This window comes from Pseudomonas sp. LAM2023 (assembly GCF_016620375.1).
GTDB classification, from domain to species: domain Bacteria; phylum Pseudomonadota; class Gammaproteobacteria; order Pseudomonadales; family Pseudomonadaceae; genus Aquipseudomonas; species Aquipseudomonas anuradhapurensis.
In genome coordinates this window covers 55,688-112,283 of record NZ_JAENHV010000023.1, presented here as the reverse complement: position 1 = coordinate 112,283, position 56,596 = coordinate 55,688, and the positions used below count along the sequence as shown (strand labels likewise).

The 56,596-nt window shown below is 62.9% G+C and carries 47 protein-coding genes and 2 pseudogenes (2 of these 49 cut by a window edge); 16 read left to right on the top strand and 33 right to left on the bottom strand.

The features are described 5' to 3' along the window. The 4 genes from lon to JKP78_RS13410 form a co-directional block, all read right to left on the bottom strand. A protein-coding gene (lon, locus tag JKP78_RS13425; RefSeq protein WP_186685154.1) for an endopeptidase La crosses the window boundary here: on the bottom strand, window positions 1-1,948 show its 5' portion. Its footprint begins 473 nt before the window's first position; only the first 1,948 of its 2,421 coding nucleotides appear in the window; the start codon lies at window positions 1,946-1,948; its stop codon lies off the left edge, out of view. Window positions 1,949-2,089: 141 nt separating this feature from the next. Then, window positions 2,090-4,501: a glucose/quinate/shikimate family membrane-bound PQQ-dependent dehydrogenase gene (locus JKP78_RS13420; protein ID WP_186685153.1), complete on the bottom strand. Its 2,412-nt coding sequence runs from the start codon at window positions 4,499-4,501 to the stop codon at window positions 2,090-2,092. A 30-nt stretch (window positions 4,502-4,531) separates the two neighbouring features. Continuing rightward, a complete protein-coding gene (locus tag JKP78_RS13415; RefSeq protein WP_200626799.1) occupies window positions 4,532-5,866 on the bottom strand; it encodes a carbohydrate porin in 1,335 nt (444 codons plus the stop codon). 219 nt (window positions 5,867-6,085) lie between these two features. After that, window positions 6,086-8,134: a TonB-dependent receptor gene (locus JKP78_RS13410; RefSeq protein WP_200626798.1), complete on the bottom strand. Its 2,049-nt coding sequence runs from the start codon at window positions 8,132-8,134 to the stop codon at window positions 6,086-6,088. A 165-nt stretch (window positions 8,135-8,299) separates the two neighbouring features. On the opposite strand from JKP78_RS13410, the gene JKP78_RS13405 reads away from it, so the two are divergent. Together JKP78_RS13405 and JKP78_RS13400 are read left to right on the top strand one after the other, a co-directional pair. Then, window positions 8,300-8,521 carry a VF530 family DNA-binding protein gene (locus JKP78_RS13405; RefSeq protein ID WP_200626797.1) on the top strand — a complete coding sequence of 74 codons (222 nt, stop codon included), beginning with the start codon at window positions 8,300-8,302 and terminating at the stop codon, window positions 8,519-8,521. 1 nt (window position 8,522) lies between these two features. Then, entirely contained in the window at window positions 8,523-9,164 is a 642-nt protein-coding gene (locus JKP78_RS13400) for a Pr6Pr family membrane protein (protein WP_200626796.1), read from the top strand. 56 nt (window positions 9,165-9,220) lie between these two features. Here JKP78_RS13400 and JKP78_RS13395 read toward each other — a convergent pair whose 3' ends face one another. From JKP78_RS13395 to JKP78_RS13385, 3 genes are all read right to left on the bottom strand, one after another. After that, window positions 9,221-9,979 carry a siderophore-interacting protein gene (locus JKP78_RS13395; protein ID WP_200626795.1) on the bottom strand — a complete coding sequence of 253 codons (759 nt, stop codon included), beginning with the start codon at window positions 9,977-9,979 and terminating at the stop codon, window positions 9,221-9,223. Further along, on the bottom strand, window positions 9,972-10,517 hold the full coding sequence (locus tag JKP78_RS13390) for a PadR family transcriptional regulator (RefSeq protein ID WP_186685148.1): 546 nt from the start codon (window positions 10,515-10,517) through the stop codon (window positions 9,972-9,974). The genes JKP78_RS13395 and JKP78_RS13390 overlap by 8 nt, the downstream gene beginning before the upstream one ends. An 88-nt stretch (window positions 10,518-10,605) precedes the next feature. Continuing rightward, complete coding sequence (locus JKP78_RS13385; RefSeq protein WP_186685147.1) at window positions 10,606-13,755, bottom strand: transglycosylase domain-containing protein; 3,150 nt, start codon at window positions 13,753-13,755, stop codon at window positions 10,606-10,608. A 391-nt stretch (window positions 13,756-14,146) separates the two neighbouring features. Here JKP78_RS13385 and JKP78_RS13380 point away from each other — a divergent pair, with 391 nt between their 5' ends. From JKP78_RS13380 to JKP78_RS13370, 3 genes and pseudogenes are all read left to right on the top strand, one after another. Beyond that, window positions 14,147-15,562: an amino acid permease gene (locus JKP78_RS13380; protein ID WP_186685145.1), complete on the top strand. Its 1,416-nt coding sequence runs from the start codon at window positions 14,147-14,149 to the stop codon at window positions 15,560-15,562. A gap of 189 nt (window positions 15,563-15,751) precedes the next feature. Further along, a complete protein-coding gene (locus JKP78_RS13375; protein WP_200626794.1) occupies window positions 15,752-16,120 on the top strand; it encodes a GtrA family protein in 369 nt (122 codons plus the stop codon). Beyond that, window positions 16,105-17,063, top strand: a pseudogene (locus JKP78_RS13370) (glycosyltransferase family 2 protein). The gene JKP78_RS13375 and the pseudogene JKP78_RS13370 overlap by 16 nt, the downstream one beginning before the upstream one ends. Before the next feature lie 193 nt (window positions 17,064-17,256). On the opposite strand, the gene JKP78_RS13365 reads toward JKP78_RS13370, so the two are convergent. Next, complete coding sequence (locus JKP78_RS13365; protein ID WP_186685141.1) at window positions 17,257-21,531, bottom strand: DEAD/DEAH box helicase; 4,275 nt, start codon at window positions 21,529-21,531, stop codon at window positions 17,257-17,259. Between the two features lie 132 nt (window positions 21,532-21,663). Between JKP78_RS13365 and JKP78_RS13360 the strand changes: the two genes are divergently transcribed. Continuing rightward, entirely contained in the window at window positions 21,664-22,077 is a 414-nt protein-coding gene (locus JKP78_RS13360) for an NUDIX hydrolase (RefSeq protein WP_186685139.1), read from the top strand. On the opposite strand, the gene metR is transcribed toward JKP78_RS13360, so the two are convergent. Continuing rightward, window positions 22,061-22,978, bottom strand: coding sequence for a transcriptional regulator MetR (gene metR / locus JKP78_RS13355; protein ID WP_170031974.1), 918 nt, complete (start codon window positions 22,976-22,978; stop codon window positions 22,061-22,063). The genes JKP78_RS13360 and metR overlap by 17 nt on opposite strands. Before the next feature lie 196 nt (window positions 22,979-23,174). Between metR and JKP78_RS13350 the strand changes: the two genes are divergently transcribed. Next, complete coding sequence (locus JKP78_RS13350; protein WP_186685137.1) at window positions 23,175-24,170, top strand: alpha/beta fold hydrolase; 996 nt, start codon at window positions 23,175-23,177, stop codon at window positions 24,168-24,170. Window positions 24,171-24,419: 249 nt separating this feature from the next. On the opposite strand, the gene JKP78_RS13345 is transcribed toward JKP78_RS13350, so the two are convergent. From JKP78_RS13345 to JKP78_RS13320, 6 genes are all read right to left on the bottom strand, one after another. After that, on the bottom strand, window positions 24,420-25,748 hold the full coding sequence (locus JKP78_RS13345; RefSeq protein WP_170031968.1) for a sigma-54-dependent transcriptional regulator: 1,329 nt from the start codon (window positions 25,746-25,748) through the stop codon (window positions 24,420-24,422). After that, window positions 25,745-27,649, bottom strand: coding sequence for a sensor histidine kinase (locus JKP78_RS13340; RefSeq protein ID WP_186685135.1), 1,905 nt, complete (start codon window positions 27,647-27,649; stop codon window positions 25,745-25,747). Before JKP78_RS13340 ends, JKP78_RS13345 begins: the two co-directional genes overlap by 4 nt. A gap of 72 nt (window positions 27,650-27,721) precedes the next feature. Next, window positions 27,722-28,456, bottom strand: a complete 735-nt coding sequence (locus JKP78_RS13335) for an amino acid ABC transporter ATP-binding protein (protein ID WP_170031962.1) — start codon at window positions 28,454-28,456, stop codon at window positions 27,722-27,724. Next, window positions 28,453-29,124 (bottom strand): amino acid ABC transporter permease, encoded by a 672-nt coding sequence (locus JKP78_RS13330; protein WP_186685133.1) that lies wholly within the window; start codon window positions 29,122-29,124, stop codon window positions 28,453-28,455. Before JKP78_RS13330 ends, JKP78_RS13335 begins: the two co-directional genes overlap by 4 nt. After that, window positions 29,125-29,871 carry an amino acid ABC transporter permease gene (locus tag JKP78_RS13325; RefSeq protein ID WP_170031956.1) on the bottom strand — a complete coding sequence of 249 codons (747 nt, stop codon included), beginning with the start codon at window positions 29,869-29,871 and terminating at the stop codon, window positions 29,125-29,127. 142 nt (window positions 29,872-30,013) lie between these two features. Beyond that, complete coding sequence (locus JKP78_RS13320; protein WP_200626793.1) at window positions 30,014-30,931, bottom strand: glutamate/aspartate ABC transporter substrate-binding protein; 918 nt, start codon at window positions 30,929-30,931, stop codon at window positions 30,014-30,016. Between the two features lie 244 nt (window positions 30,932-31,175). On the opposite strand from JKP78_RS13320, the pseudogene JKP78_RS25285 reads away from it, so the two are divergent. Together JKP78_RS25285 and JKP78_RS25100 are read left to right on the top strand one after the other, a co-directional pair. Continuing rightward, window positions 31,176-32,171, top strand: a pseudogene (locus JKP78_RS25285) (dermonecrotic toxin domain-containing protein). A 62-nt stretch (window positions 32,172-32,233) separates the two neighbouring features. Beyond that, window positions 32,234-33,679, top strand: coding sequence for an NEL-type E3 ubiquitin ligase domain-containing protein (locus JKP78_RS25100; RefSeq protein ID WP_442793994.1), 1,446 nt, complete (start codon window positions 32,234-32,236; stop codon window positions 33,677-33,679). Window positions 33,680-33,704: 25 nt separating this feature from the next. On the opposite strand, the gene glpD is transcribed toward JKP78_RS25100, so the two are convergent. The 4 genes from glpD to JKP78_RS13295 all read right to left on the bottom strand — a co-directional run bounded on the left by glpD (window position 33,705) and on the right by JKP78_RS13295 (window position 38,934). Beyond that, window positions 33,705-35,243, bottom strand: a complete 1,539-nt coding sequence (gene glpD, locus JKP78_RS13310; RefSeq protein WP_186685129.1) for a glycerol-3-phosphate dehydrogenase — start codon at window positions 35,241-35,243, stop codon at window positions 33,705-33,707. Between the two features lie 250 nt (window positions 35,244-35,493). Next, window positions 35,494-36,249, bottom strand: a complete 756-nt coding sequence (glpR, locus tag JKP78_RS13305) for a DNA-binding transcriptional repressor GlpR (protein ID WP_186685127.1) — start codon at window positions 36,247-36,249, stop codon at window positions 35,494-35,496. A gap of 282 nt (window positions 36,250-36,531) precedes the next feature. Next, complete coding sequence (gene glpK / locus JKP78_RS13300) at window positions 36,532-38,031, bottom strand: glycerol kinase GlpK (protein ID WP_186685125.1); 1,500 nt, start codon at window positions 38,029-38,031, stop codon at window positions 36,532-36,534. Between the two features lie 51 nt (window positions 38,032-38,082). Beyond that, window positions 38,083-38,934 (bottom strand): MIP/aquaporin family protein, encoded by an 852-nt coding sequence (locus tag JKP78_RS13295; RefSeq protein WP_186685123.1) that lies wholly within the window; start codon window positions 38,932-38,934, stop codon window positions 38,083-38,085. Between the two features lie 294 nt (window positions 38,935-39,228). Here JKP78_RS13295 and ybaK point away from each other — a divergent pair, with 294 nt between their 5' ends. Then, window positions 39,229-39,699, top strand: coding sequence for a Cys-tRNA(Pro) deacylase (gene ybaK, locus JKP78_RS13290; RefSeq protein WP_170031938.1), 471 nt, complete (start codon window positions 39,229-39,231; stop codon window positions 39,697-39,699). 68 nt (window positions 39,700-39,767) lie between these two features. On the opposite strand, the gene JKP78_RS13285 is transcribed toward ybaK, so the two are convergent. Both JKP78_RS13285 and argF read right to left on the bottom strand, forming a co-directional pair. Then, complete coding sequence (locus JKP78_RS13285) at window positions 39,768-40,877, bottom strand: ABC transporter ATP-binding protein (protein WP_170031935.1); 1,110 nt, start codon at window positions 40,875-40,877, stop codon at window positions 39,768-39,770. Beyond that, the gene (argF, locus tag JKP78_RS13280; protein WP_186685121.1) at window positions 40,874-41,794 is read right to left on the bottom strand and encodes an ornithine carbamoyltransferase; all 921 of its coding nucleotides are present in this window, start codon (window positions 41,792-41,794) and stop codon (window positions 40,874-40,876) included. The genes JKP78_RS13285 and argF overlap by 4 nt, the downstream gene beginning before the upstream one ends. Before the next feature lie 377 nt (window positions 41,795-42,171). On the opposite strand from argF, the gene JKP78_RS13275 reads away from it, so the two are divergent. Both JKP78_RS13275 and grxD read left to right on the top strand, forming a co-directional pair. Further along, window positions 42,172-44,280, top strand: coding sequence for a molybdopterin-dependent oxidoreductase (locus tag JKP78_RS13275; RefSeq protein ID WP_200626792.1), 2,109 nt, complete (start codon window positions 42,172-42,174; stop codon window positions 44,278-44,280). A gap of 91 nt (window positions 44,281-44,371) precedes the next feature. Beyond that, on the top strand, window positions 44,372-44,707 hold the full coding sequence (gene grxD / locus JKP78_RS13270) for a Grx4 family monothiol glutaredoxin (protein ID WP_003254949.1): 336 nt from the start codon (window positions 44,372-44,374) through the stop codon (window positions 44,705-44,707). A gap of 57 nt (window positions 44,708-44,764) precedes the next feature. Here the strand turns inward: grxD and bfr are convergent, their stop codons facing one another. Both bfr and JKP78_RS13260 read right to left on the bottom strand, forming a co-directional pair. Beyond that, on the bottom strand, window positions 44,765-45,238 hold the full coding sequence (gene bfr, locus JKP78_RS13265; RefSeq protein ID WP_170031926.1) for a bacterioferritin: 474 nt from the start codon (window positions 45,236-45,238) through the stop codon (window positions 44,765-44,767). 200 nt (window positions 45,239-45,438) lie between these two features. Beyond that, window positions 45,439-45,657 carry a bacterioferritin-associated ferredoxin gene (locus tag JKP78_RS13260; RefSeq protein WP_200626791.1) on the bottom strand — a complete coding sequence of 73 codons (219 nt, stop codon included), beginning with the start codon at window positions 45,655-45,657 and terminating at the stop codon, window positions 45,439-45,441. Between the two features lie 223 nt (window positions 45,658-45,880). Between JKP78_RS13260 and JKP78_RS13255 the strand changes: the two genes are divergently transcribed. Then, window positions 45,881-46,483 carry a peroxiredoxin gene (locus JKP78_RS13255; RefSeq protein ID WP_003254945.1) on the top strand — a complete coding sequence of 201 codons (603 nt, stop codon included), beginning with the start codon at window positions 45,881-45,883 and terminating at the stop codon, window positions 46,481-46,483. Window positions 46,484-46,708: 225 nt separating this feature from the next. Here JKP78_RS13255 and rnt read toward each other — a convergent pair whose 3' ends face one another. Both rnt and pyrC read right to left on the bottom strand, forming a co-directional pair. Continuing rightward, window positions 46,709-47,320: a ribonuclease T gene (rnt, locus tag JKP78_RS13250; RefSeq protein WP_225932836.1), complete on the bottom strand. Its 612-nt coding sequence runs from the start codon at window positions 47,318-47,320 to the stop codon at window positions 46,709-46,711. A 59-nt stretch (window positions 47,321-47,379) separates the two neighbouring features. Beyond that, entirely contained in the window at window positions 47,380-48,426 is a 1,047-nt protein-coding gene (gene pyrC / locus JKP78_RS13245; protein WP_186685117.1) for a dihydroorotase, read from the bottom strand. A 130-nt stretch (window positions 48,427-48,556) separates the two neighbouring features. On the opposite strand from pyrC, the gene JKP78_RS13240 reads away from it, so the two are divergent. Then, a complete protein-coding gene (locus JKP78_RS13240; RefSeq protein ID WP_186685115.1) occupies window positions 48,557-49,507 on the top strand; it encodes a flagellar protein MotY in 951 nt (316 codons plus the stop codon). 264 nt (window positions 49,508-49,771) lie between these two features. Next, on the top strand, window positions 49,772-50,989 hold the full coding sequence (locus tag JKP78_RS13235; protein ID WP_013973956.1) for an argininosuccinate synthase: 1,218 nt from the start codon (window positions 49,772-49,774) through the stop codon (window positions 50,987-50,989). Between the two features lie 69 nt (window positions 50,990-51,058). Here the strand turns inward: JKP78_RS13235 and JKP78_RS13230 are convergent, their stop codons facing one another. Then, window positions 51,059-51,541 (bottom strand): hypothetical protein, encoded by a 483-nt coding sequence (locus JKP78_RS13230; protein WP_186685113.1) that lies wholly within the window; start codon window positions 51,539-51,541, stop codon window positions 51,059-51,061. Between the two features lie 361 nt (window positions 51,542-51,902). Here JKP78_RS13230 and JKP78_RS13225 point away from each other — a divergent pair, with 361 nt between their 5' ends. Continuing rightward, window positions 51,903-52,526: a response regulator transcription factor gene (locus tag JKP78_RS13225; RefSeq protein ID WP_186685111.1), complete on the top strand. Its 624-nt coding sequence runs from the start codon at window positions 51,903-51,905 to the stop codon at window positions 52,524-52,526. A 57-nt stretch (window positions 52,527-52,583) separates the two neighbouring features. On the opposite strand, the gene JKP78_RS13220 is transcribed toward JKP78_RS13225, so the two are convergent. The 7 genes from JKP78_RS13220 to metG all read right to left on the bottom strand — a co-directional run. Next, window positions 52,584-52,760 (bottom strand): PA3496 family putative envelope integrity protein, encoded by a 177-nt coding sequence (locus tag JKP78_RS13220; protein WP_170031908.1) that lies wholly within the window; start codon window positions 52,758-52,760, stop codon window positions 52,584-52,586. Window positions 52,761-52,864: 104 nt separating this feature from the next. Next, on the bottom strand, window positions 52,865-53,503 hold the full coding sequence (gene nth, locus JKP78_RS13215; RefSeq protein WP_186685109.1) for an endonuclease III: 639 nt from the start codon (window positions 53,501-53,503) through the stop codon (window positions 52,865-52,867). A 4-nt stretch (window positions 53,504-53,507) separates the two neighbouring features. Further along, a complete protein-coding gene (locus tag JKP78_RS13210) occupies window positions 53,508-54,032 on the bottom strand; it encodes an Rnf-Nqr domain containing protein (RefSeq protein WP_186685107.1) in 525 nt (174 codons plus the stop codon). After that, complete coding sequence (locus JKP78_RS13205) at window positions 54,025-54,627, bottom strand: RnfABCDGE type electron transport complex subunit G (RefSeq protein ID WP_186685105.1); 603 nt, start codon at window positions 54,625-54,627, stop codon at window positions 54,025-54,027. The genes JKP78_RS13210 and JKP78_RS13205 overlap by 8 nt, the downstream gene beginning before the upstream one ends. Continuing rightward, window positions 54,624-55,598 (bottom strand): RnfABCDGE type electron transport complex subunit D, encoded by a 975-nt coding sequence (locus JKP78_RS13200; RefSeq protein WP_186685103.1) that lies wholly within the window; start codon window positions 55,596-55,598, stop codon window positions 54,624-54,626. The genes JKP78_RS13205 and JKP78_RS13200 overlap by 4 nt, the downstream gene beginning before the upstream one ends. Beyond that, window positions 55,595-56,128, bottom strand: a complete 534-nt coding sequence (locus JKP78_RS13195) for an Rnf-Nqr domain containing protein (RefSeq protein ID WP_186685101.1) — start codon at window positions 56,126-56,128, stop codon at window positions 55,595-55,597. The genes JKP78_RS13200 and JKP78_RS13195 overlap by 4 nt, the downstream gene beginning before the upstream one ends. A gap of 168 nt (window positions 56,129-56,296) precedes the next feature. Beyond that, window positions 56,297-56,596, bottom strand: the final stretch of a protein-coding gene (gene metG / locus JKP78_RS13190; protein WP_170031891.1) for a methionine--tRNA ligase. 1,740 nt of this gene lie beyond the right edge of the window; the window shows 300 of its 2,040 coding nt (coding positions 1,741-2,040); the start codon falls outside the window, past its right edge; its stop codon occupies window positions 56,297-56,299.

The following is a 56,596-nucleotide window of genomic DNA, read 5'->3' as shown; positions in this document are numbered from 1 at the left end:
TGGCTTCGATCGGCAGCGTGGCGCCGCCCATGCTGGTCCAGGCCAGGCCGGTGATCACGCCTTTGCCAGCCAGCACCTGCTCGCTACGGAACACCGGCATGCCGAGCGCGGCTTCCAGGTCCTTGGTGCCGATCTTCAGCTTGGCCTCGGGGTCGTCCAACAGCTTGACCACCGCCTTGCGCACCAGCTTGCCCAGTTGCTTCTCCAGCTGGCGTACACCGGCCTCGCGGGCATAGCCTTCGATGACCGTGCGCAGGGCGCTGTCGCTGATGGCGAGGCTGGTCTTGGCCACACCGGCCTTGTCCAGTTGCTTGGGCCACAGGTGGCGCTTGGCAATGGCCAGCTTCTCCTCGGTGATATAGCCGGATAGGCGGATCACTTCCATGCGGTCGAGCAACGGCCCCGGGATCGAGTCTAGGGTATTGGCGGTGCACACGAACAGCACCTTGGACAGGTCCAGGCGCAGGTCGAGGTAGTGGTCGAGGAAGTCGACGTTCTGCTCCGGGTCGAGGGTTTCCAGCAGTGCCGACGCCGGGTCGCCCTGGTAGCTCTGGCCCATCTTGTCGATTTCGTCGAGCATGATGACCGGGTTCATCACTTCGACGTCCTTCAGCGCCTGCACCAGCTTGCCGGGCTGGGCGCCGATGTAGGTGCGGCGGTGGCCCTTGATCTCCGCTTCGTCGCGCATGCCGCCGACGCTGAAGCGGTAGAACGGCCGGCCCAGCGATTCGGCGATCGACTTGCCGATACTGGTCTTGCCCACCCCGGGCGGGCCCACCAGCAGTACGATCGAGCCGCTGATCTCGCCTTTCCAGGCCCCCACGGCGAGGAACTCGAGGATGCGCTCCTTGATGTCGTCGAGGCCGGCGTGGTGCTGGTCGAGGACTTTGCGCGCGTGCTTGAGGTCGAGCTTGTCCTTGCCATAGATGCCCCAGGGCAGGGCGGTGGCCCAGTCCAGGTAGTTGCGGGTGACGGCGTACTCGGGCGAGCCGGTTTCGAGGATGGCCAGCTTGCCCATCTCTTCATCGATGCGCCGGCGTGCCTGGTCCGGCAGGGTCTTGCCTTCCAGACGCTGTTCGAATTGCTCGAGGTCGGCGCTGCGGTCGTCCTTGGTCAGGCCCAGCTCCTGCTGGATGACCTTCAGCTGCTCCTTGAGGAAGAACTCGCGCTGGTGTTCGCCGATCTGCCGGTTGACCTCGGCCGAGATCTCGTTCTGCAGGCGCGCGACTTCGACTTCCTTGCGCAGCATTGGCAAGACCTTTTCCATGCGCTTGAGCATGGGTACGCAGTCGAGCACTTCCTGCAGCTGGCTACCGGTGGCCGAGGTGAGCGCGGCGGCGAAGTCGGTGAGTGGCGACGGGTCGTTGGGGCTGAAGCGGTTGAGGTAGTTCTTCAGCTCTTCGCTGTACAGCGGGTTGAGCGGCAGCAGCTCCTTGATCGCGTTGATCAGCGCCATGCCATAGGCCTTGACCTCATCGGTCGGCTCGGCGGGTTGGCGCGGGTATTCGACCTCTACCAGGTAGGGCGGGCGGTGGTGCTTGAGCCAGGTGCGGATGCGTACCCGGCTCAAGCCCTGGGCGACGAACTGCAGTTTGCCGTTCTCGCGGCTGGCATGGTGCACCTTCACCAGCGTGCCGTACTCCGGCAGGGCCGAAGTGTCGAAATGGCGGTGGTCTTCCGGCGGGGTGTCCATGAAGAACAGGGCCAGGCAATGGTCTGGCGACTTGGCCACCAGGTCGAGGGTTTCTGCCCAAGGCTCTTCATTGACGATGACCGGCAGTACCTGGGCCGGGAAGAACGGGCGATTGTGGATCGGGATCACGTAGACCTTGTCCGGCAGCTGCTGGCCGGGCAGGGCGAGGGCGTGGCCGGTTTCGGCCTGGCGAGTGGTGTGTTCGACTTCGCTGTGTTCGTCGGGATGTTCCGGGAAATCCTGCTGGTCGCTCATGGGGCACCTGCGTGAATGACTATGGTGCTTAGATGGGGCGTGAAAGAAGGGGTTTCAAGCTTCAGCGTCGCGCTTGCAGGGGCAACAAAAAAGCGGGACCGTGCAGGCCCCGCTTTCGTTCGTAGCTTGCTGCTTTGAAGCTTAGTCGGCGAGTTTGTAAGCGATGATGTAATCGCCCATGCGGGTGCCCAGCGAGCCATGGCCGCCAGCGGTCACCAGCACGTACTGCTTGCCATCCTTGCCGGTGTAGGTCATCGGCGTGGCCTGGCCACCCGCTGGCAGGCGGGCTTTCCACAATTCCTTGCCGTTGTTCACGTCATAGGCGCGCAGGTACTGGTCGAGGGTACCACTGAGGAAGCCGACGCCACCGGCGGTGACGATCGAGCCGCCCATGCTCGGCACGCCCACCGGAAGGCCGATCGGTACCGGGGTGCTGTCGCGGGTGGTGCCGTTCTTGTGCTTCCACACCACCTTGTTGGTGAACAGGTCGATGGCAGCGACATAACCCCACGCCGGGGCCTGGCACGGTACGCCCAACGGCGACATGAACGGGTGCATGATCACTGCGTAAGGGGCGCCGGTGTTCGGCTGCACGCCGCTGGTCTCGCTTTCACGCTTGCTGCCTGCGGCCACTTGCTCACGCGGGACCATCTTCGACACGAAGGCCATGTAGTTGGGCGAGGTGAACAGCAGCTGACGCACCGGGTCGACCGACACGCTGCCCCAGTTGAACACGCCGACGTTACCTGGGTAGACCAGCGACCCTTGCTCGGATGGCGGTGTGTACTGGCCTTCGTAACGCAGCTCGCGGAACTGGATGCGGCAGAGCATCTGGTCGAACGGCGTGGCGCCCCACATGGCCTGTTCGGTCAGCTCAGGGCCGAGCAGGTTGAGGTCGGAGCGGGCCTGGGTCGGCGAGGTGTGGTCGCCCTTCACCGCGCCCTGCGGGGCAGGAATTTCGCGGATCGGCACGATCGGCGTACCGTCGCGACGGTCGAGCACGTACAGGCTGCCTTGCTTGGTCGGCACGATGATCGCCGGTTTCACGCCGTCATCGGTCTTCAGGTGAACCAGGGTCGGCTGGCTACCGACGTCCATGTCCCACAGGTCGTGATGGGTGAACTGGTAGTTCCAGCGGGCCTTGCCGGTGGCCAGGTCCAGGGCGACCACGCCGGCGCTGTACTTCTCCGCGCCCGGGGTACGGTTGGCGCCCCACTGGTCCGGGGTCTGGTTGCCCAGCGGCAGGTAGATCATGCCGAGGTCTTCGTCGACGCTGGCAATCGACCACATGTTCGCCGAGTTGCGGCTGTACATCTTGCCGGGTGCCAGTGGCTTGGTGTCGTCCGGGTTGTTGCTGTCCCAGTTCCACACCAGGTGGCCATCATGCACGTCGTAGGCGCGGATCACGCCGGACGGCTCGTTGGTCGACTCGTTGTCGGTGACGTGGCCACCGATGATCACCAGGTCGCGGGTGACTGCGGCCGGCGAAGTGGAGTAGTAGCCGCCAGCGGTAAACGGGCCGATGCCGGTGGTCAGGTCGATCACGCCCTGGTTGGCAAAGCCTTCGCAGACCTTGCCGTTGTCGGCGTTGATGGCGATCAGGCGGGCGTCGGCGGTGGGCAGGTACAGGCGGCGTGGGCAGGCCTGGGCCACGGCCTGGCCGGCGTCGGAGATCTTCGGCGCAGGGCTGCCGTCGCGGCTGACATAGCGGTTTTCGTCGTAGTACGAAACGCCACGGCAGGTCATGTGGGCAAAGCCCTTGAAGGTGCCGACCGGGCTCTTCACCTGCGGGTCGTAGCGCCAGATTTCCGCGCCGGTATCCGGGTCCAGGGCCAGCAGGCGGCTGTGCGCGGTGCAGGCGTAGAGCATGCCGTTGACCTTCAGCGGGGTGTTCTGGTTGGTCAGCTCCACCGGGTCGTTTTCGGTTGGCAGGTCACCGGTGCGAATGCGCCAGGCCTCTTCCAGGCGGTAGGCGTTTTGCGGGGTGATCTGGCGCAGTGGCGAATAGCGGTCGCCATGTTCGGTGCGGCCATAGGCCTGCCATTCGCCGTCGGGCATGGCCGGTGCGGCGCTGGCCATTTCGCTGCTGTCGCGCCCCAGTTCGCCGAACACCTCACCCGGGTGGGTGAACTGGCTGGCCAGCGCGCAAGCGCCGGAAGCGACCACCGCAACGCTGAGCAGCGCGGTGTTGGCCTTGCTGGCCGGGCCGATCAGCGGGCGTCGTGCCCACGGCAGCAGCAGCACCACGCCGATGGCAAACCAGATGGCCAGGCGCGGCACCAGTTGCCACCAGTCCAGGCCCACTTCGAGCAGGGCCCACACGGTGCTGCCCAGCAGTACCAGGCCGTACAGGCCCAGGGCAATGCGGCGTTGGGCCAGCAGCAGGATGCCCGCCAAGGCAAAGCCGATACCGGCGATCAGGTAGTACAGCGAGCCGCCCAGCTGGCTCAGCTTGATGCCGCCGGCCAGCAGGGCCAGGCCCATCAGCAACAGCAACGCACCAATCAGGCGCGGTAGCCAGCGGCTTCCAGTGTTGGCACCTTCAGTGCTCATCGTAGGTTCTCCGTCAGGTCAAAAAGGGGGTTAGAAACTGCTCTGGATCTTCAGGCCGCCGACCAGTGCGTCATCGACCTGCGACACCCCGCCCGGATGGCGGATGTACTGCAGGTTGGGGCGTACCGTGAGCCAGTCGGCCAGATGGATGCCGTAGTACAGTTCGGCGCTGTACTCGGTGTCCTGTACCGGCAGGAAACCGGGGTTGTCGTAGTCATCGAGGCCGGCGGCCTGGTTGGCCAGGCGGGCGTTCTTGCGGTAGGCAGGGTTGACGTGCACGCGCGCGAGGGCGAAACCGATGTCGTCCTTGGCGCGGGCGTCGAAGGGCCCTTTGAATACCAGTCCAGCCTGCACATAGTTGTCGATGGCATTGGTCTTCTTGTCGTGAACCGTGGCATTGGCGAACAGGCTCAGGCCACGCGACTGGTCGGACGCCAGCGAAGTCACCTGCTGCTGCGCACCGAGCCACACGCCGTGCTTGCTCGAGCTGCTGCGGTAGGTGGCGCCGCTGAGCGCTGCCGGCTGGCCGTTGTTGTCCTTGAGAACATCCTGTGCCTTGGCATTACTGTAGTAGTAGCCGGCGCGATATTCCCCTTTAAGGCCATTGACCCGTGGGCTCCACACCAGTTCGATCGGCATCACCGCACCCTGGGTACCGCTGCCGCTGAGCTTGAAGCCGTTGCTCGACTCGAGGTTGGAGGGGTTCTGCTCGAACACCCCGACCTGGGCATAAAGGGCGTCGCTGAGGTTGTAGCGCACGCGCAGCGCCCACTGGCTGACCGGCCAGTTGTACCAGATGCCGCCGACCCAGTTGCCTACCTGCGAGCCGCAGAAGGCCAGGTTCTGGAAGTCGCAGGGGAAGCTGTTGAAGTCCTCGCCTTCGCCGAAACGGCCGAATTTCACGTCCAGTGCGCCGTCGAAGTACTTCTGCTTGATCCACATCTGGGTCAGCCGCCAGGTTTCGCCACGGCCCCAGACCTCCTGGGCCGAGGTGAAACCGCCGACGCGCGGGTCGTTGATGCGGTCGTTGCTGATGTTGTCGCCGTGGCGCTCGGTGATGGTCAGCTGGAATTCGCTGTCGTGCCAGCCAAGGATCTTCTCCAGGTCCAGGTGGCTGCCGAAGGTGAACTGGTCGCTGTAGCGCGCGGTGCGGTCATGATCGTAGCCACCGTGCAGGTTGCTGCCCATCTCGCCTGTGTAGCCGAGGGTGAAGGCGTAGCCTTTTTCCAGCAGTTCGCTGCGGGTGCCTCCCCAGTCGCCGAGCATCCATGGGGAATCGCTGGCGAACATTTCACTGGCGCCGGCGGGGGTCGCCAAGGCACTGAGGGCAAGGCCGATGTAACAGGTTTTGGGCAGTTGGAACATGAGATAGCGCTATCTTCTGATTATTGAATAAACGGCAAGCGCATCGAAAGGCAGGGCCCTCGATGGAAATGGCGACAGGATTGGTTAAATGAAGCGTTTCAGCTTGCGGCGCGGAGGATATAGGGGAAGTTGCAAGAAAAAAAGACAAATTGTCGCAGTGAATTGTTTTCCTATCGGTAACAATTGGCTGAAGAGGGGCTGCACAGCAGCCCCGCTATTTCAGAAGCTGGTACGCAGCCCGACTTCCACGCTACGTCCAGGTGCTGGCGCGATATCGCGCAGGATCGAGCTGGCATAGCGCACGGTCTGGTCGGTCAGGTTTTCGCCGCGTACGAACGCCAGCCACTGGCTGTTGCCGATGTCGAAGCGATAACCGACGCTCGCCCCCAGAGTGGTGTAACCATCAGTGCTGGTTTCGTCGGCCGGCTTGCGGTGCTGCGCTGCAGCATGCTGTATATCGACCCGCGCCTGCCAGCGGTCCAGCTCCCAGACCAGGCCGCTGTTCAGGCGCAGCGGGGCGATGCGTGGCAACGGCTCGCCACTGTCGAGGTTTTTCGCCCGCGTGTAGTCGCCCGATAGTTCCAGGGTGAAGCTGCCGTAACGGTTTTCCACCAGCTGCCAGCGGTCCTGGGCCTCGATGCCATAGAAGCGTGCGCGTACGCCCTGGTATTGGTATTCCGGGAAACCGTCGTGGTCATGATCGTGGTCGTGCTCATCCTCGTCATGATCGTGGTCATGCCCGCCTTCGCGAATGTTGCCGGTGCCGATCAGGCCGATATAGTTGCGGAAGTGGCTGTAGAACACCCCGACGCTACCCTTGTGGGTACCGTTGTCGAAGCGCAGTGCCAGGTCCGTGGAAATGGCCTTTTCCTTGTTCAGGCCGGCATCACCGACTTCAAAGGCACCGGTGGCCACGTGGGCGCCATTGGCATACAGCTCGTAGAAGGTCGGGGCACGCTCGGTGTAGCCAAGGCTGGCAGCCAGCGACCAGACCGGGTCGAGCTGGTACACCGCCCCTGAAGACAGGCTGAACGCGTTGAAGCTACTGGCGCTGTCTGCCTCGGCGAAGTTTTCGTTGCCCTTGCCGTCCGGGTCCACGCGGGTGTGTTCCAGGCGCGCACCCAGGCTCAGGTTCAGGCGCTCGGTAGCTTGCCACTGCTCCAGCATGAACAGCGCCAGGCTGTCGGTGTCGGTGTGCGGGACGAAGGCTTCCTCGCCCAGGGCGGAGAACTGGTTGCGGCTGAGCTGCGCCCCGACCACGCCTTCCACGGGCCCGAGCGGCTGGTGACGGGCTTCGACGCGGGCCTCATAGCCCTTGTTCCTGAAGGTGGTATGAACCTCGCCTTGTTCAATTTCCCGGTGCTCGTAATCGGTGTAGCCAGCATCGACCTTGACCGAAGTAAACGGGCCGTCCAGGTCACGCAATTCGGAAGCGAAGGCGTAATGGTCCTGCTTCATGTCCAGGCGCACGCCTGACTCGGCCACGGAGCCATAGTTGCTGTCGTAGCGGCTGTACGACAGGCCGGTGTATCCGTGTTCCCAATGGTAGGCCCCTCCCAGCGCACCACCCTCCTGGCGGCCATCGCTGTTTTCCAGGCGGTGCTTGCTGCCCGGCTCGTCAGCGTCGCGGACCTTGCCACTGCGGGCATAACCGGGGATTCGCAGGTCATTGAACTGGCGGCTGTTGGCATCCAGATGCAGGGCGAAGGCACCGTTGCCAGCCTCCAGTTTGCCGGCGCTGCTGCGAGTGGTGTCGGCGCCGCCGTAACGCAGTTCACCGGCACCATGGATGCCGTCGATGGGAGCGTCCGGAATGCGATTGTCGAACGTGTTGACCACGCCGCCGATCGCGTTACCTCCGTAGAGCAGGGCGGCCGGACCGCGAACGATCTCAACCCGGTCGACGGTGACCGGGTCCAGCGGCACGGCGTGGTCATAGGACAGCGACGAAGCATCCAGGGCGCCGACACCATTGCGCAGGATGCGAATGCGATCGCCATCCAGGCCACGGATGACCGGGCGGCTGGCGCCTGGGCCAAACCAGGTAGAGGCGACACCGGGCTGTTTGTTCAGGGTTTCGCCGAGGCTGCCGTGCTGCTGTTGCAGCAGGTCGTCGCCTTCCAGCACGGTAGTGGGAGTCGCCAGCTGGCGGTTGCCCAATGGATTGGCGGTGATGACCTGAGGTTCGAGTTCCATGGCCTGGCTCGGCGAGGCGGTCAGCCAGAGTGCGACGGCAAGGGGCGAGAGGCGAAGCGGTGTGTACAGCATGGGGATCGGGCGTTCCTTGGCAGGTGCTTATATAATGTTACAACATAACATATCAATTCCAGCACAAAGTTTGCCTGCCTGGCCAGCGGTTTCTCTGTTGATATGGCTGATCCCACCCACCGCTACACTCGTGTAAGGTGCGCATCTTTCCTACGGAGCACTGGCATGAGCACGGCCCAACACAACGCGCTGCACGGCAAGACCCTTGAGCAGATCCTCATTGAACTGGTGGCGCACTACCAATGGCAGGGCCTGGCCGAGCGCGTCGATGTGCGTTGTTTCAAGAGCAACCCGAGCATCAAGTCGAGCCTGACCTTCCTGCGCAAGACCCCCTGGGCGCGGGAAAAAGTGGAGCAGCTGTACGTGAAACTGCAGCGCAACGCCTGACATGCCACGCCGTCCCTGGCTGACCGGCATGGCCGTGCTGGGCTGGTTCGGCCTGACCGTGCAGGTGTACCTGGTGCTGCTGGCGCGTTGGCAGGAACAGGCCAGCCTGATGGGTGGCCTGATCAACGTATTCAGCTACTTCACCGTACTGACCAATACCCTGGTGGCGACGGTGCTGAGTTATGCGGCGTTTGGCCGGGAAGGGGCTGGCAAGCGCTTCTTTCTCTCGCCTTCAGTGAGTTCGGCGGTAGCCACCAGCATCGTGCTGGTGGCGCTGGCCTACAGTGTGTTACTGCGCCATCTGTGGCAACCGCAGGGCTGGCAGTGGCTGGCGGACGAGCTGCTGCATGATGTCATGCCGGTGCTGTTTGCCTTGTACTGGTGGGTCGAAACGCCCAAGGGCACGCTGCGGTTATGGCACCTGGCGGCATGGGCGCTGTACCCGATGGTGTATTTCGCCTATGCGCTGTGGCGCGGCAGCCAGATTGGCGTGTATGCCTACCCGTTCATCGACGTAGCAAGCCTGGGATATGCGCAAGTGTTGTGCAATGCCCTGGGGATGCTGGCGGGATTCTGGGGGATCGGGCTGGTGCTGCTGGGGCTGGACAGGTGGGGTACGAGACGTTTACGCGCTCAAGTGTAAGAACGGCCTCGTGTCGCGATGGGGCGCGTAGCGGCCCCTTTCGCGACACAAGGCCGCTACAGGTCTGCAGTTCCATCGGCACGCCAGTAAGCCGCGGCCTTCAGTGCATTTTCAGGTACGCCCTTTTCCAGCACCAGCGCCTTGGCCTGGCGGGTCAGGTTTTTTTCCAGCGCCACCCAGCCGTACAACCGGCCTGGCGGCAAGCTCAGGTTCTTCACCAGGGCCAGCAGGTCTTCCTGGTGCCGACGTACCCAGATCACCTCCACCTGTGCCTTGCTCGGCAGTGGCTGGCGTTCCTGTTCGTCCTCGATCTGGATGACCGCCAGCACCTGGCGACCTGCGGGCAATTCCTCCAATCGGCGGCCAATCGCCGGAATGGCGGTTTCATCGCCGATCAGCAGGTAGCTGTCGAAGATATCCGGCACCACCGTCGAAGCCCGCGGCCCGGCGATGTCCAGCGTATGCCCGGGCGCGGCCTGAGCGGCCCAGGTCGAGGCAGGGCCATCGCCGTGCAACACGAAATCGATGTCCAGTTCGTTGGCCACCAGGTCGACACGGCGGGGCGTGTACTCGCGCATGGTCGGCCGTGCGTCACCGTCCTTGCCCAGGTCACGGGCTTCGATGGCCCGCTGTTGCTCGAGCGTGTCGGCGAACAGCAGTTTGATGTGGTCATCGCTGCCGACGCTGGTAAAGCCCTGCAGCTCGGCACCGCCCAAGGTGATACGGCGCATGCGCGGGGTCAGTTCGGTAACCCGCAATACCTGCAAGCGGCGTTGGCGGATCTCGTGGTTGACGCGGTAGATGGTGTCACTCATGGGGTGTCTCCCTGACAGGCTCGGTCGGCCCGGCGGCGATGGCTTTGGCGGCATGGTTGAGCAGGTCGCGGACCCGCTCGATTTCTTCAGGCGTCCAGCGGCCACTGTGCATGTGCAGTGCATGGCGCAGATTGCCCACCGCTTCATGGATTTCTGGCGGGCGGTCGTGGCCGCGCAGGGCGCGTTTGCTGACCTCGATGCGCATGCGCACGCCGTCCAGGGCGACGGCCTGTTCGGCCAGGGCGGTGCGGCCGGCATCGGTGATGACATAAAGGCGTTTGCTGCCCTGCGCCTGGCCGCTGATCAGTTCGGCCTCTTCGAGGAAATTCAGCGTGGGGTAGATAACACCTGGGCTTGGGCTGTAGCTGCCATCGAACAGGTTTTCGATCTGGCGGATCAGGTCGTAGCCATGGCCGGGCTGCTCGGCAAGCAAAGCCAGCATCAACAGTTTGAGGTCGCCTGGGGCGAAAACGCGTGGGCCGCGTTCGCCACGGCCGGCGCGCCGCTCGAAGGGGTCATGAGGGGAATGTTCGCGCATGGGGCAAGGCTCCGTCGTTTTCGATATATCGTAAGATATTACTCAAGATATATCTAAAGACAAGCCCGTAATTGCGGATGATTATCATCTAGTTTTTTGATGCGTCCTCTGCCGGTTTGCCGGCCTGCGCCGCCATCTGTGGCGGTTTGCACTCATTCGGATTGCCCGGCTGCAAGTAAGGCATGAGGATAGGAGCCATGCCCTTGAGCACCTGCACTGGCAGCGCCGAGGTGAACGTGAAGGCTTCCGCCGAGCGCCCCGGCACGAACGCGGTCAAGGTGCCGAAGTGGTTGTCGCCCAGGTAGAACACGAAGGTGGCGGTACGGTTCAGCGAGCGTGAGCCGATCAGTCGGCCACCGGCGCCGAAGCTTTCGATGCGGTTGTCGCCGGTACCGGTCTTGCCGCCCATGACCAGCGGCGTACCGTCCTGCAGCTTGAAGCTGCCGGAAATACGCCGTGCGGTGCCCGCATCCACCACTTGCGACATGGCGCCTTTGAGTGCCCGTGCCACCTCGACCGGCAGAATCCGCACGCCGCGGTCCGGGTCGCTGACCAGCTTGGTCTCGTACGGCGTGTTGGCCGCGAAATGCAGGGTGTCGATGCGCAAGGTCGGCAGGCGCACGCCGTCGTTCTGAATGATGCCGACCAGTTCGGAGAGGGCGGCGGGGCGGTCGCCCGAGCTACCGATGGCAGTGGCCAGCGAGGGCACCAGGTGGTCGAACGGATAGCCCACACGCTTCCAGCGCTGGTGAATGTCGAGGAACGCTTCGATTTCCACCATGGTGCGAATTCGGCTGTCGCGGGCGCCCTGGTGGCGGCTCTTGAACAGCCAGCCATACACCTCCTGGCGTTCGAAGCGGCTGGCATTGACCATTTCAGTCAAGGTCGAGCTGGGGTTTTTCAGCAGGTAGCCGAGCAGCCACAGGTCCAGGGGGTGGACCTTGGCAATGTAGCCCTGGTCAGGCAAGTCATACTTGCCCGGCCCATAGGCGTCGTACATCTCCGACAGGCGGGCGTCGGTCAGTTTGCCCAGGGCGGCCTTGTCACCCTTGAGGTGGGCGCGGACAAAAGCGTTGAAGGTTTCCTGCCCGGCCTCGGGGAACAGGTAGCGATGCACCGCAGCCAGCCGTTGCGGGGTGACGCGCATGCTGTCGAGGAAGGTGTCCAGGCGTTGCTGCGAGGTCTTGCGCTGGTATTTCTTCCAGAAGCGCATCAGGTAGTTGGTGCCTTCCTTGTCGGCGAAACGGGCCAGGTATTCCTGGCGGCGCGGGTCGCTGTCGTCCTTGAGCAACGGCAGGCGGTTGTACGGCTGCTGGTAGGTCACGTAGCGCACCAGGTCGCGCATCAGGCGGATGAACGGCAGGTTGATCGATTCGCGCAACGCGTCCTTGAGGGTCGGGTTGCGGCTGTTGTCTTCCTTGCGGAAGTTGTTGAACACATGCATGCCGCCGCCAGTGAAGAAGGCTTCGCCGGTGTTGGCCGAGTACTTGCGTTCCAGCGCGGCATCGAGCATGGCGTCCAGGCTCTGGTTCTTGCTGTTCTGCGCGAGCCATTCCAGCGACCACTGGGTGATGCGGTCGAGTTCGGCGACTTCGACTTTCTTCAGCTCGGCGGCAGGTTTGCCGGCGTACTTGTCGTGCAGCTCGGCGATGATCTCCAGGTAGGTGGTGAGTACGCGCAGCTTGGCGGTGGAACCCAGCTCCAGCTTGCTGCCTTCGTTGATGTCGAAAGGCTGGTCGGTGCTGTCGGTTTGCACCCGCACCCGCGAGCCGTCAGCAGTACGCTCGAACAAGGTAAAGCTGTAGCTCACCTGGTCGGTGGTCTTGGGTGTCAGCAGGCGCTCACCGATCAGGCCCATCTGCGCGGCGAAGGCGGGGTCGGCAAGGTTTTTCAGGTACTGGCTGACCTGCACCTGCAGGTCGGCCTGCAGGGTGCTGGTGGCTGACAGATCGAGGCGGTCGAGGTCGTACAGCGGGCGGTTGAGCATGGCTGCCAGGCGGTTGCGCGCCAGGCTGATGCCCTTGTTGGTGACGATCGGCACGATGGTCGGTTGCGCCACCCAGTCGCGGTATACCGCCTTGCTGGCCAGTGCGGCGTTGGCCAGCGGCTGGTCGATGACCTGGTTGGCGGCCAGCACGCGAATGTGCGCATCGGTCAGTTCCGCCAGTTCGACCCGCCCCTTGGACAGGTAGTGCGAGGGGCGACGCTGGGCAATCATCAGTGACAGCACCTGGCGCAGGGCCAGGCCGCGCGTGGCCATGCTTTCGGGGTCGCTGGCGGTGGAGGTCAGGGCCTGGTTGACCTGGTCGAAATCAGCGCCGTACCACACCCGCAGGCCTTCGGCCATGCCGTGCACCTCGCCATGCCCAGGCACGGCCGACAGCGGCACACTGTTGAGGTAGTCACGCACGATACGCTGGCGTGCCTCGGTGGTGTCCGGGCCGCCCTGGTAAGCGCGCACGCTGGCAGAAACCATCTGGCGGATCTTTTCGGCGCCCGACACCGTCAGGCCGTCCGGTGAGTGCCGGTACTTTTCCAGCTGCGTGGCCAGGGTGCTGCCACCCGCGGACTGGCCGGGCAGGGCCAGGTACTTGGCCACCTGGCTGTAGGCCGCCTTGGCGAAGCGCGGCCAGTCCACGGCCGGGTTGTTGCGTGGGTCCTTGGTGTCGAGCAGGTCGCGGTTCTCGATGAACAGCAGGCTGTTGACCATCACTGGCGGGATCGACGCGAAGTCCGGGTACAGGTGTTGCGGGTACTTGTACTGATACAGCATGTCGCCGCGGCAGTCGGTGATCGACAGCCCGGCCTGGATCTTTTCGATGTAGGGGGCGAACAGTCCATGCTCGACATAGTTCATCAATGCCGGCGAAAACCGCACCTGCTCGCTTATCAGGTAGTCGCGCTTGAGCAGGCGCGGCAGGAATTCACCCAGGGCGCTGTAGCCCAGGCGTTTATCGAACGGACCCTCACCGGGGTAGATGATGGCATCGCTTGGGCCTGGCTGCAGCGAGTAGGTGAGGGTGGTGGCCAGCTTGCTGAATTCCCGCGATTGCAGGTTGGAGGTGCGGAACTCGTCATACGCAGCGAAACCGATGGCCACCAACGCCACCAGCAGGATGAGGATGATCAGTCGCCACCATAGCCGCCGTTGACGGGGTGACTTGGGGTGTGGCGTCTCGGCCGGAGGTAGGTCGGGTGCTTCCGTTCTGGTTGGTTCCGATTGCCACAGTGCGCCCATAGTCTTGTATCCGGCCAGGTAATTTCGTCTTGCTTGTCTGAAGCTTAGACGTTGAGTGGGGCAGGTGAAAAATTTGTAAGAAGCGGAGAAAAGTGCCATGGGGCTATGCGGCTTTGGTGTGGGTTTCTTCGTCGAGCGATGTTGCTATGGTGCCGGGGCGGTTTGCAGAGCCACTGTGTGCCCCCGGAAAACTCGCTGATTATTCCGCTATATACAGCGACAATCCCTACAACGGTCTTCCTATACTGCTTGCCCCTTCGCCCAGCCGGACGCTCTATTCCGGCACCCGGACCGGCCCACAAGGTCAGTTTGGCAAGCCAACGCCACGTCTATCGGCCTGGCCGGTGCTGCACGAAGGTCAAATCCAATAACAAAACGAGGTTGTATTGCTATGCCAGTCGGCAACCACCCTGCCCACGGCCAGGCCATTGAAGGCGGCCCGCTCAAGCGTGAACTGGGCGAACGGCACATCCGTCTGATGGCGCTGGGCGCCTGTATCGGTGTCGGTCTTTTCCTCGGTTCGGCCAAGGCCATCGAAATGGCTGGCCCAGCCATCATGCTGTCCTACATCATCGGTGGCCTGGCCATCCTGGTGATCATGCGCGCCCTTGGCGAAATGGCCGTGCACAATCCTGTTGCCGGTTCGTTCAGCCGGTATGCCCAAGACTACCTAGGCCCGCTGGCGGGTTTCCTTACCGGCTGGAACTACTGGTTCCTGTGGCTGGTGACCTGCGTTGCGGAAATTACCGCGGTAGCCATCTACATGGGCATCTGGTTCCCCGACGTACCGCGTTGGATCTGGGCCCTGGCGGCGCTGGGCAGCATGGGCGCGGTCAACCTGGTGGCGGTGAAGGCGTTCGGCGAATTCGAGTTCTGGTTCGCCCTGATCAAGATCGTCACCATCATCGCCATGGTCCTTGGCGGCATTGGCATCATTGCCTTCGGCCTGGGCAATGACGGTGTAGCGGTGGGCATCTCCAACCTGTGGAGCAACGGCGGTTTCATGCCTAATGGCGTGACTGGCGTGCTGATGTCGCTGCAGATGGTGATGTTCGCCTACCTGGGCGTGGAAATGATCGGCTTGACCGCAGGTGAAGCACGCAACCCGCAGAAGACCATTCCGCACGCTATCGGCTCGGTATTCTGGCGCATCCTGCTGTTCTACGTCGGTGCGCTGTTCGTGATCCTGTCGATCTACCCGTGGAACGAAATCGGCAGCCAGGGCAGCCCGTTCGTCATGACCTTCGAACGCCTCGGTATCAAGACCGCCGCCGGCATCATCAACTTCGTGGTGATTACCGCCGCGCTGTCCTCGTGCAACGGCGGCATCTTCAGCACCGGGCGCATGCTCTACAGCCTGGCGCAGAACGGCCAGGCCCCGGCAGCCTTCGCCCGTACCTCGAAGAACGGCGTGCCGCGCAATGCGCTGCTGCTGTCGATCGGCGCGCTGCTGCTGGGCGTGCTGGCCAATTATCTGGTGCCGGAGAAGGTCTTTGTCTGGGTCACTTCGATTGCCACCTTCGGCGCGATCTGGACCTGGGTGATGATCCTCCTCGCGCAGCTGAAGTTCCGCGCCGGCCTCAGCAGCGCCGAGCGCAAGGCACTGAAGTACCGCATGTGGCTGTGGCCGCTGAGCTCCTACCTGGCGCTGGCCTTCCTGGTGCTGGTGGTCGGCCTGATGGCGTACTTCGAAGATACCCGCGTGGCGCTGTATATCGGCCCGGCGTTCCTGGTACTGCTGACGGTGCTGTATTACACGTTGCGCCTGGCTCCGCGTGACAAGCAAGCAGCAGCCACTGTGGCCTGACAACGACGTCCCGCTCACGCAACATCGCCTGGCACGAGGGTTTGCACGCGTGCCAGGCCTGTTGATCACCCGTCTGTCCGGCGGTTTGAGCGTGCGTTGACCCGCTGCGTCAACTGGTATTTTTGTCAGTAGTGCGCCGTCCTGGCTTCATCTAAGTTGGCCTTCAGCCCAAACGTGAAGGCCTGAGCCATGGCTGCGTTTTTCAAGTACCTGCTTGTGGGCGTGTGCAACACCGCCACCCATGCAGCAGTGTTCACCAGCATGCTGGCGTTTAGCGGCGATCAGGCCGTGAGCAACCTGGTCGCCTTCACCGTGGCGCTGTCATTTTCGTTTCTGGCCAATGCCAGGTTCACCTTCCGGGTACCCCTGTCACTGTCGCGCTACCTGTGGTTCGTGGCAGGGATGGGCAGCCTCAGCGTGTCGCTGGGCTATCTCGGCGATCGTCTCGGCTGGCAGCCAATGGTTACGGTAACGCTGTTCTCTTTGCTCAGCCTGGTGCTGGGCTTCCTGTTCTCGCGGTGGGTCTTCAGGGAGAAGCGCGGATGGATATTTCGCTGATCGTACCGGTATTCAATGAGGAAAAGACGATCAGGCCGTTCTATGACGCCGTTCGCCAGGCGCTGGCCAATGAGGCCGATCAGGTCGAACTGGTTTTCATCAATGATGGCAGCCAGGATGGAACCGAACGGCAGATTCGCCAACTGATCGCGGGTGACCCTGATGTTTCACTGATCGACCTGTCACGCAACTTCGGCAAGGAAGCCGCGCTGTTCGCCGGGCTGGATCAAGCCAATGGCGATGCCGTCATTCCAATCGACGTCGACTTGCAGGACCCGATCGAGGTCATTCCACAGCTGATCGAACAATGGCGGGCAGGCTTCGATGTGGTACTTGCCAAACGCCGTGACCGCTCGTGTGCTACTTGAAGCGTTTTACCGCAGCGATTTTCTACTTCCTGCTGAACCGCATGTCGCAGATTCGCATCGAGGAAAATGTCGGTGACTTTCGCTTGCTCGACCGTAAAGTCGTGGACGTGATCCGGTCCATGCCCGAACAGCAACTGTTCATGAAGGGCGTGTTGTCCTGGCCAGGGTTCAGCACCGCAGTGGTCGAGTACGAACGTTCTTCGCGAACGCAAGGAAAGAGCCGTTTCAATGGTTGGAAACTGTGGAATCTGGCGCTGGACGGGATTACCTCGTTCAGTACCGTGCCATTGCGACTGTGGACTTATGTCGGGGGGCTAGCTGCGTTACTTGCGCTGGCCTCGGCGGCATACCAGGTGCTGGAAAAATGGCTGTTTGGCAGCCCGGTGCCGGGATACCCATCATCGATGACTGCCATTCTTTTTCTCGGCGGCGTACAACTGATCGGCATCGGCGTGTTGGGTGAGTACATCGGGCGCATCTACATGGAGTCCAAGCATCGACCGCGCTACGTCATCCGCGCCGTGGCGGGTCGCCGTAGAACGCAACAGGAGCGGCCGGTCTGCAAGGGGAATTGATATACCATTGCTTCACAGGTTCAGGGTTAGTGCAGCGCTTACCTGACACCTGGACGCTGAAAGAACAGCTCGGGGGTGGACAGGCTCGAGCCACATTGTTCCTCCAGGCAATACCGTAGGGGCTTTCTCGCCCATGTGCTGGCTGCAGTGGCCTATCGCTGGCAAGCTACCAGGGCGGTACAGCAAAAGGCGCTCACAACTTGTCTCGCAGCAATATCTGCCGCCAGCCTTGCTGTTCCTGGGCCGGCGCCTCGACCAGGAACGAATAGCGTCCGGCCACCCGCACCGCCACCGGCACCCCATCGCGATACAACAGGCGGTTGCCAGTGACCGCCGGTACCTTCGCTCCCGGCAACAACGACCCGATCAGGTTCAATGGGTCACTGGCACTCACTGCCACCAGCGCCCCGTCTCGCTCACGCCGCCGTACCTGTCGCAGCAGGCCCACCGCTTCCGGCAAGGCGAATTGTTCACCCGCCAGCCCGGCAATGAAGCGCCCGCCACGAATCTCGCCGCGCGCCTCCAGCCGGTGGTAGCAGCGCAGCAGTTCGCGCCACGGCGGCAGCACGTCACTTTCGCGCTCAAGCAGCCGCCAGCACACCACGCCATAGCGTCTCAGCAGGGCCCGGGCGATGTGTTCCAGGCGCTGGCTGTCGTCCACCGCCCCCCGGCGCAACAAGGCCCAGCGCCCGGCATGGGCCATGCTGCTGAGCAGCGGCGGGTGGCCACGGCGGCTGTTGCGGGAGATACGTTTCGCCGCCGGGGTGATCAGGCTGCGCAGGCCGGCGAAACTGTCGGCCCCCACGAGGCCGGCGCCTACCAGCTCTTGCAAGGCCGTTTCCAGTTCGCTGGGCAGCAGGTGGGCGTCGTGGGCCAGTTCGTCGAAGAACAGCGCGCCCTGTGCCTGCAGCACCTCGTGTACGCGCTGCGCCCGCGGGCCAAGGCTGTCGAGCGCGGGCACCGGGGCAAGGCTGCGCCACACATTCAGGTACTCGCGCGGTAGCAGCACCAGCGGGGTGCTGGACAAGGTACTGCTCGACACCGTGGTGGCCAGGCGGCTCCAGGCGAACTGCCCGCTGCGACAGGCATCGTCGAGCCAGTGCGGGCTGTAGTCCTGGATGCGTGCCGGCAGCAGTTCGGCCTCCCAGGCGCCGGCAGCACTCGGAAAGCCTTGTAACTGGCCCAGTACCTCGGCCACGGCTTGCGGCCCGCGCAGGCGTTGCTCAGCGGCCAGGTGCTGCCAGTCGAACAGGAAGCGCATGAAGTCCTGCAGGCTGACCGGCTCGATTTCCCGGCGCAGGCGTTTGACCGTGTAGCGGTGGATGCGCGCCAGCAAGTGGCGCTCGCACCACTGCAGTTCGCGTGCTCCTGGGCTGAAATGCCCGCGCAGTACATAACCTTCGGCTTCCAGGCGTACCAGAGCCTGTTCGATCGCCGCTAGCGGCTTGCCCAGCGGTGCGGCTATCTGTGCCTGGGTCAGCGGGCCATGGCCACTGAGTCGGGCGCGCAGCAGCTCGACCAGTGCAGTATCCGGCTCGCAGGCCTGGTCGAAGCCTGGCAGGACCGGCAGCGCAGGGTGCAGACGGGTGCCGGGATACAGCACCTGTAACAGGCTCAAGCGTTCACGCGCCAGCCACAGTCCTTCATCCACCAGGCATATTGCCCGCCCGGCATCGGCCAACTGGCGCAGCAGCATGTCCCAGCTGGCATTGCCCTTTACTTCCGTCTGGCTGATGGCCCCCAGTCCCATCAATGCTTCATGCATTTCGTCGGCATTGCCTGGCTCTGGCCAGGCTTCAGCAGCGACAGCGGCAATGGCATCGGCATCCAGCGCGCCCAGGTCGTCGCCGCTGTGCACTTCGTTCCAGCGTCGGTTGAGCACAGCCTGGGTGCGCCGTTCCTCCAGTGGCGCGTCATCCAGGAAGGCATACGGGCGGGCATTGAGGATGGCCGAAGCCAATGGCGAAGGGGCCGGCAGGTCGCGGCACAGCAGGCGTACCGTACCGCTTTCCATACGCCGCAGCAGCGCCAGCCAGCCTTCGCTGTCCATCGCTTCGTGCAGGCAGTCGTCCAAGGTTTGCTCGACCAGTGGGTGATCGGGAATCTGCCGCTCGCCGACGATATTTTCCAGGCAGGCGATCTGCTCGGGGAACACGGCCGCCACCAGGTCTTCGCTTTTAATCCGCTGGACCTGTGGCGCCACCTTGCGCCCGCCGATGAAGCGCGGCAAGGCCATGGCCACGCTGGCGTTCCAGCGCCAGCGCACGCCGAACAACGGCGCATCGAGCAAAGCCTGGACGAGGATCGGCTCGGCGCTGCGGCTGTTCAGGTAACGCCACACCTCGTCCAATTCGAAACTGTGGCTGGTGGACAGCGACAGCACGATGGCGTCCTCGCTGGCCGCTGCCTGCAACTCGAAATTGAAGGTACGGCAGAAGCGCTTGCGCAGGGCCAGGCCCCAGGCGCGGTTGATGCGGCTGCCGTAGGGGGAATGGATGATCAGCTGGGTGCCGCCGGACTCATCGAAGAAGCGCTCCATCACCAAGGTTTCCTGCGAGGGCAGGGCGCCGAGCACTTCACGGGTGCGGGCCAGGTAGTCCAGCAACTGGCTGGCGCTGTCCTGGCCCAGTTCGAAAGTTTCCTGCAACCACGCCAGCACCTCGGCCAGATTGCCGCCGGCCTGCGCCAGGTGCTGATCGATCTGCGCCTGTAGCCGCGCCACTGCGGCAGATAGTTCGTCGCTGCGCCCTGGTGCCTCGCCCAACCAGAACGGAATGGTCGGCGGCAGGCCATGTGCATCTTCCACCCGCACCCGGCCCGGTTCCACGCGCAGGATGCGATAGGAGGCATTACCCAGCTGGAAGATATCGCCGGCGATGCTCTCCACGGCAAAGTCTTCGTTGACGCTGCCGATGTTCAGCGCCTGTGGCTCGAGCAACACGGCGTAGTCGGCGTTGTCGGGGATCGTGCCGCCACTGGTCAGCGCGGTCAGCTGGCTACCCCGGCGGCCACGCAGGGTGCCGCTGACCGCGTCGCGGTGCAGGTAGGCACTACGTACGCCGTGGCGGCCGTTGTAGCCTTCGGCGAGCATGCGCAACAGGGCCTGGTAGTGTTGCAGGTCGAGTTCGGCATAGGGCGTGGCTTGGCGCAGGCAGTCGTACAGGGCCAGTTCGTGCCAAGCCTGGTTGCTGGCCTCGGCAACGATCTGCTGGGCCAGTACGTCCAGTGGCGCCCGGGGAATGTGCAGTTCATCCAGCTCGCCGCGGCGGACGCAGTCGAGCAGGGCTACGCATTCGATCAGGTCGTCGCGCGAGGTCGGGAACAGGCGCCCCTTGGGCACGCCATCGACCTGGTGGCCGGCGCGGCCGACCCGCTGCAGGAAGGCCGCGATAGAACCTGGCGAGGCAATCTGGCAGACCAGGTCGATGTCACCGATGTCGATGCCCAGTTCCAGCGACGCGGTGGCCACAAGTACCTGCAACTGGCCGTTTTTCAGGCGTTGTTCGGCGTCCAGGCGCAGTTCCTTGGCCAGGCTGCCATGGTGCGCGGCCACTGCCTCCTTGCCCAGCCGATCACTGAGGTGGCGAGTGATGCGCTCGGCCAGGCGCCGGGTATTGACGAACACCAGGGTGGTACGGTGCTCCCTTGCCAACTCGGCCAGGCGGTCGTAGACCAGGCCCCAGACATCGGTGGCCATCACTGCGCCAAGCGGAACCGGAGGCACTTCGATGGCCAGGTCGCGCTGCCGTGCATGGCCGACATCGACGATCGCGCAGGGGCGCCCGGTGCCGACCAGGAATTGTGCCACCCGCTCGACCGGGCGCTGTGTGGCCGACAGGCCGATACGCCGCAGTGGCTGCTTGCACAGGGCCTGCAGGCGTTCCAGGGTCAATGCCAGGTGAGCACCGCGCTTGTTGCTGGCCAGGGCATGGATTTCATCGACGATCACCGTGTGCACACTGGCCAGACCTTCACGGCCCGAAGCCGAACCCATCAGCACATAGAGCGATTCGGGTGTGGTTACCAGGATGTGCGGTGCCAGCTTGCGCATGGCGGCGCGTTCCTTTTGTGGTGTGTCGCCGGTGCGCACGGCCGTGGTGATGCGCGGCGCGCCAAGGCCCTGTTCGGCCAGGGCCTGGCTGATGCCTTCTAGCGGGGCCTGCAAGTTCAGGCGGATATCGTTGGACAGCGCCTTGAGCGGCGAAACATAGACCACCTGGGTTTGTGCAGGCAGCTCGCCCTGCTGCTCCAGGCCTTGGCGGAACAGTTCGTCGAGCACGGCCAGAAAGGCGCTGAGGGTCTTGCCCGAGCCGGTCGGTGCCGCCAGCAGCAGCGACTGGCCAGCTTGGATCAGCGGCCAGGCACGGGCCTGAGCGTCGGTGACCGTGGTGAAACAGCGACGGAACCAGGTGCGCACGGCAGGGTGGAACAGTTCGAGCACCGGGTGGTGTTTGGCGGGCAGGTTCATGTGATGGTTATGGAGGGGGCGGGGCAGGTTGGCAAGGGGCCGTTCGTCAGGCTGGCACAGGAAGGACTGGGCTTGTCAGGGCAGTGACCCCATGGGATCCTCCCCGGCCATTGATTCAAGTGAGCCGAGACCATGCCCAACACCATCCGCATCGCCGCCGCCCTGCTGATCGACGCCCAGGGCCGTACCTTGCTGGTGCGCAAGCGTGGTACCCAGGCGTTCATGCAGCCCGGTGGCAAGATCGATGCCGGTGAGTCGCCGGTCGAGGCGTTGGTGCGTGAGCTGCATGAGGAACTCGGCCTGCGTGTCGACCCGGCCCAGGCACTGCACCTAGGCCAATTCAGCGCCCCGGCCGCCAATGAGCCGGGCTTTCAGGTGCAGGCCGAACTGTTCCGTGTCGACTGCGTTGCAGCCGTGGCCCCGGCTGCGGAAATCGAAGAGGTGGTATGGCTGAGCGCCGAGCAGACGCCCGCCATGCACTTGGCACCCTTGACCCGCGACCTGATCCTGCCGTTGTACTACCAGGCGCTCAGCGCACCGCGCTGACGCCATCGAGGGTGGCGAACGAGGTGTCCTTGGCCGTCAACAGGAAGTCGCGCATGTACGGCGCATCCAGCATATCGGTGCGCACCGCGGCATAAAGCGTGGCGAACAGGCCTTTCTCACCCAGGCGCTTGCCCTTGACGTAGCCGCGCGAGCTGTATTCATGCAGCGCCCAGTGCGGCATGCCGCACACACCACGGCCGCTGGCCACCAGTTGCATCATCATCACCGTCAGCTCCGACGTGCGCACGGCGGCCGGCTCGATGTCGGCGGGCTCCAGGAAACGGGTGAAGATATCCAGGCGATCACGTTCTACCGGGTAGGTGATCAGCGTCTGGTCGAGCAGGTCCTGCGGCACGATATAGGGCTTGCTGGCCAGTGGATGCTGGTTGGCCACGGCCAGCATCGCCTCGTAGGTGAACAGCGGTACATAAGTGATGCCCGCCAGGTCCACCGGGTCGGAGGTCACCACCAGGTCGAGGTCACCACGGGCCAGGGCTGGCAGCGGGGCAAAGGCAAAGCCGGAGGCGAGGTCCAGTTCCACTTCCGGCCAGGCATCCCGGAACTGGTCGATGGTCGGCATCAGCCACTGGAAGCAGCTGTGGCATTCGATGGCCATGTGCAGGCGCCCGGCGGTGCCACCGGCCAGGCGGGCGATGTCACGTTCGGCGCTACGCAGCAGCGGCAGGGTGGCATCGGCCAGTTGCAGCAGGCGCAGCCCGGCGCTGGTGAAGCGGATCGGCTTGGTCTTGCGCACGAACAGCGGCATGCCCAGGCGCTCTTCCAGCTCCTTGAACTGATGCGACAGCGCCGACTGGGTCAGGTGCAGGCGCTCAGCGGCTTCCACCAGGCTGTCGGCTTCGCGCAGGGCATGAAGGGTTTTCAGGTGGCGGATCTCCAGCACAGCTGACTCCGGGGGATCAATTTGGGAAAATAGCGAATGAGTTGAGTTTCCCTCATGTTGCAGCGCCTGTCGACAGGGCGTTTGGTCACACCGTCTGGCGGGCGTCATCAAACTGTAACCGGACTGTGGCAGCGCGCCCGAACAGAATTCATCAGAATCGCGCTCTACTGGGGATCTGCATTCTGGTGTTTCTTTCATGCGGGCATTTTGGCTATTTGTTTTCTTGGTACTCAGCGCTCCTGGGAGTTTCGCCGAGCAGCGCTGTGACGCCCAGGCGCCGGTACAGCGCGCCGAACTGGGTGCGGTGAGCCTGGTCTACCAGAGCGTCGGAGCGCCGCGCGACCCTGTGCTGTTGCTGGTCATGGGCCTGGGCGGGCAGCTTATCCATTGGCCGGACGACGTGGTCGAGGCGCTATGCCGCCAGGGCTTTCGGGTGATTCGCTACGACAACCGCGATGTCGGCCTGTCGCGCTGGAACCAGCTGCCACCGTCGGCCAACCTGACGGTCGAACTGCTGCGCTACAAGTTGGGGCTGCCGGTGGCTGCGCCCTATACCCTGACCGACATGGCGGGCGACGGCCTGCGCCTGATGGACGCGCTGGGAGTGCGCCAGTTCCATGTGCTGGGGGTGAGCATGGGCGGCATGATCGCCCAGCACCTGGCGGCCATGGCGCCAGGGCGTGTGCGCAGCCTGACGCTGGTCATGTCCAGTTCAGGGGCGGCGGGTTTGCCGGCGCCGGCCCCGGCGCTGGTGCAGCTGCTGGCCCGGCGCAGCGCAGCGAACCGCGAAGTGGCCATCGAGCAACAGGCCGACCTGCTGGCCGCGCTGGGCAGCCCCGAGGTGCCGGACGACCGTGCCGCCTTGCTGCAGCAGGCGGCGGTGGCCTACGACCGCGCGTTCAACCCCGACGGGGCCAAGCGCCAGATCATGGCGATACTGGCCGAGCCGAGCCGGGTCGAGCTGCTTGACCAGTTGCGGGTGCCGGCCCTGGTGGTCCATGGCACGGCCGACCCGTTGCTGCCGGTGATGCACGGCGTGCACCTGGCGGCGCATATCCAGGGCAGCCAGCTGCGCTTGATACCGGGCTTGGCGCATCGCTTCCAGGAGCCGTTCAAGGCGCCGCTGCTGGGGGCGGTGTTGCCGTACCTGGAGGCGCACCGGCAGGATGTCACGCATATCGCCGGGCTGTGAATTTCCATCCTTCAAGGCTGTGCGATCCCAGTAGGAGCGGCCTTGTGTCGCGAAAGGGCCGCAAAGCGGCCCCGGCAACATTCGCGGCGAAGCTGAAACCGGGGGCCGCTACGCGCCCCATCGCGACACAGGGCCGCTCCTACAAGGGCCGCGTCAGCCGTCCTGCCTCGGTGCGCAGCACTACCACACCCGCACCGAGGGCGGCTTTGAAGAGCAGATCCACGTTGTCTTTCCAGTTGCGGGTCGAGGTCAGCCGAGGCCGTATTTCTTTACCTTGTCGAACAGCGTGGTCTTGGCCATGCCCAGCTCCTGGCTGGCCTGGCTGAGGTTGCCGCCAGTTCGCTGCAGCGCATCGCTGAGCAGGTTGCGCTCGAACGCTTCCACCGCCTCGGCAAAGCCCAGCCCCTGGCTGGCGCCACCGCTGGGGCCTTTCTTGAAGGCTGGCAGGCCAAGGGCATAGCGTTCGGCCACGTTGCGCAATTCGCGCACGTTGCCCGGCCAGTCATGCGCCATCAAGCGCGACAGGGTCTGGCTGTCCAGCGTTGGTGTTTCACGGTCGAAGCGCAGGGCCGACTGCTGCAGGAAGTGTTCGAACAGTTGCAGGATGTCTTCGCGGCGCTCACGCAACGGCGGCAATTCCAGGGTGACCACGTTCAGCCGGTAGTACAGGTCGCTGCGGAACTGGCCGCTCTGGCCCATGGCATCCAGGTCGGACTTGGTTGCAGCGATTACCCGGCAATCCACCGGAATGCTCTGGTTCGAGCCCAGCCGTTCCAGGGTGCGCTCCTGCAATACGCGCAGCAGCTTGATCTGCAGGTTGATCGGCATGCTTTCCACTTCGTCGAGGAACAGCGTGCCACCGTTGGCGTGTTCGATCTTACCGATGCGGCGTTTGCCAGCACCGGTGAAGGCATTGGCCTCGTGGCCGAAAATCTCGCTTTCGAACAGGTTTTCCGGCAGGCCGCCACAGTTCAGGGCCACGAACGGCTGGCCGTGGCGGCGACTGAAGTCGTGCAGGCAACGGGCAACCAGCTCCTTGCCGGTACCGGTCTCGCCTTCGATCAGGACGTTGGCCGAGGTATCGGCCACGTTGGCAATCAGCTCACGCAGCTGCTCCATCGCCGGCGAGCGGCCAATGATGCGACCCTCCAGGCTGCTTTGCTCCGCCAGCTGGCGGCGCAGGGCGACCACTTCGCGCGATAACCCACGCTGTTCCAGGGCGCGGCGTACCACATCGACCAGGCGTTCGGGGGAGAACGGTTTCTCCATGAAGTCGTAGGCGCCATTGCGCATGGCGCCGACCGCCATGTCGATATCGCCATGGCCGGTAATCAGTACTACCGGCAGGCTGCGGTCGCGGGCCTTGAGGCGGTTGAGCAGCTCCAGGCCATCGATGCCTGGCAGGCGGATATCACTGACGACGATGCCGGCGAAGTCGTCGCCGATGCGTTCCAGCGCCTGCTCGGCGCTGCCCACGCCTTCACAGGCGATGTCTTCCAGGGCAAGTGCCTGTTGGCAGCCGAGCAGCACATGCGGGTCGTCTTCGACGATCAGGACGGTAAGAGGCGCTTGGTTCATGGATGCTCTGCCGATTCGCTAGGGGGGGAGACCAGCGGCAGGGCCAGGATGAAGGCCGTACCGCCGTTGGCGGGATGCTCGACGTTGAGGCTGCCCTTGGCGGCGGCGGCAAGGCTCGCCGACAGGGTCAGGCCCAGGCCCAGGCCGTGTTCGCCCGGTTTGGTGGTGAAGAAGGGTTCGAACAGGTGCTTGCGCGCCTCGCTGTCGATGCCGTGGCCATTGTCGCGCACCTGCAAACGGTACTTGTCACCCTGCAGTTCGCCTTCGAGCCACAGTTGCGGCAGTGGCTGCGCCGCCATGGCATCCAGGGCGTTACCGATCAGGTTGACCAGGATCTGCTCCAGGCGGGTCTGGTCGATGGCCAGCTGCTGGTCATCGAACTGGTTGTGCACCTGCAGCTGGCAGGCGCTGATGCGGTTGGCCAGCACCTGCAGGGTGGCTTCGACCGCCTTGGCCAGCGAGGCCTGGCCGCTGTCGTCGCCGCGCCGGGCGAACGAGCGCAGGCTGGCGGTGATGCGGCCCATGCGGTCGATCAGGTCGTTCATGGTGCGCAGGTTGGTGCTGGCGGTTTCCAGCGCCCCGCGTTCGAGGAAGCGCACGGTGTTGCCGGACAAGGTGCGCAGCGCCGCCAGCGGCTGGTTCAGTTCATGGGCAATGCTGGTGGACATCTGCCCGATGGCGGCCAGCTTGCCGGCCTGCACCAGCTCATCCTGGGCGTGGCGCAGGGTCTGCTCGGCATGCCGGCGTTCCCGAATCTGGCCTTTCAGGCGTTCGTTGCTGGCACGCAGGTCGGCGGTGCGCTCGGCAATCCGCCGTTCCAGCTGGCTGTTGGCTTCCTGCAGCGCCTCGCGGGCTGCCAGGCGCGTGGCGATCACCTTGCGCCGCTCGTTCCAGGCGATGCCCAGGATCGCCAGCAAGGCGAAGGCCACGCCCACCAGGATACCCTGCACCATGGATTCGCGGCGCAGGTCCTGCAGCGGGGTCAGCAGGGTGAAGTGCCAGGGCGTATCGGCCAGGCGCCGGGTCTGCGCCAGGTAGGTCATTTCGCGGGGCTTGCCCTGGGCGGTTTCGCTGTTGGCCGGGAAGGTCAGTTTTTCCACGCCGTCGGCCAGGATTTCCCGGGCCAGCGGCTGCAGCTCGTTCAGTGGCCACCAGTAGTATTGCAGGCTGCGCGCCAGGCGCTCCTTGATCTGTGGTGTCAGCGGGCGCACCGACTTCAGGCGTCGTGCCGGGTCGCTGGAAAGGATGATGATGCCATTCTCGTCGCTGACGAACGCCTCCAGGCGGGCCCTTTGCCAGCGCTCCTCGAGGGTGTCCAGGCGCACCTTGATCACCGCCACGCCAATGATCTTGCCGTGCTCCTCAAGGCCATGGGCGAGGTAGTAGCCGGCCTCCCCGGTGGTACTGCCGATGCCATAGAAGCGCCCGGGCTCGCCGCGCACGGCAGTCTGGAAGTAGGCGCGGAACGACAGGTCTTCGCCGAGGAACGAGTCGGCATCGCGCCAGTTGCTGGTGGCCTGCACCCGACCATTGGTATCGAGCACGAAAATGGCCCGGCTGCGGCTGCGCCGGTTCAGGCCTTCGAGGTATTCGTTGACGGTCTGACGCGAACCGCCATCAGGGTCGGTGAGCAGCTGCGAGACGCTGTCTTCCAGCTCAAGCAGGCTCGGCAGGTAGGTGTACTTGCTGATTTCGCTTTCCACCGTGCGCGCGTGCAGCTCCAGCTGGCGTTCGCCGTTTTCGCTGAGAATGCGGATGCCGTTGCTTTCGCTGACCAGATAGCCAGCCAGCCCGAGCCCGACCATCAGCAGGATGATCAAGGGTGGCAGCAGCAATTGGCGGAGCAGGCGGGATTTCACGGCAGGCTTGGCAGGGAGAAGAAGCGAAGGATCGCATTTCATCACAGTGGCCTTGTCACGACCAGCGCTGCGGCCCGAAAGGGCAGCAGCGCCGACCGGTTCAGTGAGGCAACATCAGTGTTGCAGGATCTTGCTGAGGAAGTGCTGGGTGCGCTCGTGGCGGGCGCCCGGGTTGCCGAAGAAGTCTTCCTTCTGGCAGTCCTCGATGATGTGGCCCTTGTCCATGAAGATCACGCGGTTGGCCACTTTGCGGGCGAAGCCCATTTCGTGGGTCACGCACATCATGGTCATGCCTTCATTGGCCAGCTCGACCATCACGTCCAGTACTTCGTTGACCATTTCCGGGTCCAGCGCCGAGGTTGGCTCGTCGAACAGCATGACGATCGGGTCCATCGACAGGGCGCGGGCGATCGCCACGCGCTGCTGCTGGCCGCCGGACAGTTGGCCGGGGTGCTTCTTGGCGTGGGCACCGAGGCCGACGCGGTCGAGCAGGGCCAGGCCTTTCTTGGTCGCTTCCGCTTCGCTGCGGCCAAGCACCTTGCGCTGGGCGATGGTCAGGTTCTCGGTGATGGACAGGTGCGGGAACAGCTCGAAGTGCTGGAACACCATGCCAACGCGCGAGCGCAGCTTGGGCAGGTTGGTCTTGGGGTCGGCGATCGAAGTGCCATCGACCACGATGTCACCTTTCTGGAACGGCTCCAGGGCGTTGACGCATTTGATCAGGGTAGATTTGCCCGAGCCCGACGGGCCACAGACCACCACCACTTCACCCTTCTTGACCTCGGTGCTGCAATCGGTCAGTACCTGGAAGTCCCCGTACCACTTGTTGACGTTCTTGATGGAAATCATACGGCGATCCTTTTTTGCAGGCGCTTGACCAGCCACGAAGCGGAGAAGCTGATGAGGAAATACACGACACCGGCGAAGATCAGGAACTCATGGGAGCGCCCGATGATGTCGCCGTTGGAGCGTGCCGAGTTGAGGAAGTCCACCAGGCCCACGGTATATACCAGCGAGGTGTCCTGGAACAGGATGATGCTCTGCTGCAGCAGCAGCGGGGTCATCTTGCGGAAGGCCTGGGGCAGGATGATCAGGCGCATGGTCTGGCTGTAGGTCATGCCCAGGGCCTGGGCGGCGCCCATCTGGCCCTTGGAGATCGACTGCACGCCGGCGCGGACGATTTCGCAGAAGTACGCGGCCTCGAACATCATGAACGCCACCACGCACGAGGTGAACGCGCCGACCGGGGTGTCCTCGCCGGTGATCCAGCGCAGCACGAACGGTACCGCCAGGTAGAACCAGGTGATCACCAGCAGCAACGGGATCGAGCGGAAGTAGTTGACGTAGGCACCGGCCAGGTTCGACAGCAGCTTGCTCGACGACAGGCGCATCAGGGCCAGGATGGTACCCAGCACGATGCCGCCAACCACGCCCATGATCATCAACTGCAAGGTCATGACCATGCCTTCCCACAGGGCTGGCAGGGCCGGGATGATTTCGCTGAAATCCATGTCCATTTATTTGCCCCCTACGGAAATCAGGCCGGGCACCGAGACTTTCTTCTCGACCATGCGCATCAGCAGCATCAGGCCCATGTTCAGGGTGAAGTAGATCAGCGTGGCCAGGGTGAAGGCCTCGAACAGGTTGGCCGAGAATTCGGCGGTCTGCTTGGTCTGCGCCAGCAGCTCCATCAGGCCGATCAGGGACGCCACCGAGGAGTTCTTGAACACGTTCAGGAATTCCGAGGTCAGCGGCGGGATGATGATCCGGTAGGCTTGCGGCAGCAGCACGTTGGTGTAGATCTGCGACAGGCTGAAGCCCATGGCACGGGCAGCGGCTTCCTGGCCGCGGGGCAGCGCCTGGATGCCGGTACGCACCTGCTCGCAGACACGCGCGGCGGTGAACAGGCCCAGGCAGATGACCACGCTGATCAACGCCGAGGTGGTCGGGTTGAGGTCCTGCTTGAACCATTCCTGCAGGCCCTCGGGCAGCAGGTCGGGTACCAGGAAGTACCAGATGAACAGCTGCACCAGCAGCGGCACGTTGCGGAATAGCTCCACGTAGACGGTGGCGATGCCGGACACCAGACGGTTCGGCACGGTACGCATGACGCCGAGGACCGACCCCAACAGCAAGGCGATGATCCAGGCGGAGATGGCGATGGCGATGGTCCAGCCCAGACCGGTGATATACCAGTCCAGATAGGTCTCGCTGCCCACGCCGGTGGACTTGAAGAACACGCCCCAGTCCCAGTTGTAATTCATCGGGATTTCCCCTCAGACGGTTGTTTCACGGGCACCTTCCAACATCCGGGGGCACACGGCCCTCGGATGAAAGGTTAGACACTAACGGGTGGCCTGCCGGTTTAATTGGCGCTTTGCAGCGCAACAGGCCACGGGCTGGGGGTCAGGACTTCTTCTCGTCGGCGGCCTTGTCGGTCGGCTCGGTGATCAGTTTCTTCAGCTCCTCGCTCATCGGGAACTGCAGGTTCAGGCCCTTTGGCGGGATCGGCTGCTGGAACCACTTGTCGTAGCTCTTGTTGACTTCGCCCGACTTGAAGTAGGCGATGATGGCGTCATCCACCGCTTTCTTGAAGGCAGCGTCATCCTTGCGCACCATGCAGCCATAGATTTCGTACGACTGTGGGGTACCGGTGATGACCCAGTCCGACGGCTTGCGGGCCTTGGCCATTTCGCCGGCGAGCAGGGCGTCGTCCATCATGAAGGCCACGGCGCGGCCGCTTTCGAGCATGTTGAAGGCTTCACCGTGGTCCTTGGCGGAAATCACGTTCATCTTCATCTGCTTGTCGGCGTTCATCGCCTTGAGGATGCGCTCGGAAGTGGTACCGGCGGTGGTCACCACGTTCTTGCCAGCCAGGTCCGGGAAGTCCTTGTAGGCCGGTTGACCGTCCTTGACCTTGGTCAGCAGGCGGGTGCCGACTTCGAAGATACCGACCGTGAAGCCGACCTGCTGCTGGCGTTCGACGTTGTTGGTGGTGGAGCCGCACTCCAGGTCGACGGTGCCGTTCTGCACCAGCGGGATGCGGGTCTGGGAGGTGACGAGGTTGTAGCGGACTTTGATGTCCGTGCCCAGCTGCTTCTTCAAGGCATCGACGACAGCCAACTGGATGTCATGCGAATAGCCGACGGGCTCGGGTTTGCCGGCCAGGTAGGAAAACGGAATGGAGGAGTCGCGGTGGCCCAGGGTGATGGTGCCCGAGTCCTTGATCTTCTTCAGGGTGCCTGTCAGCTCTTCGGCCATGGCCGGCGAAGCGATCACAGCGGCCGCGATGGCGGCGCCCAGCAATTGACGAACGATGCGCATCAAATTTTCCTCGACGTGTTTGTTTTTTTTATGGAGCCGTTGGCGGACTCTTTCGTTCAACGAATACAGCATGAAGCGGGGTGCATTCGGCTACCAAGTGTAGAGCATGAGTCGTGCCAAGCTCTGATAGCGATCATAAACCCGCGAAAACTCGGGGTATGAAGCTTTCTTGACGATTTCTGCGTAACTGGAAGTTTCCGGATTTCCGAACGAATGCATTTATCCTGTTCGGAAATCCGAATAGATGGGCGAGTGCCATAGTCCTGCTATAAGTACCGCGTTTATCAATATTGCGTGTGGTGTCCTGCGTCTTTTCAGACCAGGAGAAACAACCATGCCATCTGCCGATATTCTTCCGTCCGGGTCGGTTGATCAGTTGATCGCCCGCCAGCTCCCTCCTTGGTTGGCCGCTGCCGAGACGCGACATGCCGAGCCCTATCGACGGGCCTTGATCGCGCAGCAGCAGGTTACCGACCAGTTGCAGCATCTTCTGAGCCGCATCCCGGCGGTTGAGGACTTCGCAGCGCCTTTGCTGGAAAGAGCCTTGGCGCAGGCAGGGCTTGGTCATGTCGACCCGCGCCGTGCGCTCGTGGTGGTCAGCGAGGAGTTTCCACTGCCTTCGGCTGCAGAGAAGATCCACAAGCCGATGATCACCTACACCACCCGCCAATCCCTGCTCGCAGCCGCCCTGCACAATTTCGATGTAGCGGAGACCGAAACCTGGCTATTGCGCAAGGCGTATCTGGTCGACGAAAAGGGCAAGGCGCTGGAGATGAAGTTTGAGCATTTTGCCCGCCTGTGCCGCACGTTGGATGTCGGCGGCCGATATCAGTCGCTGTTGAAGTCGGTGCTACAGCCAAAGGCAGGCCGGGGCCAGCCTGCCGACCAGGCGCGGCATGCCATCGAGTAACTGTTTCAGGACAGTTTGCGTACCCGGATGAAGGCAGAACTGTATGAAGGCAGGATCAAGGGGACGCTGGACGAGTACGACCTGCGTCGCTTGCTGCCAATACTGGAGCGGCCAACGCTGCCGGGATACGCCGGCGGTACGCTGACACCGCGGCAATTGTACCTGTTGGGCAAATGCATGGTGGGCATTGTCACCCTGGAATGGCGGCCAGCACCGGGGGCCGCAGTTGATGAAATTATCGTCTGGATCCCTGGCGACCCCGAGAAAAGCCTACGTTGCGCCGTAGCTGGCGGCGCAAACTGGTTGACGGGAACGACCAATATGAACTGAGGATCGACGGTGAGCATGTCAGTGCGCTGCCTGTCCTGCCCCCAGGGGTCGACTATGGCCATGTGCGTAGGCTGACGTTGCGGAACATGCAACTACAAGACATCGATGCCTCGTTTCTCAGGCTGTTCCCGAATGTGGTCGATCTTGATCTCAGCGGCAACCGGCTAAGCCGCGTGCCCGAGGGGATCGAGCGCCTCAGCCAGCTGAGACGGGTCAATCTGGGCAATAACCAGATAGCCCTGGATGAACCTGGGAGCCGCCGTCTGGCGGGTTTGCAGCGGCTCGATACCTTGATTCTCAGCTACAACCCGCTCAACGGTGTGCCTGATCTCTCTGCCTTGCCGCATGTGCGTGACGTGCGTCTGCGTGCAACCGGGCAGGTTGATATGAGTCTGGTTCACGAGCGGCTTGCGTTGCGCGCGCACATCGACCTGCGTGACAACCGGATCAGCGAGCTGCAAAGGGATATGCGCGGCCTGCGCCTGCGCCTGCGCCTGCGGCTGCGAAGGCTCAATTTGCATGAGAACCCGCTGAACGAAGCCAGTGTCCAGTTGCATGACGAGGCGTGCGGCGTCAGCGACTCCCGGGCCAGGGGCGGGGCGTCCTATTCCCACGCGGCAGTGAACGCCGAAACCCGTGCCGAATGGGTGGCCAGCCGAAACGAATCGCTGCGTGCCAGTCGCGAAGCTAGCTGGGACCGTTTGCAGGAGGAGCCCGGCTCGGCAGGATTGTTTCGTTTCCTCGCGGATTTCGCCGAAAGCGAAGATTTCGAAACCCATCCCCGTCATTATCGTCGCCGTATCTGGCACATCCTCGATGCCTGCGAAAACAAAGAAGCGTTGCGCGAGCAGTTGTTCCGCGAGGCTGATGCCCCCCGGAGCTGCGAAGACCGCCTGTTGTTGATACTTAACCAGATGGAAGTGGCCATCCTTGCCTACCAAGGTATCGAAGGTGTCCCCGTTGCGATACGGGAGGCCCGACTTCTGCGCCTGGGCCGGCAGCTGCACCGTCTGGACCTGCTGGATGAGATTGCTGCACGGCATGTGCAAAGAATGCGCGCGGAGGCAGTGGTCGACGTCGATGAAGTCGAAACGCGGCTGTACTACCGCTCACGCCTGGCAAGCGCCCTTGATCTGCCAGTGACACCAGACGAGATGCATTACGCTTCGTTTGCCCATGTAAGCAACGCCGACCTGAGCCATGCGCAACTGGAAGTACTGGCGGGTAACACGTCAGTGGCCATCCTCGATACCTTGGCTGGGCGCCCTTTCTGGCCAAATTACCTGCGTGAAGCCTACCCAGAGCGCTTCGAAGCGCTGGCTGCGCCATTCCATGAACGCTTGGAATCGCTTGAACAGCAGGCCAGAACCGGCCAGGAAAGTGACTACGGCAGGCGTGCCCGGGCATTGATGCTCGAGCATGAGGCTGACGAGCGGAGGTTGATGCGCATCTTGACTACCGAGGCCTGGAGGCGTTCTGCTTCCATTGACCGACCGCCTCGCGCCTGAGCGGCACGAGGCGAGGCCAGCAGGGTCAGGCTGCCTGGACGCGGGCCTGATTCTGCGCGCGCTGTTGCAGGTAATCCTTCAGCAATTGCTGTTCACTGGCGCTGGTGAACAGCCCCAGCTTGGTGCGGCGCCAGAGGATATCGTCGGCGTCGCACGCCCATTCCTGATCGCACAGGTATTCCACCTCGCGGCCGAACAGCCCGCCGCCGAGTGGCTGGCCCAGGTCTTCCGGCCCATGCACGCCGTCGAGCAACTGCCATACGCGATAGCCATAAGTGAGTGCCCAGCGTTTGGCAATGTCCACCGGCAACCAGCCGCAGCGCGCCAGTACCGTATCCACCAGCGCTTGGACGGTCGTCATGTTTTCCCCACCCGGCAGCGGCGCACTGGCCGTCCAGCTGCCACGCATCTGCGGGAAATGTGGCTTGAGTTCGGCCATGGCTGATTCGGCCAATTTGCGGTAGGTGGTCAGCTTGCCGCCGAACACCGACAGTAGCGGTGCCTGGCCTTCGCTGGCGGACAAGGCCAGGGTGTAGTCACGGGTCACCGCCGAAGGGTTGTCCGATTCGTCATTGCACAGCGGGCGAACCCCGGAGTAGGTGTGCACGATATCGCTGCGGCCGAGCTGATGATTGAAGTGCTCGTTGACCACTTTCAGCAGGTAGTCGGTTTCCTGTTCGGTGATCACTACCTTGGCCGGGTCGCCGCTGTATTCGCGGTCGGTAGTGCCAATCAGGGTGAAGCGCTCCAGGTACGGAATGCAGAACACGATTCGCTGGTCTTCGTTCTGCAGGATATAGGCGTGTTCGCCTTCATACAGGCGCGGCACGATGATGTGGCTGCCCTGAATCAGGCGGATGCCGTAAGGGGCATCGAGCTTCAGGTCGTCCTTGATGAAGCTGGCCACCCATGGGCCAGCGGCGTTGACCAGAGCACGGGCGCGGATGCTCTGCAGGCTGCCGTCGGCGTGTTGCAGGTGCACCTGCCACAGGCCGTCCACACGCTCGGCGCGCAGGCAGCGGGTGCGGGTGTGGATATGTGCGCCGTGTTCGCGTGCAGCCATGGCGTTGAGCACTACCAGGCGGGCGTCGTCGACGGCGCAATCGGCATATTCGAAGCCGCGGGTGATGGCCGGCTTGAGCGGATAGCCCGGGCCGAAGCGCAGGCTGCGCGAGGCACCCAGGCGCTTGCGCTTGCCCAGGTGGTCGTAGAGGAACAGGCCGGCGCGGATCATCCAGGCTGGGCGCAGGTGAGGGCGGTGCGGTAGCACGAAGCGCATCGGCTTGACGATGTGCGGGGCTTTGGCCAGCAGCACTTCGCGCTCGGCCAGCGCCTCACGCACCAAGCGGAATTCATAGTGCTCCAGGTAGCGCAGGCCGCCATGGATCAATTTACTGCTGGCCGAGGAGGTGTGCCGGGCCAGGTCGTCCTTTTCGCAGAGGAATACCTTGAGGCCGCGCCCGGCGGCGTCGGCAGCGATGCCCACGCCATTGATGCCGCCACCGATCACGGCGAGGTCATAGCAGTCGGCAAGTGGGGGCTGAGACGAAACGGGCTGGGACACGGGCAAGGCCTCCTGGGCGCTGTTCACATCGAATATGAACATTGATGTTCGTTTTCGAAAATACTAGCGCAATGGAAAGCCGGTCGCCAGTCAGTCTTTATAGAAAAAACTGATCAGATGAGAATAAAGTGAACATTTACGAATATTTTGGGTGATCGGTTTGGGGCTTGTAGCGCCTGTGAGATCGAGCGCCGCCCACGCGGCGCTCGTCACAGGCGACATAAGGCTCATGGCATGCGCCCAGTGGCCCTCACACCACCTCGAGGCGGATCTTGTACTGGTTCAGCAGTTGGGTGAGGGCAGGCGTCGGTGCCTGGTCGGTCACCAGGCAATCGACCAGGCTGATCGAGCCCAGGCGTACCATGGCGTTGCGCCCGAACTTGCTGGAGTCGGCGGCGAGGATCACCTGGCGGGCATTGGCGATGATTGCCTGGGAGACCCGCACCTCCTGGTAGTCGAAGTCGAGCAGGCTGCCATCTTCGTCGATGCCGCTGATGCCCACCAGGGCAAAATCGACCTTGAACTGGTTGATGAAGTCGACACTGGCCTGGCCGACCACGCCACCGTCGCGACGTACCGTGCCCCCGGCCACCAGCACTTCGAAATCATCCTTGGCGGCAAGGATGGCGGCGACATGCAGGTTGTTGGTGATGACTTTCAGATGGTTGTGGTTGAGCAGCGCCCGGGCGATGGATTCGGTGGTGGTGCCGATGTTGATGAACAGCGAGGCATGGTCGGGGATCTGCCGGGCCACGGCTTCGGCGATGCGTTGCTTCTCGTCGCGCATCTGGTCGGCACGCATCGCGTAGGCGGTGTTCTCGATGCTCGAATCATAGGCCGCGCCGCCATGGTAACGGCGTAGCAGGTTGAGCTCGGCAAGCTGATTGATATCACGGCGGATAGTCTGCGGAGTGACGACGAACAGCTGCGCCATTTCTTCGATACTGACGTAACCACGCTCGCGCACCAGTTCGAGAATTTGTTGTTGGCGGGGGGGCAGATTCATGGGCGGTCCTTTGGGGCTGCCGGACAAATGCTGCAATGATGCCGTAGGACGCGAACTACGGCCAGTGGCCTATCGGGCTTGCTGGCGAGCCCAGCCGCCTGGCATCGACTTCTGGCCTGCGCGGTTTTTTTGTAGGAGCGGCCTTGTGTCGCGACAAGGCCGCGAAGCGGCCCCGTCCTTTTCAGCTTCGCCGTCGATACTGCAGGGGCCGCTTTGCGGCCCTGTCGCGACACAAGGCCGCTCCTACACAGTCCGCGAACGCGTCACCATCTTGATGGGTAATCAAGCCTCGTGGTCTTCCCAGTCGCGAGTGCGCTCGACCGCCTTTTTCCAGCCGGCATACAGCTTCTCTTTGTGCACTTCATCCAGTTGCGGGCTGAACTCGCGTTCGATGATCGCCTTGTCGCGCAACTCGTCCAGGCCGCTCCAGAAACCACAAGCCAGGCCCGCCAGGTAGGCGGCGCCCAACGCAGTGGTTTCGCGCATTTTCGGGCGTTCCACGCAAGTACCAAGGATGTCCGCCTGGAACTGCATGAGGAAGTTGTTGGCTACCGCGCCACCGTCCACGCGCAGCTCGGAAAGGCGCTGGCCGCAGTCCTGCTGCATGGCATCAAGCACGTCGCGAGTCTGGTAGGCGATCGATTCCAGCGCGGCGCGGATGATGTGGTCCACCTTCACGCCACGGGTCAGGCCGAACAGCGCGCCGCGGGCATACGGGTCCCAGTACGGTGCACCCAGGCCGGTGAAGGCCGGCACCAGGTACACGCCATTGCTGTCCTTGACCTTGCTGGCGAAGTACTCGGTATCCAGTGCGTCGTTGACGATTTTCAGCTCGTCACGCAGCCACTGCACCGTGGAACCACCGTTGAACACCGCGCCCTCAAGGGCATAGGCCACTTCGCCGCGCGGGCCGCAGGCAATGGTGGTGAGCAAGCCATGGGACGACTTCACTGCCTGGCTGCCGGTATTCATCAGCAGGAAACAGCCGGTGCCATAGGTATTCTTGGCCTGGCCCGGCTCCACGCACATCTGGCCAAACAGTGCCGATTGCTGGTCGCCGGCGATACCGGCAATCGCGATGCCGCTCTTGGTGTGGCCGTACACTTCGGAAGACGGGCGTACCTCGGGCAGCATCTGCCGCGGGATACCGAGGATCTCCAGCAGGCGGTCGTCCCATTGCAGGCTGTGGATGTTGAACATCAGCGTACGCGAGGCGTTGGTGTAGTCGGTGACATGCACCTTGCCGCCCGAGAACTTCCAGATCAGCCAGGTATCGACGGTGCCGAACAACAGCTCGCCGCGCTCGGCGCGTTCGCGGGCACCCTCGACATTATCGAGGATCCACTTCAGCTTGGTGCCGGAGAAATACGGGTCGGTGACCAGGCCTGTGGTTTGGCGGATGTACTCCTCATGGCCGTCGCGCTTGAGCTGGGCGCAGATCTCGGTGCTGCGGCGGCACTGCCAGACGATGGCGTTGTACACCGGGCGGCCGGTTTCCTTGTCCCACACGACAGTGGTTTCGCGCTGGTTGGTGATGCCTAGCGCAGCCACCTGGGCATGGCTGATGCCGGCCTGGGCCAGCGCCTCGACCATGGTCGCACTCTGCGTGGCGAAGATTTCCATCGGGTCGTGTTCGACCCAGCCTGCCTGTGGGTAGTGCTGGGCGAACTCGCGTTGGGAGGTACCCACCACGTTGGCATCGCGGTCGAAAATGATGGCCCGCGAGCTGGTGGTACCCTGGTCCAGGGCGATGATGTAGTTCTTATCCTGGGTGTCTGTCATGGTCGTAGGCCTTGCGCAATTAGGGGTTCAGGGCGGGGCGTGATGCCGCCATCAATTGACTTGAGTATCGCCCTGGCGATTGTCGTTTGTCTCAGGTTCCACGGCGGCTGCCGCCGGCAGGTTGCGGGCGATCAGACCGCGGTAGGTCGCGGCACCCAGGCAGGCGCCAAGTATCGGTGCGAACACCGGAACCAGGAAATATGGCATGTCCCGACCGCCAGTGAAGGCGATTTCGCCCCAGCCAGCCAGGAAGGTCATGAGTTTTGGCCCGAAATCGCGCGCCGGGTTCATCGCAAAGCCGGTCAGCGGGCCCATGGCACTGCCGATCACGGCGATCAGCAGGCCGATCAGCAGCGGGGCCATGGCGCCACGTGGCAGGCCATTGTTGTCGTCGGTCAGGGCCATGATCACGCTCATCAGGATGGCGGTGATGATCACTTCGACGAGGAACGCCTGGCCGGTGGACAGCGACGGGTGCGGGTAGGTGGAGAACACTGCGGCCAGTTCGAGGCTGGCTTCGCTGCCGCGCAACATCGCGTGGGCCTGTTCGAAATCGAAGAACAGGTTGCTGTACAGGCTATAGACCAGCGTCGCGCCACAGAATGCGCCGCACACCTGGGCCAGCATGTAGAAGGGCAGCTTGCGCTTGTCGAAACCGGCGAACAGGGTGAGGGCGATGCTCACTGCCGGGTTCAGGTGCGCGCCGGAAATACCGGCGGTGAGGTAGATCGCCATGCTGACGCCTACGCCCCAGATGATACTGATTTCCCACAGGCCGAAGCTGGCACCCGCGACCTTGAGCGCGGCGACGCAGCCGGTACCGAAGAAGATGAGCAGGGCGGTGCCGAGAAATTCGGCCAGGCATTGGCTGGACAGCGTGGGTTGGCGTAGAGCAGTCGTCATGTATGACCTCGTTTTTGTTTTGTTGTGAGGCGCTTGGCGCTCGACAGCAAAGCCTGGAATCGATCCCCATTGATCCCGGGCTGATGTAGGAAACGCACCTTAAAAGGGCATCATTTATTCAGAAACGAAAAAATATAGACAAGAAACGCTGATGTCAAAGGTCGAAAGTGAACGGTCAGTCACGATTTGAGCGCTCGCTTGCGGTGCGACTGCCGCGCTAGAGCGGCGCGCTGGCTGCGATGCGGGAATTGCCCTAAAGTAGCCGCCGAGAGCCGTCTCGACCGGAGCCCCTGCATGACCCCCGCCCTAGACCTGTTGAAGAAACACCGCGCGGAACACCGTGTGCACAGTTACGAACATGACCCCAAGTCCGCGTCCTACGGCCTGGAGGCAGCGGAAAAGCTCGGGCTCGACCCGCAGCAGGTGTTCAAGACCTTGCTGGCGAGCAGCGAGAAGGGCGAGTTGCTGGTGGCGGTGGTGCCCGTGGTCGGCACGCTGGACCTCAAGGCCCTGGCCCATGCCGCCGGGGTGAAGAAGTGCGAGATGGCCGACCCGGCGGTGGCACAGCGTGCCACCGGGTACCTGGTGGGCGGCATCAGCCCGCTGGGGCAGAAGAAGCGCCTGCGCACCTTTATCGACGACTCGGCGCAGCAGTTCGCGACCATTCATGTCAGTGCTGGACGACGTGGATTGGAGGTAGAGTTGGCGGCGGCGGTATTGGCCGAATATACCCAGGGCAAGTTTGCCGGTATTGGTCGGGGCTGAGCGGACGCAATAGCCTGTAGGAGCGGCCTTGCGTCGCGATGGGCCGCAAGGCGGCCCCACACTCTGTATCAGGTCGCCGAACTGTAGCGACGAACACCATTCTCCAGCTGCGGCAACTGCGCCGCCACACTGCCCGGCACCGGGAACAGCACCAGGTGGTCGGCTTTCACTGCGATCCCCACATCGTCACCGACCTGATGGTCACTGTGGCTGGGGAATATCGCTTCCAGTTGGCTGCCGGTGGGCAGTTGCAGGCGGTAGAGCGTCGATGCCCCGAGGAAACTCTTGCCGACGATATTGGCCTGCAGCGGGCTGCCCGGTGCATGCACGATATCGTCGGGGCGCAGCAGAACATCCACCGAGCTGCCTGGGGCCATGATGTAGGCTCGGTTGCCGCGCAGTTCACCCAGTTCGGTGTTGACCGCCTCGTGGCTGCTCATCTGCCCACGGATGAAATACCCCTGGCCGATGAAACTGGCGACGAACGGCGTCTGCGGCTCGTGGTAAAGGTTGTAGGGGGTATCCCATTGCTCCAGGCGGCCTTCCTTGAATACGCCCACCTGGTCGCTGACGGCAAAGGCTTCCTCCTGGTCATGGGTAACCAGGATGGCGCTGGTGCCACGGCTCTTGAGGATGTCGCGAACTTCATGGCTCAGGCGCCGACGCAATTCCACATCGAGGTTGGAGAACGGCTCGTCGAGCAGTAGCAACTGTGGCTCGGGCGCCAGTGCACGGGCCAGTGCGACCCGTTGCTGTTGCCCCCCGGACAGTTCATGCGGATAGCGCCCGCCCAGGCCGCCCAGCTTGACCAGTTCGAGCATCTCTTCGATGACTTCGGCCTGGCGCGGGTGCTTGGCGATGCCGAAGGCAATGTTCTGCGCCACGGTCAGGTGCGGGAACAGCGCGTAGTCCTGGAACACCATGCCGATGCGGCGTTTTTCCGGGGCCAGGGTGAACCCGGCCCGGGAAATGACCTCGCCGGCCAGCTGGATCTCGCCTTCGTGCACCGGCTCGAAGCCGGCGATCGCGCGCAGGGTGGTGGTCTTGCCACAACCGGAGGAACCCAGCAGGCAACCGATGTCGCCTGCGTTGAGGTGCAGGTTGAGGTTCTGGACGATGCGCTGGTCGCCATAGCCGCAGGCGAGGTTGCGCAGGTTGAGCAGTAAGGGTTGACTCATGCGTGGTGGTAAGCCGGTTCGACAAGGAATTCGAGAAGGGCCTTCTGTGCATGCAGGCGGTTTTCAGCCTGGTCCCAGGCGACCGAACGTGGGTCGTCGAGCAGGTCATGGCTGATTTCCTCACCACGGTGGGCTGGCAAGCAGTGCATGAACAGGGCGTCGGGTGCCGCCAGGTCGAGCAGTTCGCGGGTGACCTGGTAAGGCGCGAAATGCGCCAGGCGCCGTGCAGTTTCCTCCTCCTGGCCCATCGAAGTCCAGACGTCCGTGGTCACCAGGTGGGCGCCGCGCACGGCTTCCTTCGGGTCGCGGACGATCTGCACGTGGTCGCCGCCGATGGCCATGAAGCGTGGGTCCGGTTCGTAGCCTTGCGGGCAGGCGATACGCAGCTGGAAGTCGAACTGCCTGGCTGCCTCGATATACGAGTTGCACATGTTGAAGCCGTCGCCGATCCAGGCCACGGTCTTGCCCTGGATCGACCCGCGCTGTTCGAGGAACGTCTGCATGTCGGCCAGCAGTTGGCACGGGTGCGATTCGTCGGACAGCGCATTGATCACCGGCACGCGCGAATGGGCGGCGAATTCGGTGAGGGTGCTGTGGGCATGGGTACGGATCATCACCACGTCGAGCATGCTCGACAGCACGATGGCGCTGTCGGCGATCGGCTCGCCCCGGCCCAGCTGGGTGTCACGTGGTGACAGGAAGATGGCCTGGCCGCCGAGCTGGATCATGCCGGCCTCGAACGACACCCGGGTACGCGTCGAGGATTTCTCGAAGATCATGCCCAGTACGCGGTTCTTCAGGGGCTCGAACAGCACGCCTCGCTTGCGCAGGTCCTTCAGCTCGATGCCGCGGCGGATCACCCCGAGCAATTCGTCGGTGGTGAAGTCCAGCAGGGAGAGAAAGTGCCTAGCGCTCATGATTGACTACCTTATCTGCAACGGTATGCAGGTCGACCGTATGGTTTTTTTTGACAACGGGAGTGACCTGCGGCGTAAGCCGCACGGAGGCGGACGAAATAGGAAAGGCGCAATACTATAAGTAAATGTCGCCTGAAGCCAAGAGGAGAAACAGCAGCTCGGTGCCAAAGGGTGTTGCAAGGGGTGTATCGAGCGACCGGCAGTGCTGTTTTTTATTTGCTACAGAGGGTTGTACACGGCTTGCTGGCAAGTTGGCAAATGGCTGTCGCAAATCGTGTGCCTGATGTCGGTGGATTCATGCCGCGAAGTGCGCTGGTCGAGGGGCTGCGCCCAGGCGCATAGTCGCATTGGTCCATTACCACGAGGCAGAGGCGGCCATGACCAAGACCCTGCACCACCGTGCCTGTCACCTATGCGAGGCGATCTGCGGGCTGAACATCGAAGTCAGCCATGAACAAGGCGGACGGGCGCTGATCCATTCGATCAAGGGCGACCCGCAGGACCCGTTCAGCCGCGGGCATGTCTGCCCCAAGGCAGTTGCCCTGCAGGATATCCAGAACGACCCCGATCGCCTGCGCCAGCCGCACAAGCGGGTAGGTGAGCGTTGGCAGGCCATTGGTTGGGACGAAGCCTTCGCCCTGGCCGCCGACCGGCTGTGGGCGATCCAGCAGGCCCATGGGCGCAATGCCGTTGCGGTCTACCAGGGCAACCCCAGCGTGCACAACTACGGTTTGATGACCCACAGCAACTACTTCCTCGGCTTGCTGAAAACCCGCAACCGCTTTTCTGCCACCTCGGTTGACCAGTTGCCGCAACACCTGGTCAGCCATCTGCTGTATGGCCATGGCCTGCTGTTGCCGATCCCGGACATCGACCACACCGGCTTCATGCTGATCCTCGGCGGCAACCCGCTGGCCTCGAATGGCAGCATCATGACGGTGCCGGACGTGGAAAAGCGCCTGAAGGCGCTGCGAGCCCGGGGCGGGCGCCTGGTGGTGGTGGACCCGCGCCGCAGCGAAACAGCGGCAATTGCCGACAGCCACTTGTTCATCCGCCCTGGCACAGATGCGGCGCTGTTGTGCGGCTTGCTCAACACCCTGTTCGAAGAAGGCCTGGGGCGCGGCTCGCACTTGTCGGTTGCAGGCCTGCAGCAGGTGCGCGAAGCGATCGCGCCGTTCAATGCCGAGGCGATGAGTGCCCACTGTGGCATTGCCGCAGCAGACATTCGCCAGCTGGCGCGGGATTTCGCGGCGGCCGACAAAGCGGTGTGCTACGGCCGTATGGGCGTCTCGACCCAGGCGTTCGGCACCCTCTGCCATTGGCTGGTGCAACTGATCAACCTGGTGACTGGCAACCTCGACCGGGAAGGCGGCGCGTTGTGCACCGTACCTGCCGTCGACCTGGTGGCGACCACCTCCGGTGGCCATTTCAATGCCTGGCAAAGCCGCGTGTCGGGCTTGCCCGAATATGGGGGCGAGCTGCCCGTGGCGGCCCTGGCCGAAGAGATACTGACCCCCGGCGACGGGCAGGTACGGGCACTGGTGACGGTAGCCGGCAACCCGGTGCTGTCCACGCCTAACGGCCGCCAGCTGGACGCCGCGCTTGAAGGGCTGGAATTCATGCTCTGCATCGACTTGTACATCAATGAGACAACCCGCCATGCCGACCTGATCCTGCCCTCCACCTCGGCGCTGGAAAACGACCATTACGACACCACGTTCAATCTGCTGGCAGTGCGCAACGTGACCCGTTTCAACCGGGCGATCCTGGCCAAACCGGAGGGGGCGCTGCACGACTGGGAGATCTTCGTCGGCCTGGCCCAGGCGTTTGCCAGGCGCGCCGCGCTTGAATTGAAACCGACCCTGGCGCCGGCACAGATGATTGACCTGGCGTTGCGCAAGGGGCCTTATGGCGAAGCGACGCCCTGGCAGCTTTCGCTGGCAACACTTGAGCAGCACCCGCATGGCCTTGACCTCGGGCCGTTGCGTGCCAACCTCGCCGCGCGCCTGGCGACCGCCAGCAAGGCGGTCGAGGCCGCGCCACCAGTGCTGCTGGATGACCTGCGTCGGCTGGCGCAACAGCCTGCACCAGCAGCGGGCGAACTGTTGCTCATCGGCCGCCGCCACGTGCGCAGCAACAACTCGTGGATGCACAACTTCCACCGCCTGGTAAAGGGCAAGCCGCGCCATCAGTTGCTGATGCATCCACAAGACCTGCAGCAGCGGCAACTGCAGGACGGCCAGCGCGTGCGCATACGTTCGCGCACCGGCACGCTGGAGGTCGAAGTGCAGGCATGTGATGACATCATGCCGGGTGTAGTCAGCCTGCCCCATGGTTTTGGCCATGCGCGGCATGGGGTACGCCTGCAGGTAGCCCGGGCGCAACCAGGCGTAAGTGCCAACGACCTCACCGACGAGCGCCTGCGTGACCCTGTTTCCGGCAATGCAGTGCTCAATGGCGTACCCGTGCAGATCGAGGCCGTGTAGGGAACGGTAAGGCCGAGCATGCTGCTCGGCTTTCCGTTACAATGCCTCACCGTGCCGACGATCGCGTCGGAAAGTTCAGCCGAGGTGCTACATGGATATCATCGAAACGATCAAAGAGCAGATTGCCAACAACACCATTCTGCTTTACATGAAAGGCTCGCCGAATGCCCCGCAGTGTGGCTTCTCTGCGCGTGCATCGCAGGCCGTGATGGGTTGTGGCGAGAAGTTCGCCTACGTCGACATCCTGCAGAACCCGGAAATTCGCGCCAACCTGCCAAAATATGCCAACTGGCCGACTTTCCCGCAGCTGTGGGTAGCCGGTGAGCTGGTTGGCGGTAGCGACATCATGTTGGAAATGTTCGAGAAGGGTGAGCTGCAGACCCTGATCAAGGAAGCGGCTGCCAAGGCCAAGGCTTCCGAAGCCTGATTTTCCGGCAAGCATGAAAAAACCCGCTGAGAGCGGGTTTTTTCATGCGCCGGATATTTACTCTTCGCCCATCTGCGACTGCAGGTAGTTTTCGATACCGACCTTGTCGATGAGCCCCAGCTGGGTTTCCAGCCAGTCGATGTGTTCTTCCTCGGCTTCGAGGATGTCTTCGAGGATGTCGCGCGAGCCGAAGTCGCCAGCGGTCTCGCAGTGGGCGATGGCTGCCTTGAGGTCGACCAGGCCTTTCTGTTCGATCTTCAGGTCGCATTCGAGCATTTCTTTGGTGTGCTCGCCGATCAGCAGCTTGCCCAGGTCCTGGACGTTGGGGATGCCTTCGAGGAACAGAATACGCTTGATCAGTTTGTCAGCGTGCTTCATCTCATCGATGGATTCCTTGTACTCGTGCTTGCCGAGCTTGTTCAGGCCCCAATCTTCGTACATGCGCGCGTGCAGGAAGTACTGGTTGATTGCGACCAGCTCGTTTCCGAGGATCTTGTTGAGATGCTGGATGACGCTTACGTCGCCTTTCATGTCGGGTTCCTGCCCTGTAGAAGTGTGCCAATACCCCGAAGTTTGAGCCCGATACCTAGGTGTGTCAAACCTAAGTTATTGAATAATAAATGAAAATTAATAGGAATAAGAATGTTTGTGAACCGCGTTGGAACGCTAACTTATTGAATTCTGGGCATAAAAAAACCGGACGCAAGGTCCGGTTCTTGGAATTCTGGCTTTCAGGCGGCGGTAAATTCTACCGGGTAGGGCAGGGCTGCCTGGCTGACCTGAAGCTCGGTCAGGGTCTCGCGGACCAGCTGCTTGGCCACGCAGGCGCATTTGCCACACTGGCTGGCGACGTTGGTCGCGGCGCGCACTTCCTTGTAACTGCAGCATCCTTCATAGATCGCATCGCGGATCTGTCCGTCGGTAACGCCGACACAAAGACACACATACATAGAGGCTGACCATCGTTGCTAGGCTCGATGGGGTGGAGCTTAATGTTAATGAGAATGCTTGTCAAAGGACTTTCTGGAAGGGCCGTGCTTGAGCGACCGGCGGTTGCTTCGTCGTTGGAGTCGGCCTGTCACCAGAAGCCGTGTATGATGGTTGGCCTTTGTTGGATGTCGGGCAGCCTGTCTGGCCCGGCAAACGGTTCTTCACCCTCATCAGGAGATTACAATGAGCGTACTCGTTGGTAAGAAAGCCCCCGATTTCACCGTTCCAGCCGTGCTGGGCAATGGCGAGATCGTCGACAGCTTCAACCTGGCTTCGGCCATCAAGGGCAAGTACGGCCTGGTGTTCTTCTACCCGCTGGACTTCACCTTCGTCTGCCCGTCCGAGCTGATCGCCCTGGACAACCGCATCCCTGACTTCCAGGCCCGCAACGTTGAAGTGATCGGTGTGTCGATCGACTCGCACTTCACCCACAACGCCTGGCGTAACACCCCGGTCAACAACGGCGGTATCGGCCAGGTCAAGTACACCCTGGCTGCCGACATGACCCACGAAATCTGCAAGGCCTACGACGTCGAGTCCGAAGGCGGCGTGGCTTTCCGTGGTGCCTTCCTGATCGACACCAACGGTGTGGTTCGTTCGCAGATCGTCAACGACCTGCCACTGGGCCGTAACATGGACGAGCTGCTGCGCCTGGTCGACGCCCTGCAGTTCCACGAAGAGCACGGCGAAGTCTGCCCTGCCAACTGGAAGAAAGGCGACAAAGGCATGAACGCTTCGCCAGAAGGCGTTGCTGCCTACCTGAGCGAGAACGCTGGCAAGCTGTAATTGCCGCGCGCATGAAAAAACCGGCCCTTTCGGCCGGTTTTTTTGTGTCTGGCTTCTGCGAGCGCTTTACGCGCCTATCGCGACACAAGGCCGCTCCTGCAGGTTTTATGCGAACCGAGCTGCGCCCAAGGTGGTGGGCAGGTATCCAGCATCTGGAGCGCAGCTCAAACTCCTTAGGAGCGGCCTTGTGTCGCGATGGGCCGCAAAGCGGCCCCGGATGTCAGATCAGTCGTTGAAATCGCGCCAGCCGCCCATCTCTTTCCAGCGGTTGACGATGCCGCAGAACAGCTCGGCAGTCTTCTCGGTGTCGTAACGGGCCGAGTGCGCTTCCCGCCCGTCAAAGTCGATGTCGGCGCTCTGGCAGGCCCGCGCCAGTACGGTCTGGCCGTAGGCCAGGCCCGCCAGGGTAGCGGTGTCGAAGCTGGAGAACGGGTGGAACGGGTTGCGCTTGAGGTCGTTGCGCATCACCGCTGCATTGAGGAAGCCAAGGTCGAAACTGCTGTTGTGGCCTACCAGAATCGCCCGCTTGCAGCCATTGGCCTTGAGCGCCTTGCGTACGCCACGGAAGATGTCGGTCAGCGCGCTTTCCTCACTCACCGCCATGCGCAGCGGGTGATCCAGCTTGATGCCGGTGAACTCCAGTGCGGCCGGCTCGATGTTGGCGCCTTCGAAGGGCTCAACCCGGTGGAAGTAGGTGTGCTCGGGGAATAGAAAACCCTTTTCGTCCATGCCGATGGTAACTGCGGCAATTTCCAGCAGGGCGTCGGTGGCGCTGTTGAAGCCACCGGTTTCAACGTCCACCACAACTGGCAGGTAGCCACGGAAGCGTTCGGCCATCGGGTGACGCGAACCGCTGCTGCCCTGGGTGTCGAGGTCGTCTTCGTAGAGGTCTTCGCTCACGCGTTTTCCTCCAGCAGGCGCCAGCGCAGTTTTTCGCCGGCGCGCAGCGGGACTACGGTCTGCTCGCCAAACGGCAGGCTGTCCGGGGCGGTCCATTCTTCGCGAACCAGGGTAATGGTGTCGGTGTTCGCCGGCAGGCCATAGAAGGCCGGGCCGTGCAGGCTGGCGAAGCCTTCCAGCTTGTCCAGCGCGTTACGCTGCTCGAACGCTTCGGCGTACATCTCGATGGCTGCGTAGGCGGTGTAGCACCCGGCGCAGCCGCAGGCAGCTTCCTTGGCGTGGCGGGCGTGCGGGGCCGAGTCGGTGCCCAGGAAGAACTTCGGGTTGCCGCTGGTGGCGGCGTCCAGCAGTGCCACCTGGTGGGTGTTGCGCTTGAGGATCGGCAGGCAGTAGAAGTGCGGACGAATGCCGCCCACCAGCATGTGGTTGCGGTTGTACAGCAAATGCTGGGCGGTAATGGTCGCGCCGACGTTGGCCGGGGCCTCGCTGACGAACTGGGCGGCATCGCTGGTGGTGATGTGCTCGAACACCACTTTCAGCGTCGGGAAGCGTTCGACCACACGGCGCATGTGCTCATCGATGAAACGCTTCTCGCGGTCGAACACGTCGATCTCGCTGCGCGTCACTTCGCCGTGCACCAACAGTGGCATGCCGACTTCTGCCAGCGCCTCGATGGCCGGGAAGATATTGTCGATGCTGGTCACGCCCGAGTCGGAGTTGGTGGTAGCACCGGCTGGGTACAGCTTGGCGGCATGCACGAAGCCGCTGGCCTTGGCCGCGCGGATGTCCTCGGGGCTGGTGCGGTCGGTGAGGTACAGCACCATCAGCGGCTCGAAGCGGCTGCCGGCCGGCCGGGCGGCGAGGATGCGCTCACGGTAGGCGCCGGCCTCGGCAGCATTGCGAACCGGTGGAACCAGGTTGGGCATGATGATGGCACGGGCGAAGGTACGCGCCACGTCGCCAACGGTGTGGGGCAGGACGGCACCATCGCGCAGATGGATGTGCCAGTCGTCGGGACGCAGGAGGGTCAGGCGATCGGACATTGGGGATTCCAGGCGGGTCGAACTCAAGCCCCAATGCTACCGGAAAACCCTGGGGCGAGCACGGCTATCAAGTTTTCCGCCTGGCGTCCGATAGCCTGCAGGTAAGCCGTCAGAATTTGTGGAGCCGCCCGTGCGCCAGCGTTACCTAGCCCTAATGACCCTGTTCGCCAGTCTGCCGGCCGGCGCGCTGACCTTCCAGACACGCATGGAGAACATTGCCTGGAAGGTCGAGGGTGACCAGTTCGAATGCCGGCTGGTGCAGCCGATCGACGGCTTTGGCAGTGGTGAGTTCGTGCGCCGTGCGGGCGAACAGCCGGTGTTCCAGCTGCGTTCGGACAGCAACGCGCTGGGTGCCGGCACCGCGACCTTGCTGGCCGCCGCTGCGCCGTGGCAACCCGGGCGCAGCGACATCAACCTGGGCAGCGTGCGCATGGCCCGCACTGGCGTGTTGTTCAGCTCGTCGCAGGGCCAGGCCAGCCGGCTGATCAATGGCCTGCTCGACGGCCGCAGCACCGTGGTGCGCAATTATGCCGGCGAGGCGGGCAGGCCGATGGAAGTGCGGGTGCTGCCGGTCAGCTTTGCCAAGGCCTACAGCGACTACCAGGCCTGTGCCGGCAAGCTGCTGCCGATGAACTATGACCAGGTGCGCCAGACCCAGGTAGGCTTCCCTGGCGGCGGTTTCGAACTGGATCAGTCGGCCAAGGCGCGGCTGGATGTCATCCTCGACTACATGAAGGCCGACCCGACAGTGAACCATGTCGAACTCAACGGCCACTCGGACAACAGCGGCAACCGCCTGACCAACCGCGATATGTCGCGCCGCCGCGCACTGGCCGTGGCTGACTATCTGAAGGCTCATGGCGTGCCGGAAGAGCAGATCGTGGTGCGCTTCCATGGCGAGCGTTACCCGCTGGCGAAGAACAATAGTGCTGCCAATCGGGCGCGGAATCGCCGGGTGAATATCGAGCTGGACCGGGTAGCAGTGGTGGAGAAGGCGGTTGAACAGCCGGCGCCTGCTGTTGCTCCTGCGCCCGCTCCAGCCGGTCCGGCTGCTGCTGCGCCGGGGGCGAAAACACCCTGAATCCAGAGGGGCGCATGGCAGGGGATTGCGTCAGGGCCACCCGCTGTTCGTCACAACGCCTTCAGCGCCTGTCAGATCGAGCGCCGCGCCGGCGGCGCTCGATCTCATAGGCACCAAAGATGCCAGGGCGTGCCCTTTGGCAATCGCCGTCGCCCTTCCGACAGTTCCTGTCGCTTTGTCGTCAGAAGCTGTCGCCCCACTGTAAATTTATTTGCAACGCCGTTAGAATCGACGCCTTTCCGTACAACCCCGTGGAGTGATGGCATGGCGGACGTAAAAAAGGTCGTACTGGCGTATTCCGGCGGCCTTGATACTTCGGTGATTCTCAAGTGGCTGCAGGATACCTACAACTGCGAAGTGGTGACCTTCACCGCTGACCTCGGGCAGGGCGAAGAGGTCGAGCCGGCCCGCGCCAAGGCCCAGGCAATGGGCGTTAAAGAGATCTACATCGACGACCTGCGCGAAGAGTTCGTGCGTGATTTCGTGTTCCCGATGTTCCGCGCCAACACCGTCTACGAAGGTGAGTACCTGCTGGGTACCTCCATCGCACGTCCGCTGATCGCCAAGCGCCTGATCGAAATCGCCAACGAAACCGGCGCTGACGCCATTTCCCACGGCGCCACCGGCAAGGGTAACGACCAGGTGCGTTTCGAGCTGGGTGCGTATGCCCTGAAACCAGGCGTCAAGGTCATCGCTCCATGGCGCGAGTGGGACCTGCTGTCCCGCGAAAAGCTGATGGACTATGCCGAGAAGCATGGTATTCCGATCGAGCGTCACGGCAAGAAGAAGTCGCCATACTCGATGGACGCCAACCTGCTGCACATCTCCTACGAAGGCGGTGTCCTGGAAGATACCTGGACCGAGCACGAAGAAGACATGTGGCGCTGGAGCGTCTCGCCCGAGAACGCCCCGGACCAGGCCACCTACATCGAGCTGACCTACCGCAACGGTGACATCGTTGCCATCGACGGCGTCGAGAAGACCCCGGCCACCGTGCTGGCCGACCTGAACCGTATCGGTGGTGCCAATGGCATCGGCCGTCTCGACATCGTCGAGAACCGTTACGTCGGCATGAAGTCGCGTGGTTGCTACGAAACCCCTGGCGGCACCATCATGCTCAAGGCTCACCGTGCCATCGAGTCGATCACCCTGGACCGCGAAGTCGCTCACCTGAAGGATGAGCTGATGCCGAAGTATGCCAGCCTGATCTACACCGGTTACTGGTGGAGCCCGGAGCGCCTGATGCTGCAGCAGATGATCGACGCTTCGCAGGTCAACGTGAACGGCGTGGTGCGTCTGAAGCTGTACAAAGGCAATGTCACCGTGGTCGGCCGCAAGTCGGACGACTCGCTGTTCGACGCCAACATCGCCACCTTCGAGGAAGATGGCGGCGCCTACAACCAGGCGGACGCTGCCGGCTTCATCAAGCTCAACGCACTGCGGATGCGCATTGCCGCCAACAAGGGCCGTTCGCTGCTCTGATTGCTGGCGCATGCCATGGAAACCCCGGCCCGGCCGGGGTTTTTTTTGCTTGCTGCAAACCTGCAGCGCTCATCCGCCTCGGGATGCGGCATCTTCTTCCAGCGGGCTGACCGACAACTGTGCACATTGGCGTTTATCCAGGTTGCAAAAGCGCCATGTCCTGGGCGTTTGCAGCGGTTGGGCCAGTGCCAGCAGGAGTTGCTGTTCCATCAACTGACAAGCATCGGGCCCGGAAAACATGATCGTGACAGGTTCGCCATGTACGGCCTCGCTGAGCTTGCGGGGCGCGCTTGGCGTGCTCTTGGTACCTGGGGTCGGGGGAGTGTCGCTTGCCGTGTTATCCGATGACGGGTTGTAGAACGACTTGTAGTTGAAGTTGAGTGTCAGAAAAAACAATGCTGTCAGAAAGAACGGAAACCCAACCAGGAACCAAGTATAGAGATTCTGGCTGGCTTCGCTGAGAAACGGCAAGGTAGCAAGTGCGGAGGATTCGATGATGCCCGCGAAGATGGCAATGATCGTCAGCGGGGCGACAGGTTGTCTTTCGGGCATGAGGGCTGTCTCCGGCGTTTTCACCCATTGTTGCCTTACTGTGCTGCTCAACTGAAGACTGGACTGTTTCCCCGGCGACGAATCATCGCTGTCCGGTGCGGCGACGAGGATTTTTCAATGGCCCGGGTTGAAACTTCTCAACGGGAAGAGTGGCCTTGAATGGGGTGTTGAAAGACGGGGAATAGTATTTACTTCCTTATTCAGGAAGTTTGTTGTTACAGGCGTAGTAGTTATGTGTAGGAAATTTCTGTAAGTATTGTAGGTTTCATCTGTTCATCTGTTTCTTCGGCAAATCGTCGCGCCATCCCGCGTTCTGTCGGTTATCGTGGCGTGCCAAAGCAGAACAATGAATGGATATCGCATGAATAAAGTGCTCATCGTGGATGATCATCCGGTCATACGCCTGGCCGTGCGCATGCTGATGGAGCGGCATGGTTATGACGTCGTGGCGGAGACCGACAACGGCGTGGCTGCGCTGCAGCTGACTCGCCAGCACCTGCCGGATATCGTGGTGCTGGATATCGGCATCCCGAAACTGGACGGGCTGGAGGTCATCGCCCGCATGACCACCTTCAGCCCTGGCAGCAAAGTGCTGGTACTGACGTCGCAGGCGCCCGGCAATTTCTCGATGCGTTGCATGCAGGCAGGGGCTGCAGGGTATGTGTGCAAGCAGCAGGAGCTCACCGAACTGCTGAGCGCCATCAAGGCCGTGTTGTCGGGCTACAGCTATTTCCCCAACCAGGCCCTGCATGCGTCACGTGGCAAGGGAGGAGGGAGCGAGACGGATATGGTCAACCGCCTCTCGGCACGCGAGATGACGGTGTTGCAACAGCTGGCGAGAGGGCGTTCGAACAAGGAGATTGCCGACAGCATGTTCCTCAGCAACAAGACGGTCAGTACCTACAAATCACGCCTGTTGCTCAAGCTCAATGCACGGTCGCTGGTCGATCTGATCGAGCTGGCGCAGCGTCATGGGCTGAACTGAGCGCCAGGCCGCAAAGCCTCCAGCCCGGAGGCTTTGCCAGCGTTGCAGGCCTTGCGCCTACAGGTCGTAGTCGAAATCGGCCAGCTGTTTCTGCAGGCGCCTTTCTTCCAGCATGTTGTCAATGGTGCGGCGTTTGCTGAGGTTGGTCTTTGCGATTTCCACCGGGGGTTCCGCTTCATCCTCTGCGGCAACAAAATCATCTTCGATCGACAGGTCGTCTTTATCGCTACTCATGAGTCGCTCCAAGCCAAGGGGCCATTGGCCGTCCTTATAACCAGAAAGCAGACTCTGGTAAAAAAGATTTTTTCAATCGCTGCGCGTGGTTTTTGTCTATTGACTCAATCGTTTGAAGTCTTGTGCTTGTACTCGCACAGATCTTCGATGCGGCAGCTGCCGCACCTTGGTTTACGGGCCTGGCACACATAGCGCCCGTGCAGGATCAACCAGTGGTGGGCGTCGAGCAGGTACTCCTTGGGGACGAACTTGATCAGCTTTTTCTCCACTTCCAGCACCGTCTTGCCTGGCGCGATGCCTGTGCGGTTGCTGACCCTGAAGATATGGGTATCCACCGCCATGGTCGGTTGGCGAAACGCGGTGTTCAGCACCACGTTGGCGGTCTTGCGGCCTACGCCAGGCAACGCCTCCAGCGCTTCGCGGGTCTGCGGTACCTGGCCGCCATGGCGCTCGATCAGCAGCCGACAGGCCTCGATGACGTTTTTCGCCTTGCTGTTATACAGGCCGATGGTCTTGATGTACTCGCTCAGGCCTTCGACGCCCAGGGCATGGATGGCTTCGGGGGTGTTGGCGACCGGAAACAGGCGGGCAGTGGCCTTGTTGACGCCCACGTCGGTGGCTTGCGCGGACAGGGTCACGGCGACCAGCAGTTCGAACGGGGTGGAGTAGGCCAGTTCGGTCTTCGGCTCGGGGTTGTCTTCGTGCAGCCTGCGAAAGATCTCCAGGCGTTTGGCGGCATTCATGAAATCAGGGCGTTCCTTGACGACGTGGGTGGGCAGGGCCCGTATGCAGGCGATTGTACAAGGCCCACAGCAGTCCGAGCAGTATCAGGGCGCCGGGGGCCAGGTTGGCCAGGTGCAGGCCGGCAATCTCCGCCAGCCATTGCCGGCTGGCACCGAGCAACAGGCAGCTGGCAAGCAATGCGGCAAGGTACCTGGCAAGCAGACGCCAGCGCCCTTGGATGGGCAGCAAGTGGTCGGTGGCCAGGCATTGCACGCACAGCAACGCGGGGTAGTGGCCGAGGGCGAGTGCCAGCGGTAGCAGCCAGGCACGCAGCGCCAGTTGCAGGCAACTGGCCAGCGCCGCCAGCAACAGCAGGCTGGCCAGCATGAGCGCCCACCCGGCAAGCCTGTGGCGCAGAGGCGCTAGCAGCAACTGGTGCAGGCCGCTCATCAACACCGCGCACACACCGATGGTAGCGCCTTCGCTCAGTGTCCGGGTGGCGCCCAGCAGCGGCACCAGGCTTGTGCCAAGCAGATGGAACCTATTCATCCTGGGTGCCCTCCAGCAGCACGTTGCGCTGCTCGTCGAAATAACCGAGCGCTTCTTGCAGTGCGCTGATCACTGCGCGTGAGGTCACGGTGGCGCCGGCCAACTGGTCGAAGTCGCCCTGGTCACGTTTCAGCGCCCAATGGTCGCCCAGCTGTCGACTGGCAAATTGCCCTAACCAGTTCACCTGTGGGTCCCCCAGGCGTGCTCCCAGCCCGGGGCTTTCCTGTTGTTCGAGTACCTGGCTGCCGATCAGCCGACCGTCTGTGCTGATAGCGACGCTCAGCACGATCGGGCCGGCATAGCCTTGGGTCTGGGTAACCAGAATGATGGCGGCCGGTTTTCCCGCCAGCGTGGCCCGGTAAGCCGCCAGGATGCGGCTGTTTGCTCGCTGTGCGGCGGGCCTGGACAGTGGATTGTCCAGTGGCTGGTTGTCGTAGCTGCCGTCAGGCAACACCGCCAGCCGTTGACGACCTTGCAGCTGTTTCGCTGCATCGGCGATGACCGGACTTGTCCAATGCCGCCAGGCCAGGGTGGCCGACAAGGCCAGTGCTGCAATCACCAGCAACAGTGCTGTATCGCGAACCAGGCGATTCATCGGGCAACCTGCTGGCGCTGCGCCGCCAGGCGCTCAAGGCTCGGCGCCAGGAGGTTCATCAGCAGGATGGCGAACGCCGTGCCATCCGGATAGCTGCCCCAGGTGCGGATCAGGTAGATCAGCAAACCCGCACCCACGCCGAACAGCAGCCTGGCCCACTCATGCCGGGGGCCGGACACCGGTTCGGTGGCGATGAAGAAGGCGGCCATCATGGTCGAGCCGGAAAACAGGTGCAGCAAGGGCGAGCCGTTGGAGTCCGAGCCCGATCCGTTCCAGCCCAGCAGGCTGAAAAGCAGCAGGCCTGCGAGCAAGCCAGCCGGCGCATGCCAGCTGATTACCTTGCGCTGCAGCAGGAACAGGCCGCCGAACAGGAACGCCAGGTTCACCCATTCGCTGCCACGCCCGCCGATGCTGCCAAAGCCCGGGTGGCTGGCGAACAGCTCATCGATGGTCAGGCTGCGATTGTGGCGCAGGCCATCGAGCAGTGTCGGCCGGGCCCAGGCATCGATCTGTTCGCCGCCGGCGAAGACTTGTTGCAGGCTGTCGAGCAGGCCGGGTGCCGGCTCGGGCCAATGGTTCATTTGCAACGGGAAGCTCAGCAGCACGAAGACATAACCGACCATGGCCGGATTGAACAGGTTGCGCCCGACCCCGCCGAAGGCCTGCTTGCCGATACCGATGGCAATGCTGGCGGCGGTCACCGGTAGCCACCAGGGCGCCTGGGTGGGCAGTGCGGCGGCCAACAGTACGGCAGTTACCAGGGCGCTGCCGTCGTTCAGCGCGGGGCTCGGCGCTTGCCCGCGCAACCGCAGCAACAGGGCTTCGCACAGCATTGCGGCACTGGCGCACAGCAACAGGTTCAGCAGCAACCCCCAGCCATGTAGCCATGACAAGACCAGCAAGCCGGGTACGCAGGCCAGCAACACCAGGCCCATGCTGGTGCGCAGCCGCGGGTCGGGCTTGGCGCTCATTGGCTGAACAATCCGTTGAAGCCGGAAAATGCCATGGCCATCACCCCGGCACCGAGCAACTCGATCGGCAGGCCGCGCAGAACGCCAGGGATGTCGGCGTGGCTGCAGCGCTGGCGCAGGTCGGCGAACAAGACCAGCGCCAGCCAGAAGCTGGCGCCGGCCAGCAGCCCTTGCAGCAAGGTGGCGAACCCGGTGTCTTCGTCGCTTGCCTGTTGCAGGGCCAACCCGAGCACCGCCGCGTTGCTCAGTAGTAGCGCGGGCAGTTGCGCCACTGGCCAGGCGGGTTGCCAGCGTGCCAGCAGCCACGGCACACCCCAGGCGAGCAGTGCCAGCCAGGGCAACAGCAGGAACAGCTCAAGACCTTCGCCCAGCAGGGGCATCGCGAGCCTTGCGCCGACCACTCCCAGTGCGATGCATAGCGCGCAGGCAAGGCCATGCACATGCAGGTGCAGCCTGGGGCCCGGCGGTGGTGACAAGCATAGGTGATTGACCAGCGCGGCACTGATCAGGACCAGAAGGTAATCGCTCATGACATGACGATAGCCGGGAATCGCGGCGATTGTCCGGGTTTGGAAGAGAGTGTGGGGCCGCCTTGCGGCCCATTGCGACACAAGACCGCTCCTACAGGGACACGTGATCTTCTGGAGGGGCGGCCCTGGGTCGCGATGGGCTGCGCAGCAGCCCCCCGGCACGTCCGGTTACTTGATGCGCTGGCCTGGCTTGGCGCCGCTGTCCGGGCTCAGCAGGTAGATCTCTTCACCGCCAGGGCCTGCCGCCATGACCATGCCCTCGGAGACGCCGAAGCGCATCTTCCGCGGTTTGAGGTTGGCCACCATCATGGTCAGGCGACCTTCCAGCTTGGACGGGTCAGGGTAGGCCGACTTGATGCCCGAGAACACGTTGCGGCGCTCGTCGCCGATGTCCAGGGTCAGTTGCAGCAGCTTGTCGGCACCCGGTACGGCTTCGGCCTTGACGATAAGGGCTACGCGCAGGTCGAC

Excerpts from the sequence above, each read along its gene's own strand:
- JKP78_RS13360 (WP_186685139.1), top strand. The coding sequence starts at position 21,664 with ATGCCCAACACCATCCGCATCGCCGCCGCCCTGCTGATCGACGCCCAG.
- JKP78_RS13220 (WP_170031908.1), bottom strand. The coding sequence starts at position 52,760 with ATGAGTAGCGATAAAGACGACCTGTCGATCGAAGATGATTTTGTTGCC.
- grxD (WP_003254949.1), top strand. The coding sequence starts at position 44,372 with ATGGATATCATCGAAACGATCAAAGAGCAGATTGCCAACAACACCATT.
- JKP78_RS13345 (WP_170031968.1), bottom strand. The coding sequence starts at position 25,748 with ATGAACCAAGCGCCTCTTACCGTCCTGATCGTCGAAGACGACCCGCAT.
- JKP78_RS13420 (WP_186685153.1), bottom strand. The coding sequence starts at position 4,501 with ATGAGCACTGAAGGTGCCAACACTGGAAGCCGCTGGCTACCGCGCCTG.
- JKP78_RS13330 (WP_186685133.1), bottom strand. The coding sequence starts at position 29,124 with ATGGACATGGATTTCAGCGAAATCATCCCGGCCCTGCCAGCCCTGTGG.
- JKP78_RS13350 (WP_186685137.1), top strand. The coding sequence starts at position 23,175 with ATGCGGGCATTTTGGCTATTTGTTTTCTTGGTACTCAGCGCTCCTGGG.
- argF (WP_186685121.1), bottom strand. The coding sequence starts at position 41,794 with ATGAGCGCTAGGCACTTTCTCTCCCTGCTGGACTTCACCACCGACGAA.
- JKP78_RS13400 (WP_200626796.1), top strand. The coding sequence starts at position 8,523 with ATGCCACGCCGTCCCTGGCTGACCGGCATGGCCGTGCTGGGCTGGTTC.
- JKP78_RS13365 (WP_186685141.1), bottom strand. The coding sequence starts at position 21,531 with ATGAACCTGCCCGCCAAACACCACCCGGTGCTCGAACTGTTCCACCCT.
- JKP78_RS13275 (WP_200626792.1), top strand. The coding sequence starts at position 42,172 with ATGACCAAGACCCTGCACCACCGTGCCTGTCACCTATGCGAGGCGATC.
- nth (WP_186685109.1), bottom strand. The coding sequence starts at position 53,503 with ATGAATGCCGCCAAACGCCTGGAGATCTTTCGCAGGCTGCACGAAGAC.
- JKP78_RS13205 (WP_186685105.1), bottom strand. The coding sequence starts at position 54,627 with ATGAATCGCCTGGTTCGCGATACAGCACTGTTGCTGGTGATTGCAGCA.
- JKP78_RS13235 (WP_013973956.1), top strand. The coding sequence starts at position 49,772 with ATGGCGGACGTAAAAAAGGTCGTACTGGCGTATTCCGGCGGCCTTGAT.
- JKP78_RS13325 (WP_170031956.1), bottom strand. The coding sequence starts at position 29,871 with ATGAATTACAACTGGGACTGGGGCGTGTTCTTCAAGTCCACCGGCGTG.
- pyrC (WP_186685117.1), bottom strand. The coding sequence starts at position 48,426 with ATGTCCGATCGCCTGACCCTCCTGCGTCCCGACGACTGGCACATCCAT.
- glpR (WP_186685127.1), bottom strand. The coding sequence starts at position 36,249 with ATGAATCTGCCCCCCCGCCAACAACAAATTCTCGAACTGGTGCGCGAG.
- JKP78_RS13415 (WP_200626799.1), bottom strand. The coding sequence starts at position 5,866 with ATGTTCCAACTGCCCAAAACCTGTTACATCGGCCTTGCCCTCAGTGCC.
- JKP78_RS13320 (WP_200626793.1), bottom strand. The coding sequence starts at position 30,931 with ATGCGCATCGTTCGTCAATTGCTGGGCGCCGCCATCGCGGCCGCTGTG.
- JKP78_RS13230 (WP_186685113.1), bottom strand. The coding sequence starts at position 51,541 with ATGCCCGAAAGACAACCTGTCGCCCCGCTGACGATCATTGCCATCTTC.
- JKP78_RS13405 (WP_200626797.1), top strand. The coding sequence starts at position 8,300 with ATGAGCACGGCCCAACACAACGCGCTGCACGGCAAGACCCTTGAGCAG.
- JKP78_RS13255 (WP_003254945.1), top strand. The coding sequence starts at position 45,881 with ATGAGCGTACTCGTTGGTAAGAAAGCCCCCGATTTCACCGTTCCAGCC.
- JKP78_RS13200 (WP_186685103.1), bottom strand. The coding sequence starts at position 55,598 with ATGAGCGCCAAGCCCGACCCGCGGCTGCGCACCAGCATGGGCCTGGTG.
- JKP78_RS13260 (WP_200626791.1), bottom strand. The coding sequence starts at position 45,657 with ATGTATGTGTGTCTTTGTGTCGGCGTTACCGACGGACAGATCCGCGAT.
- JKP78_RS13410 (WP_200626798.1), bottom strand. The coding sequence starts at position 8,134 with ATGCTGTACACACCGCTTCGCCTCTCGCCCCTTGCCGTCGCACTCTGG.
- JKP78_RS13375 (WP_200626794.1), top strand. The coding sequence starts at position 15,752 with ATGGCTGCGTTTTTCAAGTACCTGCTTGTGGGCGTGTGCAACACCGCC.
- JKP78_RS13340 (WP_186685135.1), bottom strand. The coding sequence starts at position 27,649 with ATGAAATGCGATCCTTCGCTTCTTCTCCCTGCCAAGCCTGCCGTGAAA.
- JKP78_RS13395 (WP_200626795.1), bottom strand. The coding sequence starts at position 9,979 with ATGAGTGACACCATCTACCGCGTCAACCACGAGATCCGCCAACGCCGC.
- bfr (WP_170031926.1), bottom strand. The coding sequence starts at position 45,238 with ATGAAAGGCGACGTAAGCGTCATCCAGCATCTCAACAAGATCCTCGGA.
- JKP78_RS13195 (WP_186685101.1), bottom strand. The coding sequence starts at position 56,128 with ATGAGCGATTACCTTCTGGTCCTGATCAGTGCCGCGCTGGTCAATCAC.
- ybaK (WP_170031938.1), top strand. The coding sequence starts at position 39,229 with ATGACCCCCGCCCTAGACCTGTTGAAGAAACACCGCGCGGAACACCGT.
- JKP78_RS13225 (WP_186685111.1), top strand. The coding sequence starts at position 51,903 with ATGAATAAAGTGCTCATCGTGGATGATCATCCGGTCATACGCCTGGCC.
- JKP78_RS13295 (WP_186685123.1), bottom strand. The coding sequence starts at position 38,934 with ATGACGACTGCTCTACGCCAACCCACGCTGTCCAGCCAATGCCTGGCC.
- JKP78_RS13390 (WP_186685148.1), bottom strand. The coding sequence starts at position 10,517 with ATGCGCGAACATTCCCCTCATGACCCCTTCGAGCGGCGCGCCGGCCGT.
- glpK (WP_186685125.1), bottom strand. The coding sequence starts at position 38,031 with ATGACAGACACCCAGGATAAGAACTACATCATCGCCCTGGACCAGGGT.
- JKP78_RS13210 (WP_186685107.1), bottom strand. The coding sequence starts at position 54,032 with ATGAATAGGTTCCATCTGCTTGGCACAAGCCTGGTGCCGCTGCTGGGC.
- JKP78_RS13385 (WP_186685147.1), bottom strand. The coding sequence starts at position 13,755 with ATGGGCGCACTGTGGCAATCGGAACCAACCAGAACGGAAGCACCCGAC.
- JKP78_RS13335 (WP_170031962.1), bottom strand. The coding sequence starts at position 28,456 with ATGATTTCCATCAAGAACGTCAACAAGTGGTACGGGGACTTCCAGGTA.
- rnt (WP_225932836.1), bottom strand. The coding sequence starts at position 47,320 with ATGGCCGAACGCTTCCGTGGCTACCTGCCAGTTGTGGTGGACGTTGAA.
- JKP78_RS13285 (WP_170031935.1), bottom strand. The coding sequence starts at position 40,877 with ATGAGTCAACCCTTACTGCTCAACCTGCGCAACCTCGCCTGCGGCTAT.
- JKP78_RS13380 (WP_186685145.1), top strand. The coding sequence starts at position 14,147 with ATGCCAGTCGGCAACCACCCTGCCCACGGCCAGGCCATTGAAGGCGGC.